Annotated in this window: 51 protein-coding genes and 1 pseudogene (1 of these 52 only partly in view); 27 read left to right on the top strand and 25 right to left on the bottom strand. The window is 65.2% G+C overall.

The genetic code is table 11. The features are described from left to right. Positions 1–489: 489 nt before the first annotated feature. Complete coding sequence (locus I6F36_RS34300; RefSeq protein ID WP_225172973.1) at positions 490–843, top strand: cupin domain-containing protein; 354 nt, start codon at positions 490–492, stop codon at positions 841–843. A gap of 64 nt (positions 844–907) precedes the next feature. Here the strand turns inward: I6F36_RS34300 and I6F36_RS34305 are convergent, their stop codons facing one another. Both I6F36_RS34305 and I6F36_RS34310 read right to left on the bottom strand, forming a co-directional pair. After that, positions 908–1,111 (bottom strand): DUF2158 domain-containing protein, encoded by a 204-nt coding sequence (locus I6F36_RS34305; RefSeq protein WP_036024831.1) that lies wholly within the window; start codon positions 1,109–1,111, stop codon positions 908–910. Positions 1,112–1,214: 103 nt separating this feature from the next. Then, positions 1,215–2,264, bottom strand: a complete 1,050-nt coding sequence (locus I6F36_RS34310) for a hypothetical protein (RefSeq protein ID WP_128263021.1) — start codon at positions 2,262–2,264, stop codon at positions 1,215–1,217. A gap of 259 nt (positions 2,265–2,523) precedes the next feature. Between I6F36_RS34310 and I6F36_RS34315 the strand changes: the two genes are divergently transcribed. The 5 genes from I6F36_RS34315 (at position 2,524) to I6F36_RS34335 (ending at position 9,477) form a co-directional block, all read left to right on the top strand. Then, positions 2,524–2,907 (top strand): hypothetical protein, encoded by a 384-nt coding sequence (locus tag I6F36_RS34315; protein WP_225136674.1) that lies wholly within the window; start codon positions 2,524–2,526, stop codon positions 2,905–2,907. 432 nt (positions 2,908–3,339) lie between these two features. Further along, positions 3,340–4,659 (top strand): efflux RND transporter periplasmic adaptor subunit, encoded by a 1,320-nt coding sequence (locus I6F36_RS34320; protein ID WP_225172974.1) that lies wholly within the window; start codon positions 3,340–3,342, stop codon positions 4,657–4,659. 6 nt (positions 4,660–4,665) lie between these two features. Then, a complete protein-coding gene (locus tag I6F36_RS34325) occupies positions 4,666–7,785 on the top strand; it encodes an efflux RND transporter permease subunit (protein ID WP_225172975.1) in 3,120 nt (1,039 codons plus the stop codon). Between the two features lie 30 nt (positions 7,786–7,815). Beyond that, positions 7,816–8,187: a hypothetical protein gene (locus tag I6F36_RS34330; protein ID WP_225127846.1), complete on the top strand. Its 372-nt coding sequence runs from the start codon at positions 7,816–7,818 to the stop codon at positions 8,185–8,187. Between the two features lie 306 nt (positions 8,188–8,493). Further along, positions 8,494–9,477 carry a tripartite tricarboxylate transporter substrate binding protein gene (locus tag I6F36_RS34335; protein ID WP_225172976.1) on the top strand — a complete coding sequence of 328 codons (984 nt, stop codon included), beginning with the start codon at positions 8,494–8,496 and terminating at the stop codon, positions 9,475–9,477. Positions 9,478–9,760: 283 nt separating this feature from the next. On the opposite strand, the gene I6F36_RS34340 is transcribed toward I6F36_RS34335, so the two are convergent. Genes I6F36_RS34340 through I6F36_RS34355 form a run of 4 tightly spaced genes read right to left on the bottom strand, consistent with a single transcriptional unit; the run spans position 9,761 to position 12,519 of the window. Continuing rightward, positions 9,761–10,495: an HAD family hydrolase gene (locus I6F36_RS34340; protein WP_225173004.1), complete on the bottom strand. Its 735-nt coding sequence runs from the start codon at positions 10,493–10,495 to the stop codon at positions 9,761–9,763. Positions 10,496–10,500: 5 nt separating this feature from the next. Next, positions 10,501–11,388, bottom strand: coding sequence for an oxygen-dependent coproporphyrinogen oxidase (gene hemF, locus I6F36_RS34345; RefSeq protein WP_225173005.1), 888 nt, complete (start codon positions 11,386–11,388; stop codon positions 10,501–10,503). Between the two features lie 20 nt (positions 11,389–11,408). Next, positions 11,409–12,041, bottom strand: a complete 633-nt coding sequence (gene queE, locus I6F36_RS34350; protein ID WP_225172977.1) for a 7-carboxy-7-deazaguanine synthase — start codon at positions 12,039–12,041, stop codon at positions 11,409–11,411. 10 nt (positions 12,042–12,051) lie between these two features. Next, positions 12,052–12,519, bottom strand: coding sequence for a tRNA (cytidine(34)-2'-O)-methyltransferase (locus I6F36_RS34355; RefSeq protein WP_225172978.1), 468 nt, complete (start codon positions 12,517–12,519; stop codon positions 12,052–12,054). A 279-nt stretch (positions 12,520–12,798) separates the two neighbouring features. On the opposite strand from I6F36_RS34355, the gene petA reads away from it, so the two are divergent. The 6 genes from petA (at position 12,799) to I6F36_RS34385 (ending at position 19,558) form a co-directional block, all read left to right on the top strand. Beyond that, positions 12,799–13,329, top strand: coding sequence for a ubiquinol-cytochrome c reductase iron-sulfur subunit (gene petA, locus I6F36_RS34360; protein ID WP_036006265.1), 531 nt, complete (start codon positions 12,799–12,801; stop codon positions 13,327–13,329). Positions 13,330–13,391: 62 nt separating this feature from the next. Then, positions 13,392–15,464 (top strand): cytochrome b/c1, encoded by a 2,073-nt coding sequence (fbcH, locus tag I6F36_RS34365; RefSeq protein WP_225152245.1) that lies wholly within the window; start codon positions 13,392–13,394, stop codon positions 15,462–15,464. 237 nt (positions 15,465–15,701) lie between these two features. Continuing rightward, on the top strand, positions 15,702–16,376 hold the full coding sequence (locus I6F36_RS34370) for a dienelactone hydrolase family protein (protein ID WP_225172979.1): 675 nt from the start codon (positions 15,702–15,704) through the stop codon (positions 16,374–16,376). Positions 16,377–16,380: 4 nt separating this feature from the next. After that, the gene (locus I6F36_RS34375; protein ID WP_157784007.1) at positions 16,381–16,542 is read left to right on the top strand and encodes a hypothetical protein; all 162 of its coding nucleotides are present in this window, start codon (positions 16,381–16,383) and stop codon (positions 16,540–16,542) included. 301 nt (positions 16,543–16,843) lie between these two features. Continuing rightward, positions 16,844–19,009, top strand: a complete 2,166-nt coding sequence (locus I6F36_RS34380) for an anthranilate synthase component I (RefSeq protein WP_225172980.1) — start codon at positions 16,844–16,846, stop codon at positions 19,007–19,009. Positions 19,010–19,018: 9 nt separating this feature from the next. Further along, a complete protein-coding gene (locus I6F36_RS34385; protein ID WP_036024845.1) occupies positions 19,019–19,558 on the top strand; it encodes an adenine phosphoribosyltransferase in 540 nt (179 codons plus the stop codon). 106 nt (positions 19,559–19,664) lie between these two features. On the opposite strand, the gene I6F36_RS34390 is transcribed toward I6F36_RS34385, so the two are convergent. From I6F36_RS34390 to I6F36_RS34435, 10 genes and pseudogenes are all read right to left on the bottom strand, one after another. After that, positions 19,665–20,333: a hypothetical protein gene (locus tag I6F36_RS34390; protein ID WP_036006282.1), complete on the bottom strand. Its 669-nt coding sequence runs from the start codon at positions 20,331–20,333 to the stop codon at positions 19,665–19,667. A 60-nt stretch (positions 20,334–20,393) separates the two neighbouring features. Further along, a complete protein-coding gene (locus I6F36_RS34395; protein WP_036024846.1) occupies positions 20,394–21,146 on the bottom strand; it encodes a hypothetical protein in 753 nt (250 codons plus the stop codon). A gap of 208 nt (positions 21,147–21,354) precedes the next feature. Further along, a complete protein-coding gene (locus I6F36_RS34400; protein ID WP_225172981.1) occupies positions 21,355–22,563 on the bottom strand; it encodes a M48 family metallopeptidase in 1,209 nt (402 codons plus the stop codon). A 32-nt stretch (positions 22,564–22,595) separates the two neighbouring features. Then, a complete protein-coding gene (locus I6F36_RS34405) occupies positions 22,596–23,156 on the bottom strand; it encodes a LemA family protein (protein ID WP_036006288.1) in 561 nt (186 codons plus the stop codon). A gap of 138 nt (positions 23,157–23,294) precedes the next feature. After that, on the bottom strand, positions 23,295–24,275 hold the full coding sequence (locus I6F36_RS34410; protein ID WP_225172982.1) for a small ribosomal subunit Rsm22 family protein: 981 nt from the start codon (positions 24,273–24,275) through the stop codon (positions 23,295–23,297). 150 nt (positions 24,276–24,425) lie between these two features. After that, on the bottom strand, positions 24,426–27,890 hold the full coding sequence (gene smc / locus I6F36_RS34415) for a chromosome segregation protein SMC (RefSeq protein WP_225157815.1): 3,465 nt from the start codon (positions 27,888–27,890) through the stop codon (positions 24,426–24,428). A 217-nt stretch (positions 27,891–28,107) separates the two neighbouring features. Next, positions 28,108–28,779: a DsbA family protein gene (locus I6F36_RS34420; RefSeq protein WP_036006292.1), complete on the bottom strand. Its 672-nt coding sequence runs from the start codon at positions 28,777–28,779 to the stop codon at positions 28,108–28,110. Positions 28,780–28,919: 140 nt separating this feature from the next. Continuing rightward, positions 28,920–29,417 carry a DUF721 domain-containing protein gene (locus I6F36_RS34425; protein WP_036006294.1) on the bottom strand — a complete coding sequence of 166 codons (498 nt, stop codon included), beginning with the start codon at positions 29,415–29,417 and terminating at the stop codon, positions 28,920–28,922. 10 nt (positions 29,418–29,427) lie between these two features. Further along, positions 29,428–29,748 carry a HigA family addiction module antitoxin gene (locus I6F36_RS34430; protein WP_036024868.1) on the bottom strand — a complete coding sequence of 107 codons (321 nt, stop codon included), beginning with the start codon at positions 29,746–29,748 and terminating at the stop codon, positions 29,428–29,430. After that, positions 29,723–30,003: pseudogene (locus tag I6F36_RS34435) on the bottom strand (type II toxin-antitoxin system RelE/ParE family toxin). Before I6F36_RS34435 ends, I6F36_RS34430 begins: the two are co-directional and overlap by 26 nt. An 83-nt stretch (positions 30,004–30,086) precedes the next feature. Between I6F36_RS34435 and mutY the strand changes: the two are divergent. Both mutY and I6F36_RS34445 read left to right on the top strand, forming a co-directional pair. Next, positions 30,087–31,178, top strand: a complete 1,092-nt coding sequence (gene mutY, locus I6F36_RS34440; RefSeq protein ID WP_225172983.1) for an A/G-specific adenine glycosylase — start codon at positions 30,087–30,089, stop codon at positions 31,176–31,178. A 65-nt stretch (positions 31,179–31,243) separates the two neighbouring features. Continuing rightward, positions 31,244–31,666, top strand: a complete 423-nt coding sequence (locus I6F36_RS34445) for a PaaI family thioesterase (protein WP_036006298.1) — start codon at positions 31,244–31,246, stop codon at positions 31,664–31,666. A gap of 210 nt (positions 31,667–31,876) precedes the next feature. On the opposite strand, the gene I6F36_RS34450 is transcribed toward I6F36_RS34445, so the two are convergent. Next, positions 31,877–33,154 (bottom strand): flavin-dependent oxidoreductase, encoded by a 1,278-nt coding sequence (locus I6F36_RS34450; RefSeq protein ID WP_109144988.1) that lies wholly within the window; start codon positions 33,152–33,154, stop codon positions 31,877–31,879. 124 nt (positions 33,155–33,278) lie between these two features. On the opposite strand from I6F36_RS34450, the gene I6F36_RS34455 reads away from it, so the two are divergent. Further along, positions 33,279–33,899, top strand: a complete 621-nt coding sequence (locus I6F36_RS34455) for a glutathione S-transferase family protein (protein WP_225172984.1) — start codon at positions 33,279–33,281, stop codon at positions 33,897–33,899. 110 nt (positions 33,900–34,009) lie between these two features. Here the strand turns inward: I6F36_RS34455 and I6F36_RS34460 are convergent, their stop codons facing one another. After that, positions 34,010–34,933, bottom strand: coding sequence for a LysR family transcriptional regulator (locus I6F36_RS34460; protein WP_225172985.1), 924 nt, complete (start codon positions 34,931–34,933; stop codon positions 34,010–34,012). A gap of 91 nt (positions 34,934–35,024) precedes the next feature. On the opposite strand from I6F36_RS34460, the gene I6F36_RS34465 reads away from it, so the two are divergent. From I6F36_RS34465 to I6F36_RS34485, 5 genes are all read left to right on the top strand, one after another. Next, positions 35,025–35,468 carry a nuclear transport factor 2 family protein gene (locus tag I6F36_RS34465; RefSeq protein WP_225172986.1) on the top strand — a complete coding sequence of 148 codons (444 nt, stop codon included), beginning with the start codon at positions 35,025–35,027 and terminating at the stop codon, positions 35,466–35,468. A 53-nt stretch (positions 35,469–35,521) separates the two neighbouring features. After that, complete coding sequence (locus tag I6F36_RS34470; RefSeq protein WP_225150684.1) at positions 35,522–35,689, top strand: DUF1127 domain-containing protein; 168 nt, start codon at positions 35,522–35,524, stop codon at positions 35,687–35,689. A gap of 126 nt (positions 35,690–35,815) precedes the next feature. Further along, a complete protein-coding gene (locus I6F36_RS34475; protein WP_225172987.1) occupies positions 35,816–36,400 on the top strand; it encodes a biliverdin-producing heme oxygenase in 585 nt (194 codons plus the stop codon). Then, a complete protein-coding gene (locus I6F36_RS34480; RefSeq protein ID WP_225172988.1) occupies positions 36,397–38,943 on the top strand; it encodes an HWE histidine kinase domain-containing protein in 2,547 nt (848 codons plus the stop codon). Before I6F36_RS34475 ends, I6F36_RS34480 begins: the two co-directional genes overlap by 4 nt. Before the next feature lie 269 nt (positions 38,944–39,212). Next, a complete protein-coding gene (locus I6F36_RS34485; RefSeq protein ID WP_225172989.1) occupies positions 39,213–41,222 on the top strand; it encodes a methyl-accepting chemotaxis protein in 2,010 nt (669 codons plus the stop codon). 54 nt (positions 41,223–41,276) lie between these two features. On the opposite strand, the gene I6F36_RS34490 is transcribed toward I6F36_RS34485, so the two are convergent. The 3 genes from I6F36_RS34490 to I6F36_RS34500 all read right to left on the bottom strand — a co-directional run bounded on the left by I6F36_RS34490 (position 41,277) and on the right by I6F36_RS34500 (position 43,741). After that, positions 41,277–41,957 carry a glutathione S-transferase family protein gene (locus tag I6F36_RS34490; protein WP_225172990.1) on the bottom strand — a complete coding sequence of 227 codons (681 nt, stop codon included), beginning with the start codon at positions 41,955–41,957 and terminating at the stop codon, positions 41,277–41,279. A gap of 128 nt (positions 41,958–42,085) precedes the next feature. After that, positions 42,086–42,412, bottom strand: a complete 327-nt coding sequence (locus I6F36_RS34495; RefSeq protein WP_036006310.1) for a hypothetical protein — start codon at positions 42,410–42,412, stop codon at positions 42,086–42,088. Positions 42,413–42,610: 198 nt separating this feature from the next. Next, on the bottom strand, positions 42,611–43,741 hold the full coding sequence (locus tag I6F36_RS34500) for a site-specific DNA-methyltransferase (protein WP_276573746.1): 1,131 nt from the start codon (positions 43,739–43,741) through the stop codon (positions 42,611–42,613). Positions 43,742–44,159: 418 nt separating this feature from the next. Between I6F36_RS34500 and I6F36_RS34505 the strand changes: the two genes are divergently transcribed. Together I6F36_RS34505 and moaB are read left to right on the top strand one after the other, a co-directional pair. Then, the gene (locus tag I6F36_RS34505; RefSeq protein WP_036006315.1) at positions 44,160–45,101 is read left to right on the top strand and encodes a neutral zinc metallopeptidase; all 942 of its coding nucleotides are present in this window, start codon (positions 44,160–44,162) and stop codon (positions 45,099–45,101) included. Positions 45,102–45,136: 35 nt separating this feature from the next. Next, positions 45,137–45,700: a molybdenum cofactor biosynthesis protein B gene (moaB, locus tag I6F36_RS34510; RefSeq protein WP_036024863.1), complete on the top strand. Its 564-nt coding sequence runs from the start codon at positions 45,137–45,139 to the stop codon at positions 45,698–45,700. 191 nt (positions 45,701–45,891) lie between these two features. Here the strand turns inward: moaB and I6F36_RS34515 are convergent, their stop codons facing one another. Then, positions 45,892–46,851 (bottom strand): helix-turn-helix domain-containing GNAT family N-acetyltransferase, encoded by a 960-nt coding sequence (locus I6F36_RS34515; RefSeq protein WP_225143145.1) that lies wholly within the window; start codon positions 46,849–46,851, stop codon positions 45,892–45,894. A gap of 63 nt (positions 46,852–46,914) precedes the next feature. Continuing rightward, complete coding sequence (locus I6F36_RS34520) at positions 46,915–47,490, bottom strand: glycosyl transferase (protein ID WP_225172992.1); 576 nt, start codon at positions 47,488–47,490, stop codon at positions 46,915–46,917. 252 nt (positions 47,491–47,742) lie between these two features. On the opposite strand from I6F36_RS34520, the gene I6F36_RS34525 reads away from it, so the two are divergent. Next, a complete protein-coding gene (locus I6F36_RS34525; protein WP_036024879.1) occupies positions 47,743–48,585 on the top strand; it encodes an RMD1 family protein in 843 nt (280 codons plus the stop codon). An 88-nt stretch (positions 48,586–48,673) separates the two neighbouring features. On the opposite strand, the gene I6F36_RS34530 is transcribed toward I6F36_RS34525, so the two are convergent. Together I6F36_RS34530 and I6F36_RS34535 are read right to left on the bottom strand one after the other, a co-directional pair. Next, positions 48,674–49,846: an acetate/propionate family kinase gene (locus I6F36_RS34530; RefSeq protein WP_225172993.1), complete on the bottom strand. Its 1,173-nt coding sequence runs from the start codon at positions 49,844–49,846 to the stop codon at positions 48,674–48,676. A gap of 2 nt (positions 49,847–49,848) precedes the next feature. Further along, the gene (locus tag I6F36_RS34535; RefSeq protein WP_225172994.1) at positions 49,849–52,263 is read right to left on the bottom strand and encodes a phosphoketolase; all 2,415 of its coding nucleotides are present in this window, start codon (positions 52,261–52,263) and stop codon (positions 49,849–49,851) included. A gap of 210 nt (positions 52,264–52,473) precedes the next feature. On the opposite strand from I6F36_RS34535, the gene I6F36_RS34540 reads away from it, so the two are divergent. The 4 genes from I6F36_RS34540 to I6F36_RS34555 form a co-directional block, all read left to right on the top strand. Beyond that, complete coding sequence (locus I6F36_RS34540) at positions 52,474–53,637, top strand: PA0069 family radical SAM protein (protein ID WP_225172995.1); 1,164 nt, start codon at positions 52,474–52,476, stop codon at positions 53,635–53,637. Positions 53,638–53,661: 24 nt separating this feature from the next. Then, positions 53,662–54,117 (top strand): VOC family protein, encoded by a 456-nt coding sequence (locus I6F36_RS34545; protein WP_036024884.1) that lies wholly within the window; start codon positions 53,662–53,664, stop codon positions 54,115–54,117. Positions 54,118–54,194: 77 nt separating this feature from the next. Beyond that, positions 54,195–55,052 (top strand): ribonuclease HII, encoded by an 858-nt coding sequence (locus tag I6F36_RS34550; protein ID WP_109144975.1) that lies wholly within the window; start codon positions 54,195–54,197, stop codon positions 55,050–55,052. A 206-nt stretch (positions 55,053–55,258) separates the two neighbouring features. Next, a protein-coding gene (locus tag I6F36_RS34555) for a glycosyltransferase family 39 protein (protein WP_225172996.1) crosses the window boundary here: on the top strand, positions 55,259–56,307 show its 5' portion. It continues 460 nt past the right edge of the window; 1,049 of the gene's 1,509 nt are visible here — the first part of the coding sequence; it begins with the start codon at positions 55,259–55,261; the stop codon falls past the right edge of the window.

Genomic DNA, 56,307 nt, shown 5'->3' on the forward strand with positions numbered 1-56,307 from the left:
AATGGGCATTCGATCCGCGCTGGACGTTCAAGGCCGAGTACATCTACATCAATCTCGGAAAGTCGAACGGCAATGCTCTTGCATTCCCCGGCGCGTCCTTCACGGACACCGAGGTTCAGCTTCATACAGCCAAGGGCGGCATCAACTATCGGTTCTGATCCGATCGGCAACAGCTCGTAGCAAGGATGGGTTGAGCTCTTGCGAAGCCCATCGCCTCGATCCAGGTCGTCATTTGCGCATCGCCGGTGCGGCGAGCAGATCGACAGCCGATAATCCGGCCAGCCCGCGAGCGACAGCGACACCTCCTGATAGTGCAGCTCCCTGGGCCGGGCGATTGAACGCACGTTCGCCGCCAATCCTGCGCGCGGGTCGCGTAGAAGCACATTCCGCCACATCGCACTCTCGTGTTCCCAAGAGGTCGCGCTATCCCTTCCAGGAGGGTAGCCCGTCACCATATTCGGGCTGGATGTCTTCACCTGAGGAAACGCGATGAAAGCCCCCGCCAATCTCGCCGAGAAGCTCGCAACGTTTACCGATCGCTTCTCCCCGCGCACGGTGGCGACCTATAACGACAACGACATCATGGTGGCCAAGCTCGAGGGGCCGTTTCATTGGCACAAGCACGACGACACGGACGACTTTTTTCTCGTGCTCAGCGGGACGCTGGACATCGAGCTGCGGGACCGCACGGTCACCCTCAACCCCGGCGAGGTTTTTGTCGTGCCGAAGGGCGTTGAGCACCGGCCGGTGGCGCGTGGGGAAGTGCACATCCTCTTGATCGAACCGACGGGGACGCCGAATTCCGGAGACAAGGCCACGGCGGCGCCTCGTATCCTCGTCTGATCAACCCCGCGCCCGTCATCAAGGGAAGCGCTCGGCTCTCACGAGAATGTAGGCCGAGAAGTGCCTACTCCTCGTCATCATCTTCGTCTTCGTCGTCCTCGTCGTCTTCTTCCACCTGCACGAGCACGGCGAGCGGCAGCGTCTCGCGGAACAGGTCGCCTTCCATGCCCATCCACAGGCACAGCGCCTCGTTCTCCTTCACCTCCGCGACGGTCAGCGGCTGACCGCCGGATTTCAGCATCACGACATCGCCGGCCTTCAGATCCATGGATTGTCCTTTCGGGTTGATCGACGCGGCCGACGCTAACAGGCCGTCATGACAGGCCGATCACGCCGGCTGCCGGCGCCGGAAGGTGTCTCCGCGGTACGACTCAGCTGCGCTCGCTCGTGACCGGCTGGTTCGGCAGGCACTGGTTGCTGAAATAGCCGATGGCATCGCGCGCGAGCGGAACATGGCAGAAGAAGCCGGTGGGGCGGTATCGCACCCTGATGCGATCCAGCTGCGCCATGGTCAGCGTCATGAACGCGTCCAGCCGGCGGGCCTGAAGCTGTAGCCTGTGCTCATTGCTGTCGCGTGGTTTGTCGAGCTTGCGATCGTTCGGCACGTCGTTGCCGGAGGCCGGAGCTTGCAACGCATTCGGCCCGCCGCGGAGCACCTCGAAGCAATGGTGCATCACCAGGACGTGGTGCTTGGCGCTCCACCAGTTGATGGTCACGACCTTCTGCAACGCATCGATCTCGCCATCCGCCCGCCTGGCACAGAGGTTGACGTAGGATTTGAGCCCATTGGCCGTCGGGTCGTTGCACAATTCGTCGCTGGGGCGTCCCGGATCGGCGCCATTGAAGATCGCACCCTTGAACTGCGGAAGGTTGGCGTCGGAATCGCAATCGAAATTGTACTTGGTGAGCAGCGTTGCCGTCAGGGGATCCTGGTCGAGCGTGTGCTCTGCGGCCGGGTCGCGCCCGAGGTCACTGGGCCAGTCGATGTAGATCTCCGCCTTGCGCGCGAAGATGGCGCCGTTCCGCCGCAGCGACGTGCGCGCCTTCCAATAGTCCGAGAACGAGCCGAATGTCTTGGAGTCCACCGGAATGAAAGCGGGGCTTGCCTGCGCCTTCAGCGAGCCGAACTGCTCGCGCAGCATGGTCTCCTGCTGGATCTGCACGTCGGCAAAGGCGTCCGAGATCTCGAGGAAGGTGTCGGTCGCCTTCTGCATGTCCGCCTTGGCCTGCTCGCCGACCTTCTGTTCATAGGAATTCAGGTACTGGAAATATCCGCCCAGGAAGCCGGTCAGCAGGGTCACGGCCGTCAGTCCCTTGGTGACCGAGAGGCGGCTGTCCCAGGATTGAATTCTCTGCCAGATACCCGCCGCCTTCACCGGGGATCGCGTGCGCGCTGCCTGCTTCGGAAGGTCCTGCTCCATTGTCGCCTCCAACTCGCCACGCCCCATGGCACGAGGCTACCGCAATCCCGGATTGCGGCTTGTGAAGCATTTCACTTCAAGTAAGGCAGGCGGGCTGCCGGATATCGGGCGGCGGTAGCTCCTCGATCGAGCGGGGAGGGTGTCTGGACCACCTCCCACGCGATGCGAACGTCGCCTTGAATTCGCGGTCGGCATCGCCTAGTTTTTCGGCGTGCCGCACGGTGTCCGCCACCATCTTCGTCAACTCGCCAGAACGGCCATGTTCGTGGCGATATCCGCGTTTGTGCTTCAGGCGGCCCTGATCTCGGTCTCGCAGGCGCAGGCGGCTGTTGGCGCCATTCCGATGCCGTCCGTCACGCTCAGCGGTTCCCTGCATTTCCACGATCAATTGGCCGGCCACGTGCATTCCCACGCCGGCGACGACGCGGAAGGCCACGTCCATGACGGGCCGGATCACGATGAGGACGGCACTCCCGGCGTGGCCTGGGACATGTTTGGCACCTCGATCGCCTCAGCGCAGGTCGTTCACCTGCTCAGCGTCTTCGAAGTGCTCGGCGCCATGGACCTGCCGCTCGCGCGGGCCATTGTCGGGGTGCGCCCCGACGGACTCGTCCGGCCACCAAGTACCTTCAGCATCGCGTAGTCCCGGCGGCGCTTCGGTCGCCGCCTTTTCGCATGTCTGAAGGATCTTTCGATGTTGATGAATCAGCGCTGCCCGAAAGGGCGGCTCGCAGCTCTTGGGCTGGCTGGCGCTTTTTGGTTGGCGAGCCTGGTCTTTGGCTTGTCGGGCGCCTTTGGCCATGAGGGGCACGATCACGGCGACGCCGAAAAGACGGCAGTCGTGTCCTCAGCCTATCCGAGGATTGCCGCGCGCTCCGAGCTCTACGAAGTCGTCGGCATCCTGAAGGACGGCAGGCTGTCCGTCTTCATCGATGATGCCGCGACGAACGAGCCGGTCTCGGACGCCGCCTTGCAGGTCACGATCGGCGATTCCGCCCCAATCGAGGCATCGAGCCAGGAGGACGGCGTCTACACCGCCGCGATTCCGAACGGCACGCCGTCTGGATCGGTCGAGGTGATCTTCTCGATCAGCGCTAGCAGGGGAAATGATCTGCTGGTCGACTCGTTCATACCGCGTGCAGAGGCCCGGCCCGCGGAGCACAAGCACGAGCCCGGCTGGCTTCTATCGAACCGAGCCGCCATCGCCGCGTCCGCGCTCGCCGCCTTGGGCTTCGGCGGTCTCTTCGCCTATTGGAGGCGTCGTGGCCGCTTCATGGCGGCCTCGACGTCCGCCGTGATGGCGGGGGCTTTGGTCATTCTCGCCGCCATCATGTTCGGCGAGGGCCGGACTAATGCAACGCAACCAAGTCCGCCGGATGTTCCCGCGCTGAGCGATGCCCCGCGCCGTCTGCAAGACGGCACCGTCTTCGCGGCCAAGCCGACGCAGCGTCTGCTCGAGGTACGAACCGCTGCAGCCGAGCCGCAGACGATTCATCCCGCCGTCACCCTGATCGGCCGTGTCATGGCCGACCCCAACCGCAGCAGCATCGTGCAGAGCATCTACGGCGGCCGCGTGGTTCCCGGCGATGACGGCATCCCCCGCATCGGGCAAACCGTCCGCAAGGGCGATCTGCTCATCCGGATCGAGCCGCATCTGCCAATCGCCGACCGCACGACGATCCTCGAGAAGGTCGGCGAGATCGAACAGCTGATGGCGATCACGGACAACAAGCTGCGGCGTCTCCGGCCGCTGGCCGAACGCGGCGCGGTGCCGCAAGGGCAGGTCAACGACCTCGAAAGCGAATTGGAGGGTCTGCGGGCGCGCCGCGAGACCGTTCGCAATTCCCGCACCGGCTTCGAGGAACTGCGGGCATCGACCGATGGCATCATCACCGCAGCCAAGGTCGCGCCGGGCCAGGTCATACAGCCCCAAGACGTCCTGTTTCAGATCGCGGACCCAAGCAGTCTTTGGGTCGAGGCGCTCGCCTATGACGAAATCGGCTTGAAGCAGCCTGAAGCCGCAACGGCAATGGCTCCGAACGGGCAGCAGATTGCGCTGAGCTTCGTCGGGACGAGCCGGGCGCTGCGCCAGCATGCGTCCGTGGTTCAGTTCGCCATTCCGGAGCCACCAGCAGGTCTCAACATCGGTCAGCCGTTGAATGTGATGGTCCAGGCCGGAGCGCCCGTGTCTGGCCTGGTCGTGCCGCGCAATGCCGTCGTTCGAAGCGGCAACGGTGAGAATATCGTTTGGCTGCACACAGAGCCCGAGCGCTTCGAGCCGAGGCCGGTTCGCGTGGTGCCGGTGGACGCAGCCCGCGTGATTGTGGCCGCCGGTGTCAACGAAGGCGAACATATCGTCGTGCGCGGCACCGACCTCATCAACCAGATCCGGTAGCCGACCATGTTCAAGCTCATCGTCCAGACAAGCTTGCGCAATCGCCTATTCGTGCTGGCGGTCGCCGCCGTCCTGGTCGGCTACGGCCTGTTCGTCCTGCCGAGCGTTTCGGTCGACGTCCTGCCTGACATCAACCGCCCGACCGTCAACATCCTGACCGAGGCAGAGGGGCTGGCGCCCCAGGAGGTCGAACAGCTGGTGACGTTCCCGATCGAGACGTCGATGAACGGCATGCCCGGCGTCATTCGCGTGCGCTCGGTCTCGGGCGTTGGTCTGTCGGTCGTCTATGTCGAGTTCGACTGGGGCGTCGAAATCTACCGCGCCCGGCAATTCGTCTCCGAGCGGCTGGCGCTGATCCGCGAGCAATTGCCGTCCGCGGTCAATCCCCAGATGGGCCCGGTGACCTCGATCATGGGCGAGATCATGCTGATCGCGCTGACGAGCGATGGCACGGCTTCACCCATGGACGTGCGCGAGATCGCCGACTTCGTCGTCCGACCGCAACTCCTTGCCATTCCCGGCGTCGCCCAGGTGATACCCATCGGCGGCGAGGTCCGCCAATATCGCGTGACGCCGAACGTCGCCACCATGCAGGCACTCGGCGTCACCCATGATCAGATCGAGCAGGCGGTCGCAAGGTTCGGCACCAACAGCGGCGGCGGCTTCGTCGACCAGCATGGCCGCGAATATCTGATCCGCAATGTCGGTCTCACCAGGCGTATCGAGGACCTCCGCAACACCGTCGTCGTCAACCGCGGAGAGCAGCCGATCCTGCTGAAGCAGATTGCCTCTGTGGATTTTGCCGCGCGGACCAAGCGCGGTGACGCAGGATATAACGGCAAGCCCGCCGTCATCGTCAGCGTCATGAAGCAACCGGCTGCGGATACCGTAGCACTGACGCGCAATGTTGAATCAACGCTGCGGGAGCTGCAACGCACTATGCGCGGGGGCATCAGCGTCACCAACGTGCAGTTCCGGCAGGCCACCTTCATCGAGACCTCGATCGGCAATGTCGAGCGCGTCCTGATCGAGGCCGCGATCGTCGTCGCAATAGTCCTGTTCGTCTTCCTGATGAACGGTCGCGCCGCGTTCGTGTCGCTGACGGCCATTCCAATATCGATCCTGGTGACGGTCCTGGTGTTTCGCGCCTTCGGCCTCACGATCAACACCATGACGCTGGGCGGCCTCGCCATCGCGATCGGCGAGCTGGTCGACGATGCCGTCGTGGACGTCGAAAACATCCTGCGGCGCCTGCGGGAGAACGCCGCGTCGAGCACGCCGCGCCCTGTTCTCGACGTGATCTCCGGCGCGAGCCAGGAGGTTCGTTCCAGCATCGTCTATGCAACGATGATCATCGTCCTCGTCTTTGTGCCGCTGTTCGCCCTTCCGGGAATCGAAGGGCGGCTGTTCACGCCGCTTGGCGTGGCCTATGTGGTCTCAATCCTGGCTTCGCTGCTGACCTCAATCACGGTGACGCCGGTGCTGTCCTATTATCTGCTTTCGGGACGAGCTCATTCAGGTGACCGCGAGAGCTTTGTCGTCACGAAGCTGAAGCAGGCCAATCGGCGGGTGCTCGGCTGGGCCTTCCAGCGGCAGCGCTTGGTGCTGGTCTTCGTCGCCGCTGCGGTCGCGGTGGCAGGCTATGCCGCGAGCCAGATGCCCCGCAGCTTTCTTCCTCCTTTCAACGAGGGGACGCTGGTCCTGTCGCTGCAGTACAATCCAGGCATTTCGCTCGCGGAATCCAACCGTCTTGGCCTATTGGCGGAGCAGTTGCTCGCAAAGGTGCCCGAGGTGAAATCGGTCGGACGGCGCACCGGCCGCGCCGAACTGGATGAACACGCCGAAGGCGTGCACTACAGCGAGGTCGATGTCGATCTCACACCGTCCAAGCGCCAGAAGGCGGACATCTATGCGAGCATCCGGGAAGCCCTGTCCGCGCTGCCGGCGTCGGTGGCCATCGGACAGCCGATCAGCCACCGCCTCGATCATCTCCAGTCCGGTATTCGTGCCCAGATCGTGCTCAAGATCTTCGGCCAGGACATCGAGATGTTGCGGCGGCTGTCCGAAACGGTGCGCCAGCGTCTGTCGACGATCCCGGGTCTGGTCGATCTCCAGGTCGAGAAGCAGGTGCTGATTCCGCAAGTGCGGGTTCAAATCGACCATGCTCGCGCCGCGCTTCACGGCCTGACGCCGGCTGCGGTCACCCAGGCACTCGACGCGCTGTCCAATGGCCGGAAGGTCTCCCAGATCGTCGACGGCAATCGCCGTTTCGACGTCGTGATGCGCCTGTCGGAGCAAGACCGTTCGACGACGGGACTGCACAATTTGCTCATCCCGACCGGCTCGGAGTTCGTCCCGCTGAGCGCTTTAGCCGACATCGTCGAGACAGACGGGCCGAACCAGATTCAGCGGGAGGGGACCCAGCGCAGGATCGTCGTGTACGGCAACGGGGACGGACGCCGCGACATCGCCGATATCGCGGCCGACATTCAGAGGTCGGTTCGCGAGCTCGATTTCCCGCAAGGCTACACGACCAGCCTCGAAGGCGCGTTCCAGGCCCAGCAGGAGGCGACCTGGCGCATCGGCATTCTGTCGCTGGCCTCGATGACGATGATCTTCGTCGTCCTCTACAGCCGCTACCGGTCGATCGCACTGGCGCTGATCATCATGGGAGGTATTCCGCTCGCCCTGATCGGCAGCGTCGCCGCGCTGAAGATCTCCGGGCAGCCCTTGTCGGTGGCATCGATGATCGGCTTCATCACGCTGGCCGGCATCTCGGCGCGCAACGGGATCTTGAAGATCTCGCACTATATCAATCTCGCCATCCACGAAGGCGAGCGTTTCGGGGCCGGGCTGGTCATTCGCGGCAGCATGGAGCGCCTCAGTCCGGTGCTGATGACGGCGCTTTGCGCAGGACTAGCGCTCACGCCGCTCTTGATCGGCGCGGACGAGCCGGGCCGGGAAATCCTGCACCCGGTGGCCGTGACGATCTTCGGCGGCCTGCTCAGCGCCACGGTCCTCGACACAATCGTGACCCCGATTCTGTTTCTGAAGTTCGGCCACCGGCCGCTGCAGCGGCTGGTGGCCGGGCACGCCGCAACGTTCACCCCCGCGGAAGCCTATTGATGCGCGCGGACAACCACCGAGGAGCCTGCAATGAGAACTTATATCGGCCTCGCCATGACGGCTGCGATGATCGCGACGCTGGATGTTGCCGCGGCGCAGACGAAGGGCAGCAACGGCGGCCCCGTCGTCAAGTCGCAGGGGCATCCGATCGAATTCGTCAGCAAGGGGACGGACATCATCTTTTACGTTGGCGACGACGATGGATCGCCGCTGTCGACGAAGGATATGCGGGGACGCGCAACGATTCAGGATGGCGGCAAGACAGTCACCGTTCCGCTTGCGCCGGCCAATCCCAACATGATGACGGGAAAGCTGCAGGCCGAGCTGTCGCCAAAGGCGATCGTGGTGTTCTCCGGTAGCTTGCACGGTCATTCGTTGACCGCGAGATACGCTGCGCAATGATTGGGGCGTGAAAGACCGCGTTTGCGCCCGCAACGCGGCGGAGCTCGCGACCTACATCGCCGAGAAAGGCAAGCCGCTGCTGACGCTCAAGGTGAAGCGTGGGAGTTGAGATAACGCGTAGGCAAAACTCGACAGCGCTTGGAAGAGCGAAGCGCCACCCCTCGGCAGGTTTTCACATCGGCGATTTCACCGCGACAAAGCGCCCGTGATAAATAGTGGATCAATCAATACAATCTGAGCATCAATCGGGATGGCATGAGCACGTAAAATAGGCCCTCAGAAAAATGTCGCAACGGAGGATCGACAATGGGCAATGCTACTTTTTTATCGAAGATTCGATTTGGTGCAGCTGGCATCCTGCTTCTTGCCGCAACCTCGATGGCATACGCGGCCTGGCCGGAAAGGAATATCACCTTTATCGTTCCATTCCCGGCGGGAGGCTCGTCCGACATGGTCGCGCGCGCAATCGGACAGAAGGTCTCCGATACGCTGGGGCAGCCGGTGGTCGTCGAAAACCGGTCCGGCGCAACGGGCGCTCTTGGAGCAACGGCGGTTGCCCGGGCGCCAGCGGACGGATACACCATTCTCGTCGGCTCGATCGGTGTCTATGCGACGAATCCATTTCTTCAGCCTAATCTGAAGTATAATCCTCTGAAGGACTTCGACCTTTTGACGGTCGCTGTGCGCGCACCGAACGTCCTGGTCGCCAACTTGAACTTTCCGGCAAACACCGTCGCCGAGTTGGTGGAGCAACTGAAGAAGGCCCCCGGCAAGATCACTTTTGCAAGCTCGGGTGCGGGTTCGTCCGATCATCTCACGGCGGCGCTGTTCTGGCAGCGCACTGGGACGACCGGTCTCCACGTGCCGTATCGCGGCGGGGCGCCTGCCGTGAGTGATCTCCTCGCGGGGCATGTCAACGTATCGTTTCAAAACATCAACGCCGTCATCGGGCAAATTCAATCCAAGCAGCTCAAGGTTCTCGCCATCACCGGCGATGCCAGATCCCCTCTTTTGCCCGAAGTGCCTACCTTGAAGGAACTTGGGATTGAAGGTGTCGACGTCTTTTCGTGGCAGGCGGTGGCTGCTCCGAAGGGCCTTCCTGCCGACGTGAAAGCAAAATTGCATGGCGAGATCGTCGCGGCGCTGAAGGCACCGGACGTACGCAAACGAATGGAGGATATCGGCCTCGAAATCGTGGCTAACACCCCGGAGCAATTCCAGGAGTTTCTGGTCTCTGAGTTGGCCCGCTGGAAGCGGGTCATCGAGGCCGGCAATATCACCGTGGAATAGGTTGCCTTGGGCGTGCTCGCGGGAGCGCGACTAGAGCATGATCTGGAAAAGTGCGTAGCGGTTTTTCCGAAAAGATCATGCTCAAACATAAGCTAAAGCGCGATGACGATTCATCCTGATGCCATCGCGCTCCAGGCTCGATCGCAACCTCGCGACGATGCCACAATACCCCTGTTTTGCCCGACGGGTCAGAAATTTTTCGTAAAATCCGTAAGTTCTTGATTTTACAGCAGCGCGCTACTGTGCATGGGGTTGTTTTCGAGGTTTTGTTTTGGGCCCTCGATCATGCCCGGTCGGGCAGCAGCTCGCCGAGCGAGCGGATGATGCGGTCGGGCCTGACCGTCGAGCCCTCGGGCAGGCCCTCGCCATGCACGTCCATCCAGATCGCATAGATGCCGAGGCGCTGCGGCGTCACCACTTCCCATTCCAGATTGTCGCCGATCATCCAGGTGTCCTCAGCGGTGACGCCGAGCGCCTGCATCGCGTGCAGATAGGCGCGCTCCTCGGGCTTGCCGAAGCCGTGCTCGCCCTCGATCTGGATGTGGTCGAAGCGGTGCGCCAGCTCGAAGCGTTCGACCTTGGCGCGCTGCATGTCGGCGGCGCCGTTGGTGACCAGCGCGAGCTTGATGCCGAGCGCCTTGAACTGGTCGATCGCCTCGTGCGCGCCGGGAAAGACGAACATCTCCTCCTCGCGATAGGCGGTGAAGCGGTCGGCGAGGCGAATGGCGAGGTCATCGGGCAGGGCGCGGTGGCCTGCGGCCGCGAGCGCGGCGAAGCCGCCCTTCACGGTCAGGTGCCGCGCCTCGGCGAGCTTCATCCGCCACGCCGGCTCGGCACTGGCCCAGAAGTTTCGCGCGAAGGCCAGCACCGCGGTTGCGACCATCGGCGGCGGCAGCGGGGCGAGCTCCTCGGCGAATTCGGCCGTGATCGTGTTCCAGGCGATCTCGGGCCGGCCATAGGCCGACAGGATGGTGTCGTCCATGTCGATCAGCATGGCGCGGGGCAGCGGCGGCAGCATGGCGTTCATGGCCACTTCACCTCCGGCGGCAGCGACGACAGGATGGAGTCCACGTTGCCGCCCGTCTTCAGCCCGAAGATGGTGCCGCGGTCGTAGAGCAGGTTGAACTCGACGTAGCGGCCGCGGCGGATCAATTGCTCCTCGCGGTCCGCAGGCGTCCAGGCGCTCGCGAAGTTGCGCCGCACGATCTCGGGATAGATCTTCAGGAAGGCGCGGCCGACGTCCTGGGTGAAGGCGAGGTCGGCGTCCCAGTCGCCGCTGTCGTGCCAGTCGTAGAAGATGCCGCCAATGCCGCGCGCCTCTTTCCGGTGCGGCAGGTAGAAATACTCGTCGCACCATTTCTTGTACTTGTCGTAGTCGGCAACACCGCTCGGCTGCACGCAGGCCTGTTTCATCGCGGCATGGAAGGCGATGCTGTCGGGATCGTCCTGCGTCCGCCTTCGCTCCAGCACCGGCGTCAGGTCGGCGCCGCCGCCGAACCAGGCCTTCGTGGTGACGACGAAGCGCGTGTTCATGTGCACGGCGGGGACGTTCGGATTGCGCATATGCGCGATCAGCGAGATGCCGGAGGCCCAGAATTTTGGATCCTCCGCCGCGCCGGGGATCTGGGCCCGAAATTCGGGTGCGAACTCGCCGTGCACCGTCGAACAGTGCACGCCGACCTTCTCGAACAGCCGGCCATGCATCATCGACATCACGCCGCCGCCGCCAGCCGCGCCGGAATGGTCGGTGCGCTGCCAATGCGTGCGCTTGAAGCGGCCGACCTCGCCTGGATAGAGGTTTGGCGGCGCGTCATCCTCCAGCCGCTCGAAGCTCGCGCAGATGTCGTCGCGCAAGCGCTCGAACCAGGCGCGGGCGCGGGCCTTGCGGGCTTCGATCGTCGTCACGTCCATCTGCATTCGCGGGTCGCGTCCTATCTGATGCCGAGCGATTTGTGGGTCTGCACGCTGAGCCGCCATTGCGGATGGTGCAGGCAATAATCGATCGCGCGCGCGGTGTTCTCGATGACCTCAGGCCCGTCCATCGGCTGCAGCGAGAAGCGCTCGAAGGCGAGATCCTCAAATGCTTCGGGCATCGCCAAGGCCTGGGGATAGACCAGCTTCAGCTCGTGGCCCTGGCGCAGGACCAGCTCGCTACCGCCCTTGGGGCTAACGCAGATCCAGTCGAGCCCATCAGGAGCTGCGATCGTGCCGTTGGTCTCGACGCCGATCTCGAAGCCTCTTTCGTGCAGCGCCTCGATCAGCGCGGCGTCGACCTGGAGCAGCGGCTCCCCGCCGGTCAGCACGACGTAGCGGTTGGCGGCAGCCGCCGTCCATTGCGCGGCGATGGTATCGGCGAGTTCCGCAGCCGAGCCATAGCGCCCGCCGAGCGTGCCGTCGGTGCTGACGAAATCCGTGTCGCAGAACTTGCAGGTCGCATCCGCGCGGTCGGCCTCCCGCCCGCTCCAGAGGTTGCAGCCGGCAAAGCGGCAGAACACCGACGCGCGCCCGGCATGGGCGCCTTCGCCTTGCAGGGTCAGGAAGATCTCCTTGACCGCGTAACTCAAGCCTCTCTCCTCAATCTGTCAAACCTTGCGGGTTCCGGATCTGCCGCAGCGCCTCGCCGGCGGCCATGGCTACGCTCATGGCCACATTGAGCGACCGCAGCCCCGCCTTGATCGGGATCACCAGACGCGCATCGGCCGCCTCGACCACCGCATCGGTGACGCCGGCGCTCTCGCGCCCGAATAGCAGGATGTCCGAGCTCTGGTAATGAAAATCGAGGTAGTCGGTGGCGGCCTTGGTGGTGAACAGCAGCAGCCGGTGGCCCTGGCCTGCACGCCAGTCCTCGAATGTCGCCCAGGAGACGTGGCGGGCCAGCCTGACATGGTCGAGGTAGTCCATTCCCGCCCGGCGGAACAGGCGGTCCGAGATGGGGAAGCCCGCCGGTTCGATGATATGGGCATCGAGCCCCAGGCAGGCGCAGAGGCGAAGAATCGTGCCGGTGTTCTGGGGGATGTCGGGCTGGAAAAGTGCGATCTGCATGGGCGGCGGCGAGTTGGCTTGCGGGCGCAAAATGTCTCAATAAAACATCGCCCGCCCGGGAATTCGTGCATTGCACGCTCTCACGCCGTTAGCGGGCTTGCGCTCGCCCGGCAAGGGTGCCAATAGAACGATTCTGGACTGCTGTTTCACCCGTTTAGAGGTGAACAAGCCAAGTTCTGCCGCCGCGGGGGGCCGCGGGTGCCGGCAGCCTTTCCGGGGACCTCTTGGGCGCCCCTCGGAGCGGTTCCACCGGTAGCGCAAGAAGAAAGGGTTGGAATCGTGACGACAGCGTCTTCGGCGGACCATCCGACACGCCGTGATTTCTTATTCGTTGCAACAGGGGCATTTGCAGCAGTAGGGGGCGCGGCTGCGCTCTGGCCCTTCATCTCCCAAATGAATCCGGATGCCTCGACCATCGCCGCCGGTGCGCCGATCGAGGTCGATCTCAGCCCGATCGCGGAAGGCCAGGACATCAAGGTGTTCTGGCGCGGCAAGCCGATCTACATCAGTCACCGCACCAAGAAGCAGATCGACGAGGCGCGCGCCGTCAACGTGGCGAGCCTGCCGGATCCGCAGACCGACGAGGCCCGGGTCAAGTCGGGCCACGAGCAGTGGCTGGTCGTGATCGGCATCTGCACCCATCTCGGCTGTATCCCGATCGCTCATGAAGGCAGCTACGACGGGTTCTTCTGCCCCTGCCATGGTTCGGTCTACGATACGTCCGGCCGCATCCGCCAGGGCCCAGCGCCCACGAACCTGGCCGTGCCGCCGTACCAGTTCGTTTCCGACACCAAAATCCAGATCGGCTGAGCTTCGGACTCAAGTCCGAAGCTTCGCGCCGTCTCGTCGTACTATTTCCTCAGGATCGCATCATGAGCGGACCATCCGACTACCAGCCGAGCAATCCGGCCCTGCAATGGATCGAGCGGCGCCTGCCGATTTTTGGTCTCATCCATTCCTCCTTCGTCGCCTATCCCACCCCGCGCAACCTGAACTATTGGTGGACCTTCGGCGCCATTCTTTCCTTCATGCTCGGAATGCAGATCCTGACCGGCGTGATCCTGGCGATGCACTACACGCCAAACGCCGATCTCGCCTTCAAGTCGGTCGAGCTGATCGTCCGTGACGTGAACTACGGCTGGCTGCTGCGCAACATGCACGCGGTCGGCGCCTCGATGTTCTTCGTCGCCGTCTACGTCCACATGTTCCGCGGTCTGTACTACGGGTCGTACAAGGAGCCGCGTGAGGTGCTGTGGATCCTCGGCGTCATCATCTACCTCCTGATGATGGCGACCGGCTTCATGGGCTACGTGCTGCCCTGGGGCCAGATGAGCTTCTGGGGCGCCACCGTCATCACCAATTTGTTCTCGGCCGTTCCCTATGTCGGCGAGAGCATCGTGACGCTGCTCTGGGGCGGCTATGCAGTCGGCAACCCGACGCTGAACCGCTTCTTCTCGCTGCACTATCTCTTGCCGTTCGTGATCGCAGGCGTCGTCGTGCTCCACGTCTGGGCGCTGCACGTCGCTGGCCAGAACAACCCTGATGGCGTCGAGCCGAAGACGGAAAAGGACACGGTGCCGTTCACGCCGCATGCGACCATCAAGGACATGTTCGGCGTCGCCTGCTTCCTGCTGCTGTACGCTTGGTTCATCTTCTACATGCCGAACTATCTCGGCGACGCCGACAACTACATTCCCGCGAACCCAGGCGTGACGCCGCCGCACATCGTGCCGGAATGGTATTACCTGCCGTTCTACGCGATCCTGCGCTCGATTCCCGACAAGCTCGCGGGCGTCATCGCGATGTTCGGGGCGATCATCATCCTGTGCTTCCTGCCCTGGCTCGACACCGCCAAGACCAGGTCCTCGAAGTACCGACCGCTCGCCAAGCAGTTCTTCTGGATCTTCGTCGCGGTCTGCATCCTGCTCGGCTATCTCGGCGCACAGCCGCCGGAAGGCATCTACGTCATCGCCGGCCGCATCCTGACGTTCTGCTATTTCGCCTACTTCCTGATCGTGCTGCCGCTGCTCGCGCGCATCGAGAAGCCGCGGCCGGTGCCGAACTCGATCTCGGATGCCGTGCTGGCCAAGACCGGCAGCCGGTCGACGCCGATGGTCTCGACCGCGATCGTGCTGGCGCTCGCCGGCTCGCTGTTCGCGGGCTCGATCGACAGCGCGAAAGCAGCCGAAGGCAGCGATAAGCCGCCAGGCAACACATGGTCGTTCTCGGGCCCTTTCGGTAAGTTCGATCGCGGCGCGCTGCAGCGCGGCCTCAAGGTCTACAAGGAGGTCTGCGCCAGTTGCCACGGCCTGTCCTTCGTCGCCTTCCGTAACCTCGCCGAGCCCGGCGGGCCCGGCTATTCGGTGGCGCAAGCCGCGGCGTTTGCATCCGAGTACAAGGTCAAGGACGGCCCGAACGATGCGGGGGACATGTTCGAGCGGCCGGGCCGGCCGGCGGACTATTTCCCCTCGCCGTTCGCGAACGAGCAGGCCGCGCGTGCCGCGAACGGCGGTGCGGCCCCGCCGGACCTGTCCCTGATCACCAAGGCGCGCTCCTACAAGCGCGGCTTCCCCTGGTTCATCTTCGACGTCTTCACCCAGTACCAGGAGCAGGGGCCTGACTACGTCGCCGCATTGCTCCAGGGCTATGAGGACAAGGTGCCGGAGGGCGTCACCCTCCCGGAGGGCTCGTACTTCAACAGGTACTTCCCGGGCCACGCCATCAAGATGCCGAAGCCGATCAGCGACGGCCAGGTGACCTATGACGACGGCTCGCCGACTACGGTTGCGCAGTACGCCAAGGACGTCACCACCTTCCTGATGTGGACCGCCGAGCCGCACATGGAAGCGCGCAAGCGCCTCGGCTTCCAGGTCTTCGTGTTCCTGATCGTCTTCGCGGGCCTGATGTACTTCACCAAGAAGAAGGTCTGGGCCGCCTCGCACTGAGCGGCGAAAGACGAGAAATGAAAAAGCCCCCGCAAGGGGGCTTTTTGTTGGGCTGTCATTCCGGGGCGCGCGAAAGCGCGAGCCCGGAATCCATTGCGCGGCGGAGATGGTGATGAATGGATTCCGGGCTCGATGCTGAAGCATCGCCCCGGAATGACAAGAGTGTGGATTGCGCCGCGCGCTCCCACCCGCCAAAATACCGCCAACCGATCCCCCAGAAACTCACCGGAGGACACCATGGGAACCAGCATCACCTTCAAGCGCCCGGACGGTAAGGACGCCTCTGGCTATCTCGCCAATGCCGGGCGCGGCAATGCGCCGGGCGTCGTCGTGATCCAGGAATGGTGGGGCCTGTCCGATCAGATCAAGGGCCTGTGCGACCGCTTCGCGCTGGCCGGCTTCGACGCGCTGGCGCCCGATCTCTACAAGGGCAAGGTGGTGCCGTATCACGACACGGACAGCGCCAACAAGGAGATGAACTCGCTCGACTTCATGGACGCCACCACGCAGACCGTGCGCGGCGCCACGCAATATCTGTCGCGCAACGGTGCCAAGGTCGGGCTGACCGGCTTCTGCCTCGGCGGTGCCGTGACCATCATCGGCGCGACCAAGATCCCGGAGCTCGCGGCGGGCGTCGTGTTCTACGGCATCCCGCCCGAGCAGGCCGCCAAGCCTGCCGACGTCAAGATCCCGCTGCAGGCCCATTTCGCCAACAAGGACGATTGGTGCACGCCGGAGCTGGTCAACAGTTTCGAGAAGGCCATGAAGGCCGCCGGCAAGTCGCTGGAGCTGTTCCGCTATGACGCCGAGCACGCCTTCGTCAACGAGCAGCGCCAGGCCGTGCACGACCGCGAAGCCGCCGAGCTCGCCTGGGGCCGAGCGACGGAGTTTTTCAGGAAGCATCTGGGGTAGGAGCGTGAAGGACAAATCTGAAGCCGATGCGCAGTCGAAGCGTGAGGCCTTCAAGGTCCCGGAGGACCATCGCGCTGCCGTTCTTGAGGGGCTCCGCGAGGCCGATCGAGCCGAGTACGCGACCGATGCTGACATGGCCGCGCTTTGGAAGCGGTGCGGCCTCTAGTCCGTAGCCCGGATGGAGCGAAGCGGAATCCGGGGACTTTCCGATTGTGGACGAACCCCGGATTGCGCTGCGCTCCATCCGGGCTACCGCCTTGCCGCACCCTTGACGCCGCCCCCGTGCCATGGTGAGTATCCGCCCATGAGCACCGCCGTCCGCCCAGCCCGTCTTTGGTGGCGCACCTCCTAAAGAGGTGACCGGTGCGATTTCATTTCTCAAAATCGTCTGAGGTCGCCACGCAGTGCGGCGGCCTGATCGTTTGTCCTGTGTGGCGTTTCCTCGACAAGTTTCGTAAGAGGACGACATGAACAGGACAGTCTTTGCCCTCCCGGCTCGAAGCGACTACGTGACCCGCGCGGGGCTTGCGATCACGCGTGTGGCCGAGCAGTTCACCGGCGGCGCCAACCGGCTCGACGACCTGATCAACCTGCTCGACCGCCGCCGCGGCGTGGTGCTGTCCTCGGGCACGACCGTGCCCGGCCGCTACGAGAGCTTCGATCTCGGCTTCTCCGACCCGCCGCTCAAGCTCGAGACCGTTGGCGTCAATTTCAAGCTGGAAGCGCTGAACGCGCGCGGAGAGGTGCTGATCGCCTTCCTCGGCGATGTCCTGCGCGAACCCTGTGTCGTCATCTCCGAGAGAACGTCGAGCCGCCTTGCCGGCCACATCATCCGCGGCGATGCCCCGGTCGAGGAGGACCAGCGCACGCGGCGTGCCAGCGTGATGTCGCTGGTGCGCGATCTCGTCGCTGCCTTCTCCGCCAGTGACGACGGCCTGCTCGGCCTGTTCGGCGCCTTCGCCTACGACCTCGTGTTCCAGATCGAGGACCTCGTGCAGAAGCGCCCGCGCGAGGCCGACCAGCGCGATATCGTGCTCTATATTCCCGATCGCCTACTCGCCTACGACCGTGCCACCGGCCGCGGCGTGGTGCTCTCTTACGATTTCGCCTGGCAGGGCAAGTCGACCGAAGGCCTGCCGCGCGAGACCGCCGACAGCCCCTATCTGAAGACGCCGCGCCAGGGCTTTGCCGATCACGCGCCGGGCGAATATCAGGCCACGGTCGAGACAGCGCGCGCCGCCTTTGCCCGTGGCGATCTGTTCGAGGCCGTGCCGGGCCAGCTGTTCGCCGAGCCCTGCGACCGCTCGCCGGCCGAAGTGTTCCAGCGCCTCTGCGTCATCAACCCGTCGCCCTATGGTGCGCTGATGAATCTCGGCGAGGGCGAGTTTCTGGTCTCGGCTTCGCCCGAAATGTTCGTGCGTTCGGACGGCCGCCGCGTCGAGACCTGCCCGATCTCGGGCACGATCGCGCGCGGCCTTGATGCGATCGGCGATGCCGAGCAGATCCGCCAGCTGCTGAACTCGGAGAAGGACGAGTTCGAGCTCAACATGTGCACCGACGTCGACCGCAACGACAAGGCGCGCGTCTGCGTACCCGGCACCATCAAGGTCCTGGCGCGCCGCCAGATCGAGACTTACTCAAAGCTGTTCCACACCGTTGATCACGTCGAGGGCATGTTGCGCCCCGGCTTCGATGCGCTCGATGCCTTCCTCACCCACGCCTGGGCTGTCACCGTCACCGGCGCGCCAAAGCTGTGGGCGATGCAGTTCGTCGAGGACCACGAGCGCTCGCCGCGGCGCTGGTATGCCGGCGCGATCGGCGCGGTGAATTTCGACGGCAGCATTAACACCGGCCTCACCATCCGCACCATCCGCATGAAGGATGGCCTCGCCGAAGTGCGCGTCGGCGCCACCTGCCTGTTCGATTCAGACCCCGCCGCAGAAGACCGCGAATGCCAGGTCAAGGCCGCCGCCCTGTTCCAGGCGCTGCGCGGCGATCCGCCGAAGCCGCTCTCGACCTTTGCGCCTGATGCCACGGGCTCGGGCAAGCAGGTGCTGCTGATCGACCATGACGACAGCTTCGTGCACATGCTCGCCGATTATTTCCGTCAGGTCGGCGCCAGCGTCACCGTGGTCCGCTATGTGCATGCGCTCGACATGCTCAAGCAGAAGAGGTGGGACTTGCTGGTGCTGTCGCCCGGCCCCGGGCGCCCTGAGGATTTCGGGATCAAGACGACGATCGATGCGGCGCTGGAGAAGAAGCTGCCGGTGTTCGGCGTCTGCCTCGGCGTGCAGGCGATCGGCGAATATTTCGGCGGCGAGCTCGGCCAGCTCACCCATCCCGCCCACGGCCGGCCCTCGCGGGTGCAGGTGCGCGGCGGACGGCTGATGCGCAATTTGCCGAACGAGATCGTCATCGGCCGCTATCACTCGCTCTATGTCGAGCGCGACAGCATGCCGGAGGTGCTCAGCGTCACCGCCAGCACCGAGGACGGCGTCGCCATGGCGCTGGAGCACAAGACCCTGCCGGTCGCCGGCGTGCAATTCCACCCGGAATCGCTGATGTCGCTCGGCGGCGAGGTGGGGCTACGTATTGTCGAAAACGCGTTCCGGCTGGATGCGCCGGTCAATTGAGAGGCACGAATGACTTTTGACCACGACATCAAGGCCAGCGTCCGCACCATCCCGGATTATCCCAAGCCCGGGATCATGTTCCGCGACATCACCACCCTGCTCGCGGATGCGCGCGCGTTCCGCCGAGCCGTGGACGAGCTCGTCAACCCCTGGGCCGGCAACAAGATCGACAAGGTCGCCGGCATGGAGGCGCGCGGCTTCATCATCGGCGGCGCGGTGGCGCATCAGCTCTCGGCGGGCTTCGTGCCGATCCGCAAGAAGGGCAAGCTGCCGCATACCACGGTGCGCATCGCCTATTCGCTCGAATACGGCATCGACGAGATGGAGATGCATGTCGACGCGGTCGCACCCGGCGAGCGCGTGATCCTGGTCGACGATCTCATCGCCACCGGCGGCACCGCGGAAGGCGCGGTCAAGCTGCTGCGCCAGATCGGCGCCAACGTGGTTGCCGCCTGCTTCATCGTCGACCTGCCCGAGCTCGGCGGCGCCGCCAAGCTGCGCGCCATGGACGTGCCCGTGCGCACGCTGATGTCGTTCGAGGGGCACTGAGCGTCAACGAGGCAGAACAAGCTTCGGGGGCGGTGTGTGGGCCAAGGACGCGGTTCACCTCTCCCCGCTGGGGAGAGGTGAACACCGAGCTTCCCGATCGAATGCTTCACGACCGCTGCAATATCAGGCTGAGCTCGAGCTCCCGGAAGGCGATGTAGTTGCGCCGGGTCCATTGGTGCAGCTCGGTCGAAGAGTCCTTCTCCTGGCGCAGATAGCCCGTGAAGGAGAAATTCAGCCGGTCGATATAAGTCTTGAGGAAACCGGGCAGCGCGGGAAGGCGGAACAGCCGGCCGCCTCCCATTGCCGGCGGCAGCTCGCCGCGGACGACATATTCGTTGTCCACCGTGACCAGGTTCATCCGCGGGATCCGCCCACGCAGCATCTCGTGGGCGCGGGCCGAGACGCGGTCGGTGTCGGCCACGAACAGGATCATCGGCGCAACGTGGCGCCGCGCCGCCTCCTTCAGCAAGCCGATCTCGTCGGTCATCTTGAAGAACTCGTCGAAGGCGTGGAAGCCGAGGTCGATCACCTTGGCAAGTCCGTCATCGACGATGACGCGGTCCATCAGCTGCATCTTGCCGAAGGTGTCGATCACGTCGGCGGTCTCGGTCACCTTCGGCAGGTAATCGAGCAGCGACGGCTCCTTCAGGTTGACGTCGAAGGCCGCGACGTTGCCGTTCTTGAGCAGCAGGAATTCGCTCAAAAGCCGCGCCAGCAAGGTCTTGCCGACCTGCGGGCGGGGCGAGCAGATGATGTAGACGGGTGTCGCGGGCATCGCCAGCTATATCAGGCCAACTCACCGCCCAATCCAGCCGTATCAGCCCGGCTTGCGCAACTATTTTTCGCTGTTGCGGGTGGCGGATTTCGACCCGACGATGTCAGTCAGGCGGATGCGGTCGTATTCGCTCCAGACATTGGCCAGCCAGTGCCGGACATAACCGCGCAGCACGAAGGAATAGTTCGCGGCCTCGTCGCTGATGCCCTTGTTGGCCACGAATTTCAGGAACGGGACCGAGGAGACCTCGACCTGCTCATAGGCCATCTCGTTGAGCTTGGGGATGGTCAGCTCGGTCGCGTCCTTGATGCGGTGGAAGTAGGAATTGTAGGTCGCCTGGTCCCACTGGAAGAACTGGGTGTCGTTGATGAAGTTCTTCACCAGGAAATATTTCGCGCCCCCCATGAAGCCTGCGGTCTCCGCGATCTCCTCCAGCGAGGCGATCGAGGGTCCGAGGATGTGGAACACGGCGAAGGTGATCTGGCCGGCCTTGGCGGCGTCGAGGAAGCCGATGTCGCGCAGCGAGGCCAGCGCCGGCGAAAGCAGGCCGGCGCGGACGTCGATCACGGTGACCGAAGGGCTGACAGCGTTGAGCGTGTCGAAGATCTTCATCTGATCGGCCGTCGTCGTCATGTCGACGATCTCGGTGATGTCGGGGTGGAAGCGCTTCAGGGTTCCGCGCGGCGACTCCGTGTCGAACGCCCGCGTCGGCACGTTGTTGGCCGAGAAATAATCGAGCAGGGTGCGCGATACCGTGGTCTTGCCGACCCCGCCCTTGTCCGCGCCCACCACAACCACTGCCGGCTTTGCCATTGCTGTCCCCTAACGCGCGCCCCCGATCGCGAGGTCGCAATCGGCCGGGCCCCAAATCGATGTCCCGAAAGACGTCCCGAGTCTGCTGTTGGGCGCGAACATGGCAGAAACAAGGGAGAATTCAATTCCTCGCGCTCCACTTACGGCAATTCCCGAGGATTTTCCCGATTGCCGGGAAACCCGGCGCATGAAGCGGCAAATCACGCCGTCAGTGACGGCCCCACGGTCCCATCGGATTGGCTGCCGGGGCTCCAGAGGGACTGGGCGCGGGAACGGGCGGCGGGCTGGCGGGACCGGCCGCATCGCTCCACGGCCCCTGCGAGAGCGGCCGCGGCCCGTCCTGTGCGCCGGCATGTTCGGTCTCGAGTTGTTCCGTCTCTTCGGCGGGGTCCGGCAGCGGGCCTGGATCGCGCCCGCCGGCGAACTTGACCAGCGCGTCGATCCGGGACTGCACGGAAGGATGGGTCGCGAACAGGTCGGCAAAGCCCTCGCGCGGATTGTCGACGCAGAGCTCCATCACGGCCGAGGTCGCGCCGGGAAGCTCGCCGCGGCCCTCGATCTTGCGCAGCGCCGAGATCATGGCGTCGGGGTCTTTCGTCAGCTCGACCGAACCGGCGTCGGCGAGATATTCGCGCGACCGCGACAGTGCGAGTTTCACCACCTGCGACAGCAGCCAGGCCAGCACGATCAGCACGATGGCGATGATGATGACGATGATCGCGCCGCCGCCGGAGCTCTTGCTGTCGCTCGATGACGAGGACGACCGCGACGACGAGGAGGAGCCCGAGGACGAGGAGCCGCCCGAGCTCCAGTTCAGATTCGTGAACAGGCGGAAGAACAATTCGCCGAAGAAGCCGACCACGCCGGCGATGATGACGGCGACCACCATGAGTTGCACATCGCCGTTCTTGATGTGGGTCAGCTCGTGGCCGAGCACCGCCTCGATCTCCTTGTCGTTGAGCGCATCGAGGAGACCCGTGGTGACCGTGATGGAATATTGCCGCGGATTGAGGCCGGTCGCGAACGCGTTTAGCGCCGGGCTCTCCATGATCTTCAGCTTCGGCATGGTGAGGCCGCGCGAGATGCAGAGGTTCTCGAGCAGATTGTAGAGCCGCGGCTGTTCCTGCCGGGTGACGCTGTGGCCGCCGGTCACGGCATCGATCATCGACTGGTGAAAGAAATAGGCGATCACGATCCAGACCGCCGCCACGACAGTTGCAATCGGCGCGGCCTTGAGCAGGTCCGAGAAGGCGTGTCTCAGATAGTACGCGGCGGTCTCACTGTCGTCGATGAACACCTCGGCCACCAGCGCGCCGGCATAGACCAGCACATAGACCAGCGCGAACAGGCCGGCGAGCAGCAGCATCGAACGAAGCTTGTTCGAGGCGATGTGCGTGTAGAGACCATACACGGCCATGACGCGATGCCCTGCCGGCCTATCGGCTCAAATCAGAACTTCACCTGCGGCACGGTCTCGACCTCGGTGCGGCTGGCGCCGAGATCGAAGAAGTCCTTTTTGGTGAAGCCGAACATGCCCGCGAACAGAGCTGCGGGCAGCTGCTGGATGCCGGTATTGTATTCCTGCACCGCGTTGTTGAAGAAGCGGCGGCTCGCCGCGATCTTGTTTTCGAGGTCGGAGAGCTCGGACGCGAGCTGCTGGAAATTGGCGTTGGCCTTGAGGTCGGGATAGGCCTCCGACAGCGCGATCAGCCGGCCGAGCGCGCCGGAGAGCTGGTTCTCGGCCGCGGACACCTGCGCCGGGCCCTGTGCCGACATCGCCGAATTGCGCGCCTTGATGACGTCGTCGAGCGTGCCGCGCTCGTGCGAGGCGTAGCCCTTCACCGTCTCGACCAGGTTCGGGATCAGGTCGTGACGCTGCTTGAGCTGCACGTCGATGTCGGCAAAGGCCTGGCCGACACGCTGGCTCAGCGCCACCAGGCGGTTGTAGGCGCTGAAAGCGATCAGCGCGAGGACGACGATGACGCCGAGAACGATCCAGCCGGTCGACATGGAGAACTCCTGAAGAGGGAAGAAGGCGGGCGCTAGGGTAGACGAAATTAACGCAGGATGAGAGCCCGGCGCGGAGGGAAGGTAAGACTTGGTCGGATCAGGAACGGCCCGAGTTCAAGGTAGGCACGGCCAGCGAAATTAACTTTCGGACATGACGGCATCGCCCCAGCGCCAGCGCCGGGCCTCGGCATAGGCCGCCTTGTCCCGCCGCGGGACGTTTGCCGGCGCAACCCCAGCCTCCGTGCAAAGCTTGGCCGCGATCTCGGCCTTGCCGACGTCCGGCGGTGCCAGCACGCGCGCGGCGCGGCTCGCGGGCGGGGTGCCGGTCAGGGCGACGTAGATGAAGCGCTCGTCCTCGAACGGGACCTCGGCGCCCTTGATCTGCCGGTGCGCCTGCGACCGGGGCAGGCGCTGGCTGAAATGGCACCAGTCGGGCGCGATGAGCGGGCACGGCCTTTCGTGCGGGCAGGGCGCGGTGACGAAGGCGCCAGCTGCGATCAGCTGCTGGCGCAGGGCGAGGATGCGGGCATAGCCAGCGGGCGTGCCGGGCTCGATCACCACCAGCGCGTGGCGCGCCCTGGCCCACATCGCCTCGGTCAGCTTGCGCTGATCGGCCTCGCTGAGCTCGCCGATGATGTAGCTGGCGATGACGAGATCGGCCTGTGAGACCTCGGCGAGGTTGCCGCCGGCATCGCCGGGCAGATAACGGCACTCCGCGAGGCGCGAGCTGTCGCGTGCGAGCTCGAGCGCGAGCCGGCTGAGCGTCGCGTTGGCATCGAGCAGGGTAAAATCCTGTAGCGAAGGAAAGGCTTCCGCGGCGGCCCAGCTGGCGGTGCCCGGACCGGCGCCGACGTCGAGCAATGTTTCGGGGGCGAGATCAGGCGCGATCTCGGTGAGCGCATTGAGGCTCGCCGCCACCGCCGCGTAGGTCGCGGGCATGCGCGCCAGCGCATACGCGAGCGCATCTGCGTCCGACTTGATCGTGCCGGAGGTGCCGCCGGCGCGATACGTAGTCGAGATCTTCTGCGAGCGCCGGGCCGCGTCGCTGCGGGAGAAGCCCTGCAGCTTGCCGTCGAGGGCGGCTTTCAGTTCGGCGGGAAGGGTGGGGGAGATCATCATCCGCAGTCATGCCCCGCGAAGGCGGGGCATCCAGTACTCCGAGACAGTGCCGTTAACCGAGAAGCCGCGGCGTACTGGATCAGTCCGCACCAGTGCGCAATTTGCGCACAAGGCGGATGATGACGCAATGGGTGTGGCGCGATCGAGCTATCACGCCACGTTCTGGTCGAGAATGTCCACGGCCTCGGCGAGGCTCACCGACACCAGCTGCGACACGCCGCGCTCGGCCATGGTGACGCCGAACAGGCGGTTCATCCGCGCCATCGTGATCGGGTTGTGCGTGATGATGATAAAGCGCGTGTCGGTCGAGCCAGTCATCTCGTGCAGGAGGTTGCAGTACCGTTCGACGTTGTGGTCGTCGAGCGGCGCGTCGACTTCGTCCAGCACGCAGATCGGCGAGGGGTTGGTCAGGAACACCGCGAAGATCAGCGCCATCGCGGTCAGCGCCTGCTCGCCGCCCGAGAGCAGCGACAGCGTCTGCGGTTTCTTGCCCGGCGGCTTGGCGATGATTTCGAGGCCGGCTTCCAGGGGGTCGTCGCTCTCGATCAGGTGCAGCGCGGCTTCGCCGCCGCCGAACAGCTCGACGAACAGGCGCTTGAAGTGCTCGTTGACGACGTCGAACGAGGTCAGCAGCCGCTCGCGGGCTTCCTTGTTGAGGCTCTGGATGCCCTGGCGCAGCCGCTTGATGGCCTCGACCAGGTCGTCGCGCTCGGTGACGAGGCCGGTGTGCTGGGTCTCGACCTCGCGCAGCTCTTCCTCGGCGCGCAGATTGACGGCGCCGAGGCGCTCGCGGTCCCGGCGCATCTTCTCGAGGTCCTCCTCGATCTCGTGCAGCGGCGGCAGTTCGGCGCCGGGCTCGAGCTCGGCAAGGCCGGCGACGGCCTGCGGCTCGACCTCGAGCATGTCGCGGATCTCGCGCTCGATGTCTTCCAGACGGCGGCGGGCGCCTTCCATGCGCTCCTCGGCGCGGGCGGTGGCCTCGCGGGCACTCGACAGTGCTTCGAGCGTCAGCTTGGCGACTCGGTCGGTCTCGGCCATCGCGGTTTCCGCGGTGGCGAGCGCGTCGGCGGCCATGCGGCGGTCGTTCTCGGCGTATTCGATCTCGGTGATCAGCGCGCTGCGCTTTTCGGCGAACACGGCCGGGGCGTTTTCGAGCTCGCTGCGCTCGATCGTGAGCTCGGCGATGCGCGCCTGGATGGTGTCGATATGGGAGGCCGCGCTCTCCTTGCGGTTCTGCCACTCGGTGCGTTCGGCGAGGATCGCCTGCACGCGGCGATCGGCGAGCTCGGCCTCACGTGCCAGCGCCTGCGCCTCGGCGCGGACCTGGGCGGCCATGCGGCGGCGGCCTTCGATGTCGCTGCGGACGGCGGCGAGCTGGGTCTCGGTGTCTTCGCTCGACGGCAGCTCGCCGATGCCGGCCTGGGCGTATTCGTAGGCGGCCTCGGCTTCGGCGCGATCGGCGGCGAGCCGGCTGTGCGCTTCCGACAGCGTCGCCTTGCGCGCGGCATGGCGGCTGATCTCGCGCTCGGCATTGGCGTGGCGCTCGCGCGCGACGTTCAGCTCGCGCTGGGCGCCGCGCCAGGCTTCGCGGCTGGCGCCTTCGGTGCTCGCCGCCATCTGCAGCTCGGACTCGGCGTTCTCCAGCGCCTGGCGCTTGATCTGCGCGTCGATGCGGGCCTGCTCCAGCTCGTTCTCGATGTCGACGAGGCGGGCACGTTCGGCGAGGCGCCGGGCGGCGCCAGTCGGGGCATGTGCTGCGGCGACAAAACCGTCCCAGCGCCAGACGTCGCCCTCGGGCGAGACCAGCCGCTGGCCGGTCTTGAGCTGCGAGACCAGCTCGGCGCCGCGCTCGCGTGGCACCACGCCGATCTGAGCGAGGCGGCGCGCCAGCTCGGCCGGCGCCTGCACATGGTTGGAGAGCGGAACGGCGCCTTCGGGCAGCTCCGGATCTCCCTCGGTGTGTCCGACATTGGTCCAGCGCATCGGCGCCGACGGATCGATCGGGGCGTCGAGATCGTCGCCGAGCGCGGCGCCGATCGCCTTTTCAAAGCCCTTGTCGACCGTGATGCCGTCGATGATCGGCGGCCACAAATTCTTGGTCTCGCCGTTGACGATCTTGGAGATCGTGCGCGCCTCGGTCTCGAGCCGCTGCACGCGCTTGTCGGCCTCGACCAGCGGCGAGCGTGAGGATTCCAGCGTCTGGCGTGCCGCGACATGCGCCGCTTCGCTGGCCTGCGCCGCAGCTTCGGAGGCCGCCAGCGTCTCTTCCGCCGTCTCGACCAGCGCGGTCAGCTCGTCGAGATCGCCGAAGCCGCCGGTTGCTTCGGTGAGCTTCTGCTCTTCCGCCGTGACGTTCGCGATCTCCTGATCGAGCCGGGCGAGCTTGTCGCGATGGGTGCGGACGTTGGCCTCGAGCTGGTTGCGCTTGGCGGTGAGGTCGGCGAGTGCGGTGGTGAGCTCGGCGAAGCGCTGCTCGGTTTCGGTCAGCACCGCCTCGGCCTCGGCAACGCGCTCGTCGACGCCGGAGCGCTTCTCGACGCGCGACTTGATCTCTTCCTTCAGCTCGGCATCTTCGGCGTCGAGCCGCTGCAGCGCGACGTCGGCATCCATGGTCTGCTGCTGAGCACGGGAAATGTCGCCCTCGAACTGGGCAAGGCGGCGCTCGAGCTCGGTGACGCGCTCCTTGGCGCGCTCTTCCTCACGGTCGAGCTGCTCGCGGGCATTGGTCAGGCGCTGCAGGCCGGCCGCGGCGCGCGCTTCGGCATCGCGCAGCGCCGGCATCTCGGCGGCGCGGATCGCCTGGATGCGGGCGGCTTCGGCCTGGTGCTGGGTGCGCTCGGCCATCTCGCGCACGGCGAGATCGTGGGTCTGGCCGGACTCGTTGACGTCGGCATGGGCACCGACCCAGCGCAGGTGGAACAGCGTGGCTTCGGCCTTGCGGACCTTGGCGGCGACCTCGCGATAGCGCACGGCCTGGCGAGCCTGCTTCTTCAGGCCTTCCATCTGGCCGGAGAGCTGGCCGATCACATCCTCGACGCGGGTGAGGTTGGTTTCGGCCGCCTTCAGCCGCAGCTCGGCCTCGTGACGGCGGGCATGCAGGCCGGCAACGCCCGCGGCATCTTCCAGCACGCGGCGGCGCTGCTCGGGCTTGGCCTGGATGATCTCGCCGATCTTGCCCTGGTGGACGAGGGCGGGCGAGCGTGCGCCGGTGGCGGCGTCCGCGAACAGGATCTGCACGTCGCGGGCCCGCACGTCGCGGCCGTTGATGCGGTAGACCGAGCCGGCCTCGCGCTCGATGCGGCGGGAGATTTCCAGGATCTGGCTGTCGTTCATCGCCGCCGGCGCGGTGCGATCGGCATTGTCGATCGTCATCGTCACTTCGGCATGGTTGCGCGCCGGACGATTGCCGGAGCCGGCGAAGATCACCGCATCCATGTCGGCCGCGCGCAGCGACTTGTAGGAGGTCTCGCCCATCGCCCAGCGCAGCGCCTCGACGAGATTGGACTTGCCGCAGCCGTTGGGGCCGACCACGCCGGTCAGGCCGGGCTCGATGACGAAGTCCGTGGGCTCAACGAAGGACTTGAAACCGTGAAGGCGCAGGCGGGTGATTTTCATAAGCACGCATCTCTGTTGGCAGGCGCGAATCCCCCTGCCGGGACAATACCATGGAAGGCAATGTCGCTGTCTGGGTGAGTCGCGCGAGGCGCCTCATGCGGCTGGACAATGGCCGCGGTGCGCCGCGAGGGCAACCGGCGAAAGCCGCTTTTCCCAAGGGATTTATGCCGGGAAAGATACGGCTTTCGAGATGCGAATCAGGATCTTGACGCGCGAATCAGCTCTTCAGCAGCGGGTTGATCTTCTTGGCGAACTCCTCGAACGAGGTGTCGCCCTTGATCTTCTCGCCGTTGATGAAGAAGGTCGGCGTCGAATCCACCTTGAGCACGTCGCTGGCATATTTCTGGTCGGCGGCAATCTTGTCGAGCAGCGCCTGGTCCTTCAGGCAGGCCTCGACCTGCTGCTGGGTGAGGCCGGCCTGCTTGCCGATCCGCGTCAGGGTCTCGGTGGTGTTCTTCATCACCCAGTCATTCTGCTGGCGGAACAGCATGTCGGTGACCGCGAAGTATTTCGGCGCATCGTCCTTGGCGATGCAGCGCGACAGCATCGAGCCGGCGGCGGCTTTGATGTCGAGCGGGAACTCGCGGAAGATGTAACGCACCTTGCCGGTGTCGATGTATTCCGTCTTGATCTTCGGGAACACCTGCTCGTTGAAGGCGGCGCAGTGCGGGCATGTCATCGAGGCGTATTCGGTGATGGTGACGGCGGCATCCTTCGGGCCGAGCGCCATGTCGGGCAGCGACACCGGCTTGGCGACATCGGCGGCCGACTGCGCCATTGCTTCAGGGATCATGGCGTCCGAGATGAACCGCAGCGGCGAGAGCCCGGCGAACGCGGCAAGCCCGGTCAGCGACAGCATCGTGGTGAAGGCGCGGCGGGTGATGATCAAGGTCGGCTCCCGGGATTGGCAAGGTTCGCCCGAAGGACGGGTCAAGGTTTCCTGCTCGGACGGCCTGTCGCTAGCTTGAAACGTCGTTTGAGGCAATGGCGGGCGCTACGGACAGGTCCAGTTTGGCCGCGGAATGAGGCTCAATTTCGCTTGATGGCGGCCCCGAGGCGCGCCAGCGCGGTCTTCAGTTCTTCATCTTCGATCTCGGTCAGGTTCTCCGCCACCTTGGCGACGGCCTTGGGGTCGGGTGGGCCGGGCCGCTTCCGGGCCCGCGGCCGCGACAGGGGCGCCTGGCGGAAGGCCAGCTTGCCGACCGCGCTCCAGCCGAAGAAGCGGTTGACCCGCTCCAGGATCACGTCGGCCGAATGCTGAATCTCCAGCGCCATCGGCCCCTCGACCCGTAGCACCAGGGTTGCCGGCTCCTGCGGCTGACCCTCGACCGGCCGCGGCCATTGCATCTTGAGCGGCTCGGCATGGGCCGCGATCTCCGGCCCCGCGATCTGTGCCCACCGCGTCACCAGCTCGCGCGCCGCAAAGCCCTGCTTGGCATAGGCCTCGGCAAAGACGTCGTCGAGCAGGATCCCGAGCGGTTTGGCGCTGACCGGGCCGGGCTTGAAGATGGGGCCGAATTTGGACATGAGCCGTCCGTTATGCCGCGGCGCGAGGCCGGATGGCCTTGAGGTCGCGATCGATCTCGCGCCGTCGTTGCATCAGATCATAGTCCATCTGCAGACCCAGGAAAAAGCCCTCCGACAGACCGAAATAGCGGGCGAGCCGCAGGTCAGTGTCGGCGGTGATGTCGCGCTTGCCGAGGACGATCTCGTTGATCCGCCGCGGCGGGACGTGAACGGCCCGCGCCAGCGCGTTCTGGCTCAGCTCCATCGGCTTCAAAAACTCTTCCAGCAGGATCTCGCCGGGATGGGGATTGCGGAGGAACCCGTTCCTAGTGGTAGTCGACGATTTCGACATCTCTCGGTCCTCCTTCATCCCACACAAAACAGATGCGCCACTGATCGTTGATCCGGATCGAGTGCTGACCTTCGCGGTTGGCTTTCAGGGCTCCAGTCGATTGCCCGGAGGAACCTTGAGATCCGCCAACACCCGCGCCTGGTTCAACAAGCGCAGCTTTCGCAAAGCCACATTCTGAATGTCGGGCGGCAGTTTTCGACTTCGCCGACCGGACCAGATCAACTCTGTCTCGGAGTTGGCGAAGCTCTGGATCATGTCTGTGTATAACGCAAGGCGTTATAGGGCGCAACGGTCCGGTCGCGCTGGCCACAGGCGGAATCCTCCTCTAGTAAAGGTGCATGCTCTCCACGACTGCGCGCAAGAAGGAACAGAGTACGGCGTCGTCGGTTCGCCCGCTCGCGCTCCTGCAATGGTACGATCGCCATCGCCGCCGACTGCCTTGGCGCGCCGGGCCGGGCGAGGCGTCCGATCCTTACCGCGTCTGGCTCTCCGAGATCATGCTCCAGCAGACCACCGTGAAGGCGGTCGGCCCTTATTTCGAAAAATTCGTCGCGCGCTGGCCGGATGTCACGGCGCTGGGGCGAGCCTCGCAGGACGACGTGCTGCGGATGTGGGCCGGGCTCGGCTATTACTCGCGCGCACGCAACCTCCATGCCTGCGCCGTGGCGGTGACGCGCGAGCATGGCGGCGTGTTTCCGGATACCGAGGAGGGGCTGCGCGCGCTGCCGGGGATCGGGCCCTACACGGCGGCGGCGATTGCGGCGATCGCGTTCGACCGCCGCACCATGCCGGTCGACGGCAATATCGAGCGCGTGGTGTCGCGGCTGTTCGCGGTCGAGGAGGAGCTGCCGCAAGCCAAGCCGCTCATCCAGCAACTCGCCGCGACGCTGCTGGCGGAGTCTCGCGCCGGCGACAGCGCGCAGGCGCTGATGGATCTCGGCGCCTCGATCTGCACGCCGAAGAAGCCGGCCTGTTCGCTGTGTCCGCTGAACGAGGACTGCGCGGCACGCGCGCAGGGCACCCAGGAGACGTTCCCGCGCAAGGCACCGAAGAAGAGCGGGATGCTCAGGCGCGGTGCCGCCTTCGTGGTCACGCGCGGCGACGAGCTGCTCGTCCGCTCGAGGCCCGAAAAGGGGTTGCTCGGCGGCATGACGGAGGTGCCGTGCTCGGACTGGCTCGCCGGCCAGGACGATGCAACGGCGAAGCAGCAGGCGCCGCAGCTGAAGGGGCTGTCGCGCTGGCAGCGCAAGGTGGGCGCCGTCACCCACGTCTTCACGCATTTTCCGCTCGAGCTAGTGGTCTACACGGCCAAGGCCGAGGCCCGGGTCCGCGCGCCCGAGGGCATGCGTTGGGTGCCGATCGCGACTCTGGCAGATGAGGCGCTGCCCAACGTCATGCGCAAGGTCATCGCGCATGGATTGGATCTCTAGCATCCATCCTGCTGACAGCAGGCTGTCAGCAGGCTTGCGCTAACAGGGGGCAAAGGAGATCTCGCATGGTCAAGACCGCGCTCGATAACTTCCCAAGGCCCCCATGCGCCGAGCTGCTCGGCTGGCGCCTGCTCGATGCCCGTCCGGAGGAGGGCTGGATCAAGCTCGGCTTCGACGGCAAGCCGGAGTTCTGCAACCCCGCGGGCTTCATCCAGGGCGGCATGCTCTCGGCGATGCTCGACGACACCATGGGTCCGGCGGTGCTGGTGATGAGCGAGGGCCGGCTCTACACCACCACGATCAGCATGACCGTGAATTTTTTGGCACCCGCAAAGCCCGGTCCGATCACCGGCGAAGCCAAGGTCACGCAGCTCGGCAAGACCATCGCCTTCGTCGAAGCCAAGCTGATGGCAGAGGACGGCACCGTGCTGGCGACGGCAAGCGCCAGCGAGCGATTGTTGGAGGCGGCGAGGGTGGTGGGAAAATAGTTCGGCGGTGCGCACTGCTCTTCCTTCTCCCCTTGCGGGAGAAGGTGGCGCGAAGCGCCGGATGAGGGGTTGCCTCAGCGAATTCTACTGCAAAAGATTTACCTGCGGACAGAACCCCTCACCCAAGTGAGTCCGCTTCTACCTGCGTCGCTGCCCTCTCCCGCAAGGGGAGAGGGCGTATTCGCGCACATCTCGCCTTGAGCAAAGAACTCACCCGACCGCGCGCGCGTCCTTGCTCACGATCGGCGGCTTCGCATTCAGCGCCTCGACCTGAAATCCCGCAACGCGCTTGTAGTTCGCGGCGATGTCCTCCAGCTCCTTTTGCGACAGCACGTCGGTGACGACCTTGTACCCGTCAGGCGCGCGCTCCTCGACCAGCTGCATCACCTGCTCGGGACCGTTCTTGCGGTTGAGCAGGACGAGGTCGGTGGTTGCGGGCCGCCGCTCGGCCTCATAGGCGAGCAGTGCCGCCTGCGTCGGACCGTGCGCCAGGATCTCGCGGGTGATGACGCGCGCGTCGAGGATCGCCTGCGAGGCGCCGTTCGAGCCGATCGGGTACATCGGATGCGCGGCATCGCCCATCAGCGTGACGCGGCCGAAGGTCCATTGCGACACCGGATCGCGGTCGACCAGCGGATATTCGTAAGCGTGCGGGCAGTTCCTGATCAGGGCGGGCACGTCGAGCCAGTCGAACTGCCAGCTTTCGAACCAGGGCAGGAACTCATCGAGCCGCGCCGTGCGGTTATAGTCCTCGCGACGCCACTGATAGGTCGGCGGCATGTGGCGCTCCGCGACCCAGTTGATGAGGTGGTTGCCGTCGGCGTCCGCTTCTTTCGAGATCGGATAGCAGACGAATTTCAGGATCTCGTGACCGGCCATGATCATGCTGCGGCCGGTGAGGAAGGCTTTGGCCGGCGTGACGCCGCGCCAGAGGATGCGGCCGTTCCAGATCGGCGGGCCTTCGTTCAGATAGAGCTTTTCTCGTGCGGCGGAATGGATGCCGTCGGCGGCGATCAGGATCGTGCCCTCGTAGGTGCCGGCGGCCTTGCCGGTCGCCCTGTCGACGAAGTCGGCGCGCACGCCGCCCGCCGTCTCGGTCCAGCCGGTCAGATGATGGCTGGTGAGGATGTTGTCGCGGCCGAGCCGCTCGAGCGCGGTGTCGAGCAGGATCTGCTGCAGCGTGCCGCGATGGATCGAGAATTGCGGCCATTTGTAGCCGGCCTCAAGGCCGCGCGGCTCGCTCCAGATCGGCTTGCCGTGCTTGGAGAAATATGCGAGCTCGCGCGTCCGCACACCGCTGGCGTCCAGCTTGTCCAGCAGGCCGAGCTCGATCAGCTCGCGCACCGCATGCGGCAGCACGTTGATGCCGACCCCGAGCGGCTTCAGTTCCGCGACGCTCTCGAACACTTTCACGGGAACGCCGATTTGATGCAGGCTGAGCGCAAGCGTCAGCCCGCCGATGCCGCCACCGGCGATGAGTACCGTCATGAGAAAACCCCTCCGATGGAGGCGTCTTGGCACAGCCGGGCGGCCGTGGGCAACTGCGAACTGGCCGCCTATGGACGGCGCGGCGGAGGACCGTTAACCTCCGGTTTTCCCCATGAGGTCCGACATGCTCAAGCTCTACTACGCCACCGGCACCTGCGCGCTCGCCACCTACATCACCCTGGAAGAGGCCGGCGCCAACTACACCGCTGAGCGGCTGAGCTTCAAGGACAACCAGCAGAACAGCCCGGACTATCTCGCCATCAACCCAAAGGGCCGGGTGCCGGCGCTGGTCACCGACCGCGGCGTCCTGACCGAGACGCCGGCGATGCTGGCCTATCTCGCGCAGACCTTCCCCAAGGCGAAGCTCGCGCCGCTCGACGATCCCTTCGACTTCGCCCAGGTGCAGTCGTTCAACTCCTATCTCTGCTCGACCGTGCACATCAACCACGCCCACAAGATGCGCGGCGCGCGCTGGGCGACGGAGGAGAGCTCGTTCGCCGACATGAAGGCGATGGTGCCGAAGACCATGGGCGCTTGCTTCAAGCTGATCGAGCAGAAGATGTTTCAGGGACCCTGGGTGATGGGCGATCAGTACACGATCTGCGATCCCTATCTTTATACGCTCTCGACCTGGCTCGAAGGCGACAGCGTCGACATCAATGCGACGCCGAAGATCGCCGATCACTTCATGCGCATGTCCGATCGCCCCGCGGTGAGTAAGGTGATGGCGGCGCAGAAGGCGTAGGAGCGCAGCTGTTGTGGGGTGGGTTAGCGCAGCGTAACCCACCTCTTCTGTTGCTGCGGAAACCAAAGTGGTGGGTTACGCCTTCGGCTAACCCACCATACGAGAGCTTGCTACGGGAGTTTCCGCCTGGCTTGCTCCAGCTGCCGCCCCGTCTCCAGCATCAGCCTTCTCAGCCAGATCGAACCGGGGTCCATCTGCGCGCGCGTCGGGTGGAACATGAACTGCTCGTCGATCCCTGGATCGAGCGGCGGCGTCACCGTGACGAGGCCGAGCTGCTGCGACAGCGCGGCGATCAGCCGGCGCGGCACGAAGGCGACGAGATCGGTGCGCGCGGCAACGTGCAAGGCTTCGAGATAGCCCGGCACGACCAGCGAGATATGTCGCTCGACGCCTTTGCCGCGCAGCCAGGTGTCGATGAGATCCTCGGCATTGCCGCGGATGATCACGCCGACATGGCGGGCGGCCAGGAACGCCTCGCGTCGCTTCAGCCTCGCTCCCACAGGATGGCCGCGCCGCACCGCCAGCGCGTCGCTGTCGGTGTAGAGCAACTGGCGATGAAACCCCTTGAAGGCGTTGCCGATCGAGATCACGAGGTCGATGGTGCGGGCGAACTCGGCGTGGAAGATCGCAGGTCCCCGCCACGGCACCACGTCGATGCGGACGTTGGGGGCAAGGCGCGTCACTTTCGCCATCAAGGGCGGCATCAACAGCTCGACTGCGAGATCCGGCATCATCAGGCGGAACTGCCGCTCGCTGCGCGCGGCATCGAACTCATCGGGCAAGAACAGCCCGCGGACCTGGTCGAGAGCCTGCGCCAGCGGCGCACGCAGGGCGAGCGCCCGCGGCGTCAGCTCCATCCGTACGCCCGTGCGCACCAGCAGCGGGTCACCGAAGATGTCGCGCAGGCGCTGCAAGGCGTGGCTCGTCGCCGGCTGTGACAGGCCGATCCTCATCGCCGCGCGGCTGACATTGGCCTCGCGCAGCAATGCGTCGAGCGCGGTCAACAGGTTGAGGTCGAGCGTTTTCAAATTCATGAGGTGAATAGATATCATATTCTCTATCGATTTGAAGAATGACGTTGGCCCGGCGATGATCTCCACGTTGTCACCACGAGGAGATGCCGCCATGAACACGAGCGCCAACAAGAAACTGCTGCAGGATATCTTTGCCGCGGCCGCCAATCCCGATCCGGCCGCGCGCGACCGCGCCCTGTTTACAGCAAGTCTCGCCGACGACGCCAAATGGGTCGTCACCGGGCAATATTCCTGGTCGCGCACCTTTGCCGGCAAGGACGCGATCCTCAAAGATCTGCACGGCTATGTCCGCACGCGCCTGCGCGACCGCACGCGGACCGTCGCCCATCGCTTCATCGCCGATGGCGACATCGTGGTGGTCGAAGCCAAGGGAGATAACGTCACGCCCGAGGGCGTGCGTTACGACAACGATTATTGCCTCGTGTTTCGCCTGGAGGACGGCAAGATCAAGGAGATTCGCGAGTACTGCGACTCCATGCTGACCGAGAAGGCGCTCGGCCCGTTTCCGCAAGCCTCCGCGAGGGCAGCGAGCTGACCGGATTGGACCAGGTCGCGTCCACCGGCCGCTCCTGTTCGCCACGGCCCGCGATGTTTGTGCGAGCCTGTCGGACGCTGCTGGAACTCCTGCAGACCCGGCACGAGCGGTCTCGGATCCGCTGCCAGCTCGCGGCCATGACCGAACGCGAGCTTCAGGATTTCGGGATGTCCCGGAGCGAGATCGAGCACGAGCTCAGAAGGACGGTTCGGCGGAAATGAACGGAGTGGACCCCCCATGTCTCGCCGCTCGCGGTGCCAAGGCCGGCGGAACTATTGCGTGCCGCCGGCGTTCCCTCGGTTGCCGGGCGCGTCGCGCCCGCGGCAACCTGCGTTCTCGGGAATTTCATGCTGGCTGGGGCTTCGGACGTTTCAACGCAGGGAGGCCGCAGCTTCTCCGGACTGCGCGAACGACTAAGAGACGCAACGTCGGCCGCGCACCGCGACCTCGACGCGCAGCTATCGGCGTTCGATCTGACCGAGCTCTCCGGCTATCGGCGCTTTCTGCAAGCCAGCGCCGGCGCCTTGCTGCCGCTCGAGTCGGCACTCGTCGAGGCCGACGTCAGCAGGGCTTTCCCGGACTGGCCGGAGCGGTCGCGAAGCGTGGCAATCCTGGCTGATCTCGAGCGCCTCGGCAGCGCGGTGCCGAGGCTGGTGTCCGTACCCCCACTGACGCGCAGCGGCGTTGTGGGCACGATGTATGTGCTCGAAGGCTCCCGTCTCGGGGCAAAATTCCTGCTGAAGATGGTCGCGGATTCCGGCAATCCGCGCATCCGCGAAGCTGTCGCCTATCTCAGTCACGGCACCGGCAGGCGGTTTTGGCAAAGTTTCCTGGCGAAGCTTGCAATCGACGAGCGTTGGGATGAAGACGAGGCGATCGCGGCGGCCCACATCGCCTTCGCCGCATTCGAGCAGGCGGCGGACCGGTCATGAACCAGGCCGTCAATCTCACCAATTGCGATCGCGAGCCGATCCACATTCCCGGCAGCGTGCAGCCGTTTGGCTTCCTGCTGGCCGTGCTCTCGGATTTCACGATCTGCATGGCCTCGGACAACGTCGGGAGCTTTCTTGGAACGGATGTTGCCGACCTGCTGCAGCGGCCGCTGTCGGGCGTGATCTCCGGGGCGGCGGTTGAAACGATCCGCAGCCGGGTCGATCATCTCGGCGGTCCGGATGCGACCGAACGCCTGTTCGGCGTCGAGCTGCAGCCCGGCAAGCCACTCTTCGATCTTTCGATTCATCTCTCCGGCGTCTATCTGATCATCGAGGCGGAGCCGAGCGTCCACGAGCCCGGCGTCAATTCCGGCGAGCTTGTGCGCTTGATGCTCGAACGGATCCGCAAGACGCGCGGAATGGCCGATTTGGCGCGCGAGGCGGCGCGTCAGCTCAAGGTGCTGACCGGCTTCGACCGCGTCATGGTCTATCAGTTTCACCCGGACGGGTCCGGCGAGGTGATCGCCGAGACGGCGGAGTCCGGGCTCGAATCCTTCTTCGGCCTGCGTTACCCTGCATCCGACATCCCAAGGCAAGCGCGCGCGCTCTATCAGCGCAACTGGCTGCGCATCATCGCCGACGTCGACGCGCGGCCTGCCGCGCTGATGTCCACGGCCACGCACAATGCGGGACTGCTCGACCTGTCGATGAGCGTGCTGCGCTCGGTGTCGCCGATCCACATCGAGTATCTGCGTAACATGGGCGTTGCCGCCTCCATGTCGGTGTCGATCCTGCGTGACGGCAAGCTGTGGGGCCTGTTTGCTTGTCACCATTATTCGCCGCGTTACATTTCGTTCGACAAACGCACGGCCTCCGAGCTGTTCGGTCAGATGTTCTCGTGGATCGTGGAAGGCCGCGAGCGCGAGGGTGACGTCGCCTATGAGGCCCGCGCGCATCAGGTCCAGGAGCGATTGATCGAGATCGCGGCCTCGCACGACCACAGCCGGCGGGCGATCGTCGATTTCCTGGGCGACTACCGCAAGATGATCGAGTGCGACGGCGTCGCAGTCTGGTCCGATAACACCATCGCGCTCGAGGGCGAGACCCCGACCGAAGATGAGGTGAAGGATCTCGTCGCCTTCATCAACCGGACTTCGCCGGGCCGGATCTTCGCCAGCGCCGAGATCGCCCAGGTCTACGCCGCCGGCCAGGCCTTCCGTGACCGCGCGGCGGGCTTTCTCGCCATCCCGATCTCGCGGACCCCGCGCGATTGCCTGATCTTCTTCCGCCGCGAAGTCACGCGATCGGTGAAATGGGCCGCCGATCCCAACAAGGTCTACGACGAAGGGCCGCATGGGCCGCGTCTGACCCCGCGCAAGAGCTTCGAGCTATGGCAGGAAACGGTGGCGGGGCAGTCGAAGCCGTGGTCGGCGGCCGATATCCGCATCGCCGAGAGCCTGCGCGTCACGCTGCTGGAGGTGATCCTGCAACTGTCCGACCTCGCCGCGCGCGAGCGCCGCGGGGCACAGGAGCGGCAGGAACTGATGATCGCCGAGCTCAATCATCGCGTCCGCAACATCCTGAGCCTCGTGCGCGCCCTGGTGGCGCAGAGCAAGGAGACTGCGACCGGCATCGAGGAGTTCGCCAGCGTGCTCGGCGGCCGCATCCAGGCCCTCGCGCGCGCCCACGACCAGATCACGAACCTGAACTGGGCACCCGTCGCGCTCCGCACCCTGGTCGAGTCCGAGGCCGGCGCCTATCTCGGGGCGCGCGCAGACCGGGTGAAGATGGGCGGTCCGGACGTCGCGCTCGATCCAAAGGCGTTCGCGACGCTGGCGCTCGTCGTCCATGAGATGATGACCAATTCCGCCAAGTACGGCGCGCTTGCCGATTCCACCGGCAGTGTCGAGGTGGTCTGGCGCCTCGACCCGTCTTCCAGCCTCGTCATCGAGTGGAAGGAGAGCGGCGGTCCGCCCGTGCAGCCGCCGTCGCGGCGCGGCTTCGGCACCACCATCATCGAGCGGTCGGTGCCGTTCGATCTCAAGGGCGATGCCGAGATCCGTTTCGACCTCCTGGGCGTCCAGGCGAAGTTCGTCATTCCGCCCAACTTCGTCCAGCTCGTCCCATCCATCGCGGGAGCCGCCATGCGTATCGAGGAGCAGCAATCTGCCCGTCCACGGATTTCCGACACGGCCCTGATCGTGGAGGACAACCTGATCATCGCGATGGCCGCGGAGGTCATCCTGCTCGACCTCGGCGCCCGCCACGTCGACACCGCCGCAACCGTCGACCAGGCACTGCGCTCGATCGAGCGTTCGCGGCCGAGCTTTGCTCTGCTCGATCTCAATCTCGGCAGCGAGAGCAGCATCAAGGTGGCGCAGAAGCTAAAGGAGATCGGGGTGCCCTTCATCTTCGCGACCGGCTATGGCGAGCGCGCGCCGATCCCCGAGCCATTGGCCTCCGCGCCGGTGGTCCAGAAGCCCTACACGCTGGAAGTGGTCGAAAATGCACTCGGCAAATTGCAGCAGGCCGGCGCCCAATAGGCATCCCCTGACGAACAGCATGCATCGGCGTGCATGGCACAGCGGATTCGCATGCGGCTTTGCATAGCTGCCGACAAAATCGGCAGATTTGGTGCGGGTCGAGATCGGGCGCGCGAGGAATTTGAAGGTTCAATTAAGAAGTGTCCCCCATTGTGTCGCGGTGCAGCGTAGGCCGCCAGGGGCGCGGCGTGCGGCTGTCGGAGTGGCCGTGACGATCGCCGGAGTCGTTCGGCCCCTCGAATTCACATGCATCTGGGTGGACAGTGGGAATGCCGAAATTTCGTTTGCGGATCAGGGGACGCCTGTACGCAGGCTTCATGGCCCTGGTGGCGGTGGGTGTCGTGATGGCGGTGGTTGCCGTCTGGAATTTGCGGGATGTGCAGGATCAGGTCGCAAGACAATCCGCCCTCTCGGACAGCACGGCGCGGGTGCTGGAAATATCGGCCCATCTGCAGGCGATTCAGCGGGCCAATTTGCGCTACGTCTACGACGGCAACGAGTCCGCAATGAAGGAAGCGCAAGAGCGCGAGACCGCGGCGAGCGAGCTGCTCCGGGTCGGCGCTCAGGGGGCGCTCTCCGAGGAGCGGCGCGCGCTCTACAACGGCCTGATCGACGAGATCGCGAAAATGCGACGCCTGCGTGACAATCTCAGCGACGCCGTCAACGAGACGAGAACGGGCAAGGCGACGCTGCTGCCGAGTGGCGAGGACCTGGCCACCAAGACGAACAAGCTCGTCGACGTGGCGCGCGCCGCCGTCGATGAAGATACCGCTTCCCTCGTCGCCGATCTCGAATCCCGAATCCTGCTCGTGAGGATCGTAAACTGGCGTTTTCTGGCCCTTCGCGATGCGCAGGGCCCTGCGACCTTCAGGGCGAGCATCGACAGGGCATTACAACGGCTCGGGGCACTCGAAAAGAGCCCGCAGGCGGCGGCGTTGCGCGCCACGCTGGCGCCGGTGAAGACCTCGCTTGAAACCTACAAGACGGCGTTCGAGACGACCTCCGCAGCGATGCTTAAAGCGGACGAGATCTACCACAAGAGCCTCGCGCCCCTCATCGTCGACAGCATCGGCAAGCTCAAGGTGGCGGAAACGACGCTGAAGGAGGACTACCAGGTATCGCGCACCACCGCCGAGGCCGTGATCGCGGGAACGACGACCGTGCAGGAGATCGCCGGCGGCCTCGCCATCCTGTTCGGAGGCATCGTCGCCTTCCTCATCGCCCGTAGCATCGTCGGTCCGCTGACCTCGATGACGCAGGCGATGGGGCGGCTTGCCGGCGGCAATCTCGAGGTCGAGATTCCCGGCCGCGGCAGGGTCGACGAGATCGGCGACATGGCCAAGGCGATCCAGGTCTTCAAGGACAACATGATCGAGACCGAGAGCATGCGCGCCGAGCAGGCCGAACTCGAGGCGCGGCAGGCCGAGAACCGCAGGAAAGACATGGTCAGGCTCGCCGATCAGTTCGAGCAGGCCGTCGGCGAGATCGTCAACACGGTGTCGTCGGCATCGGGCGAGCTCGAAGCCTCCGCCGGCACGTTGACGACGACTGCCGCGCGCGCCCAGGACCTCTCGACGGAGGTCGCCAGCGCTTCGCAGGAGGCCTCGGCCAATGTGCAGGCGGTCGCCTCTGCGACCGAGGAGCTCTCCTCCTCGGTCTCCGAGATCGCCCGCCAGGTGCAGGAATCCGCCCGCATCGCCACCGAGGCTGTCGGTCAGGCGACCCGGACCAACGAGCGCGTCGGCGCGCTCTCCAAGGCCGCCGCGCGGATCGGCGACGTGGTCGAGCTGATCAGCACCATTGCCGGCCAGACCAACCTCTTGGCGCTGAACGCCACGATCGAGGCGGCGCGCGCGGGCGAAGCCGGCCGCGGCTTTGCCGTGGTCGCTACCGAGGTCAAGGCGCTCGCCGAGCAGACGGCAAGGGCCACCGGCGAGATCGCCCAGCAGGTCTCCGGCATCCAGGCCGCTACCGAGGAGTCGGTCGGTTCGATCCGGGAGATCAGCGGCACCATCGAGCGGCTGTCGGAGATCTCGTCGACGGTCGCCGCGGCCGTGGAGCAGCAGGGCGCGGCGACGCAGGAGATATCCCGCAACGTCCAGCAGGCGGCCCAGGGCACCCAGCTCGTCTCGTCCAACATCGGCGACGTGCAGCGCGGCGCCTCCGAGACCGGCTCGGCCTCCTCGCAGGTGTTGTCGGCGGCGCGCTCGCTGTCGGCCGACAGCAATCGGTTGAAGCAGGAAGTCGCCAAGTTCCTGAGCTCGGTCCACGCTGCCTGACGTCTTGAAAGCAAGAGGCCACGCGCATGCGCGTGGCCTCGAACAGCGGCGCGATCAAGCCACCTTGGTCGTCATGTGCTTGAACATGTTGGCTCGCGCTTCGTCGTCCATCTCGGCCTTGAAGGTGAACTTGTCCTTCAGGGCGATGGCACGCGCCGCCGCCGGGCGCGCCGAGATCTCGTCGACCAGCCGCTTCACGTTCGGGTATCGCGCAAAGGCGTCGTCGCCGAGCTTGAACGGCACCATCCGCGCCCAGCCCCACATCGCCATGTCGACGATCGAATAGCTGTCGCCGACCATGTAGCGGCGGTCCTTCAAGTGAGCGTCGAGGATCTTGTAGTGGCGGTCGGTCTCGTACTGATAGCGGTTGTTGGCGTAGTCGTGGTTCTGGTCCTTCGGCGCAAAATGCTTGAAGTGCACGGCCTGACCCGAAAACGGCCCGACGCCGCTCGCGACGAACATCAGCCAGGACAAGAACTCGGCGCGGTTGGAGGGGAGGAATTTGCCGGTCTTCTCGGCGAGATAGAGCAGGATGGCGTTCGAATCGAACACGATGGTGCCGCCATCGTCGATCGCCGGCACCTTGCCGTTCGGATTGATCTTGAGGAATTCCGGCGTGAATTGCTCGCCTTTGCGGGTGTCGATCTTCACCGGCTCGAACGGCAGGCCGGATTCTTCGAGATAGAGCGCGACCTTGGTCGGGTTCGGTGATCCATTGAAATAGAACTTGAGCATCAAGCATCTCCCCGGTGTCTATATTGCCGCGCGCGGCCGCGGCGTCGTTGGGCGAGCCTGTCTTGCCTGAACCTCGCCCGAGAGAGCAACCGGCGAGTTTGCCGGGCGGTGTCTGCGCGGTACGCAGATCAGGCGGCGTAACAGAGGCCGATTGCCGCCGCGACGACCATGGCCGCGCCCACGGCCTCCAGCCGCAGGCCGAGCCGCGCTGCGAGATGCATGTCGGAGGCCCGCGCCGCGCGCTCCGACCCGCGCGCATAGCCGTGAACGATGACGTCGTGGTTGAAATTGTCGTGCGCCTCGTTGCTGCTGGCGAGCCCGACGCAGATCACGAGCACGCCGAACAGCGCCAGGCCGAAGAATCCGAGCAGCGCGATCAGGAACATCGGAAACATGCCGATCAGGAAGATCGGCAGCAGCGGCACCAGCAGCAATGTCTCGGACTGTCGTCGCATGGGAGCAGGCCGGTCAGGACGGAGGCTGATGGGGGCGAGTCTAGTCCTGGTTGGCGTGGCTTTCAACTCACGCCGCTGTCATTCCGGGGCGCGCCTCTTGGCGCGAGCCCGGAATCCATTGGGCGGCATGGGACGCTGTTGGATGGATTCCGGGCTCGCGCGCTTTGCGCACGTCCCGGAATGACTTAGGAGAGGAAACTACTCCGCCGCCATTCCCGCGCGGATCTCGGCGCGGAGCTCGTCGATCAGCTTGAGGCCCTTCTTGGTCTCGACGTGCCAGAAGGTCCAGCCGTTGCAGGCCTGCGCGCCTTGCGCCACCGCGCCGATGCGGTGGATCGAGCCGACCTTGTCGCCAAGCATGATGGCGCCGTCGGCGCGCACCAATGCGCCGAGCTCCTTCTTGGCGTCGAACAGCTTGGTGCCGGGCATGATCATGCCGCGCTCGATCAGCTCGGAGAACGCAACGCGCGGCGCCTCGCGCGCGGTCATGAACGGGGCAAGGCTCTCTTCCGGCAACGGTTCGACCTTGGCGATGCGCGCCTCGGCCGCCTTGGCGTAGGTCTTGTCGCGCTCGAAGCCGACATAGGAGCGGCCGAGGCGCTTGGCGACCGCGCCGGTGGTGCCGGTGCCGTTGAACGGGTCGATGACGAGATCGCCGGGCTTGGACGAGGACAGCAGCACGCGCGCCAGCAGGCCTTCGGGCTTCTGTGTCGGATGCACTTTCTTGCCGTCGGCGCCCTTGAGGCGCTCCTCGCCGGTGCAGAGCGGAATCAGCCAGTCGGACCGCGCCTGCACATCCTCGTTGGCGGCCTTCAATGCCTCGTAGTTGAACGTGTAGCCCTTGGCCTTCTCGTCACGCGCGGCCCAGATCATGGTTTCGTGCGCGTTGGTGAAGCGGCGGCCGCGGAAATTCGGCATCGGATTGGTCTTGCGCCAGACGATGTCGTTCAGCAGCCAGAAGCCGAGGTCCTGCATGATGGCGCCGACGCGGAAGATGTTGTGATAGGAGCCGATCACCCAGATCGTCGCCGACGGCTTCATGGCGCGGCGTGCGGCGAGCAGCCAGGCGCGGGTGAAATCGTCGTAGGCGGCAAACGAATCGAACTTGTCCCAGTCGTCGTTGACGGCATCGACATGGGATTCGTCGGGACGCTTGAGGTCGCCCTTGAGCTGCAGATTGTAGGGCGGATCGGCGAACACCAGGTCGACGCTGCCTGCCTGCAGCTTCGACATCTCGGCGACGCAATCGCCGACGATGATGCGATGCGAAGGGGACTCAAAATTTGTGCGGGGCGCCCTTGCAGACGCCCCGCGACGCGACTCTACCATGACTCAAGAACTCTGACTCAGGCGACGCTGTCGGCGACGCGGGACCAAACAACCGACTGGCCGTTACATTGAAGGGGCAAAGTAAAAATCGACTTAACCCGCCGCTTTCGTGAGCGCTCCTCGCATGATCGTTCGCGCACAAATTGTTGCGCGCATTCGCCTTGTTTTACAGTGTATTTCGTACTTGCGCGGCTCGCGGGATCGATCGTGGCGGGAAAAAGGCTGTAAATTTCTCTCGGAAAAAACTGCTCGGCCCTCGGAAAAATTTGCTGGCATCGACAGGCTGTCGCACTAGGCAATTTTTGCCGGCCACGATATTGATAAAAGCAACGGAAATTTTACGTATGTGGCGCGTTGAGCTTTCGCGTTTCTGTGCGCCGTCGAAACTTAAATCAGGGACCCCAGAGGAAAGGCCGCCATGCGCTACGATGACTTCCGCCGCAGCGACGACATCGAGGATCGTCGCGACGAAGGTGGTGGCTTTGGCGGCGGCGGAGGCGGCGGGTTCGGCCTGCCGATGGGCGGTGGCGGGCTCGGCATCGGCACCATCATCATCCTCGGCCTGGTCGGCTACGCCTTCGGCATCGATCCCCGCATCCTGATCGGCGGCGCCGAGATCCTCTCCGGCGGCGGGCATGCGCCGACCTACCAGACCGATCGCCAGGCCTCCTCGGGCAAGCGCGGCGCGCCGACCGACGAGATGGGCAGCATGATCTCCGGCATCCTCGGCGAGCTCGACGATCGCTGGAGCGAGATCTTCCAGGCCAACGGCCAGTCGTACACCGGTCCGAAGATCGTGCTGTTCCGCAACGCCACCAATGGCGGCCGCTGCGGCATGGCGCAGTCGGCCATGGGGCCGTTCTATTGTCCGCCCGACCGGACCATCTTCCTGGACACCGCCTTCTTCCGCGAGGTCGAGACCCGCTTTCGCGGCTGCTCCGGCAAGTCGGCGTGCAATTTCACCACCGCCTACATCATCGCGCACGAGGTCGGCCATCACATCCAGAACCTGCTCGGCATCATTCCGCGCGTGACGCGGCTGCAGCAGCAGGTCGGCTCGAAGGCCGAGGCCAATGCGCTCCAGGTCAAGGTGGAGTTGCAGGCCGATTGTCTGTCCGGCGTCTGGGTCAACCGTGAGGCGAAGAAGCGTCCGAACTTCCTCGAGCCCGGCGACATCGAGGCGGCGCTGACCACGGCGAGCGCGATCGGCGACGACACGCTGCAACGCCAGGCCACCGGCCGCGTGGTACCCGACTCCTTCACCCACGGCTCGGCGGCGCAACGCAAGCAATGGTTCATGATCGGCTACCAGCAGGGCACGGTCCAGGCCTGCAACACGTTCGGTGCGGGGGCGTTGTAACGCGTTAGCCCCGGAACGACGAGCGAGGGTGAAGAATGGCCTCCATCGACGAATCCAAACAATTCATCCCGCTCAACATTGCGGTGCTCACGGTGTCCGACACGCGCGCGCTTGCGGACGACAAGTCCGGTCAGACCCTCGCCGATCGTCTCACCGCTGCGGGTCATCATCTTGCCGCGCGCGAGATCGTCACCGATGATGTCGAGGAGATCCGCGCTGTGATCCGCCGCTGGATCGCCGATAGCGGCATCGACGTCGTCATCACCACCGGCGGCACCGGCTTTACCGGGCGCGACGTCACGCCCGAGGCGATCGAGCCGCTGTTCGAGAAGCGCATGGACGGCTTTTCGATCGCCTTCCACATGCTGAGCCACGCCAAGATCGGGGCGTCGACGATCCAGAGTCGCGCCACCGCGGGCGTCGCGGGCGCAACCTACATCTTCTGCCTGCCGGGCTCGCCCGGCGCCTGCCGCGACGGCTGGGACGGCATCCTCGCAGCTCAGCTCGACTACCGCACGCGCCCCTGCAACTTTGTCGAGATCATGCCGCGGCTGGACGAGCATCTGCGCCGGCCAAAGGCGCAAGGCGCGACGGTGTGAGTTCTTGCTTTTCTTCCCTTCTCCCCTTGTGGGAGAAGGTGGCGCGAAGCGCCGGATGAGGGGTTCTCTCCGCGCGCACCAATGCTTGTGGAGACATACCCCTCACCCAAGCGAGCTTGCGTTTGCTAGTTGACATGCCCTCTCCCGCAAGGGGAGAGGGCGCAGCAACGCGCATCTCGCTCGCTGCGAGATCAGAGATCCAGCTCCCACGTCTCGCCGACCAGGTCGGCACCGAAGCTGTGATGCGGCTCCGTCGCGACCAGCTTGAATCCCGCGCTTTGATAAATCCCGCGCGCAGCCACCAAAATGCTCTGCGTCCACAGCGTCATCTTGCTGTAGCCGCGCTCGCGGGCGCCCTGGATGCATTGCTCGACGAGGGCGCGGCCGACGCCGAGGCCCCGTGCTTTCTTCTCAACCTGCAACAGGCGGAGTTTGGCGATCTCGTCCGTGGCCTTGACCAGGAACACCGAGCCGACCGGCTCGCCACCGACCTCCGCGATCCAGCAGTGCTCGCGCGCGGCGTCGTAATTCCTGATGAACTGTGCGCAGATCTCGGCGACCAGCGCCTCGTAACTGATGTCCCAATTGTAGTCCGCAGCATAGGCGGCGCCCTGGCGGGAGATCACCCAGCCCATGTCGCCGACGCGATGGCTGCGCAGCATGAAAGAGGCGGGCGAGCTTCGGCGTTGCTCCAGCACGGCCTCGATCGTGGCCATCGCCTGCGTGAGCCGGGTCGCATCGCCAGGCGAAAGCTGAGCCAGCATCGCGGCGACCTCGTTTTGCGAGTCCAGGTTCAGCTTGGCGAAAGCCTGCCGGCCTTTGGCGGTCAGGCTGAGCTGGTACTGCCTGCGGTCCGCGGGCAGCGGCTTTCGCGTGATCAGCCCCTTCTCGTCGAAGCTCTGGACGATGCGGCTGAGATAGCCGGGATCGAGACCGAGCTCGTGTCCGATCTCTTTTGCGGCAAGGTCGTCGCGATGGGCGAGCTCGTAGAGCACCCGCGCCTCGCTGAGCGAGAATGGACTCTTGCCGAGGTGCTGGTCGAGCACACCGAGCTTGCGGGTGTAGAAGCGGTTGAAGGCGCGAACCGCTGCGACGTGGTCGTCGGCAGCCTGTTCGGCCACGGCGCTTGACGGCAAAGCTTTCGATAGCATGGGATCACCTCGATATTTGCCATTGTCAATTAATTATTTGACATTGGCAAGTATCTCGGCGTTTCAGCCGACCATGACAATCCGGCTGCGCAGCATGGTCCGGGACGACCGGCCGAGCCGGCGGAGCAGCCGTGCCTCGGAATGCCGGGCGTGGGGCGGGTAGCCGCCGATCCGGTCGTAATGATCGCGCGCGATCAGCAGCCCTTGATCGCCGAGCGGACCGACGAGCCTGCGCGCCACCGCCCAGAGAACGTCGCGCGCTGCGGTATTTGCGTAAGGCGAACGGGCATAGCGGAACACCGCGGCACGATCCCGGCCGCTGGTGGCGACGGCCTGGATGAACTGGGTGGTTTCCTCGATCCAGCCGGTTTCCAGCACCGCGCCCGCAGGCAGGAACATCAGCCACGGCGATCGGGCCTGGAGCGCGCCGGCAGCGAGCGCAGCGCCTTGCGAATGCCCTTCGAAGCCGATGAAACGGCAGCCCGCGACGTCGGCAACGCGCTCGATGACGCCGTTGCGCGTGCCGTCGACGAGAAGCACTTCCCGGATCACGCCGGCTGCGGCGCCGGGCACCAGCGCGGCCAGGGTTGCGACCGCCGTCTGCTCGACACCTTCGGTCGGAATGATGACGCTCAGCATGATTGAGGCTTCAGTTTCCGCACTTCGGGAGAAGCGTAGCGTTGCATGATGTTGTCATAAACCCGTCGCGCTGCCGAGTGCAACTTTCGGAAGGGGCTTCGGCGTGCGATGGTAAACTGCCGCGAGTTCATCGCGACCAGATGTGCCAGGCGCGGCTGGTAATATTGCCGAATGTTTCGGCACAAGCCGATCCTGACGGTATTAACCCCGAATGCTTCGTGGCGACGTTTCGCTGCCCGGGAGAGACCTTGCATGAACGCCGATCACCTCGCCGTTGGCACCGCGCCAACATCGCCGAAGCAGGAGGCCGCGCCGACCTTGCGGATCCGGGCGCTGATGCTGGGCGACCGCATCAACGCGTCTGGCCTCGAGATCGGCACGCTGGTGTCCTCGACGCCGGCCGCCTTCCGCGTTCATGCCGGCCTTGCCGTGATCTTTCGCTACGGCGTCGTCGTGCTGATCGGGCTGTTGCCGTCGGAGGAGAAGGTCCTCGTCGACAACCTGAGATCGCGCGTGACCGGAGAGTTCAGCCCCTACGAGGAGGAGATCGCGCAGGCGCAGCTCTGCAACGAGGAAGCCGGCGAGACGATCCAGCCGGGCGGGCCGATCTGCCTCGCAAAGTTCTCCGACGACCGGCTGCTGCTGGTTGCGGACGCACTCGCCAAAAGCACGTCGCTGGCGCGCGATGAGCGCCGCGTCGCCGCGGTGTTCGACGTCATCGAGCCGTTTGCACGGGAGCTCGCCGAGCGCGGTCGCACGCCGCAACGGCGCAAGGGCATCCTGCAATTGATCGGCAACGCGCTGCTGGTGCAGCAGCGGGTCGCCGGCCGCGTCGCTGTCGCCGAGAAGCCCGACGTGCTCTGGGAGAAGCCCGAGCTCGACCGGCTCTATTCGCGCCTGGAGGACGAATACGAACTGAAGGAGCGCCTCGACACGCTCGAGCGCAAGCTTGCCGCGGTGTCGGAGACCGCCAACGCGCTGACCGATATCATCGACACCCAGCGCTCGCTCCGCCTGGAGATCGCCGTCGTGGTGCTGATCCTGATCGAGGTCGCGATGGGGACTTTTCAGCTCCTGACCGGCCGCGGTCACTAAGCATGATGAGATCAGGTTTGATTGCTATAACGTGAGTGCACTCCCTCTCCCGCTTGCGGAGAGGGTGTTTTCGCAACGGGATAACGCCCTAGATCAGAGCCGCGCAATGGCGCGCGATCATCATCTCTTCGTTGGTGGGGATGACGAAGACCTCGACCATGCTGTCGTTGCCGTTGATGCGCTCGCGCGCGGCATCGTTGCTTGCGGCGTCGATGCGCACGCCCATCCAGGCGAGACGCTCGCCGATCGCGCCGCGGATCTCCTTGGCGTGCTCGCCGATGCCACCGGTGAAGATCAGGCAGTCCAGGCCGCCGAGCGTGGTCGCCATCATCGCGACCTGCTGCGCCGCACGGAACGTGAAGAGGTCGACGGCCTCACGCGCCGCAGCCTCGCGGCTCGCCAGCAGCGTGCGCATGTCGGCGGATATCCCTGAGACGCCGAACAGGCCTGACTCGTGATAGAGCAGGTGCTGGACATTCTCGACCGACATGTTCTCGTGCTGTTGCAGATAGAGCAGCACGCCCGGATCGATCGCACCGCAGCGCGTGCCCATCACGAGGCCGTCGAGCGGCGTCAGCCCCATCGTGGTGTCGATGCTGTGGCCATCGCGCAGGGCGCAGAGGCTGGCGCCATTGCCGAGATGCGCGATGACAGTGCGCTTGGCCACGAGCTCCGGCGCGATCTCGGCCAGGCGTCCCGCGACATATTCGAACGAGAGGCCGTGAAAGCCGTAGCGCCTGATCCCACGCGCCTCGAATCGCCGGGGAATGGCGAAGCGGCTCGCCGGCGGCGCGAGGCCGTGATGGAAGGCGGTGTCGAAACACGCGATCTGCGTCAGCCCGGGCCGGATCGCCGCCAGTGTGCGCACCGGCGCGAGGCAGCGCGGCTGGTGCAGCGGCGCCAGCGGCATCAAGGCCTCCAGTTTCGCAATGATGTCGTCTGTCAGGACCTCCGGGCCTGAATAATCCGGCCCGCCGTGGACGATGCGATGGCCGATGGCCCGCAGGCTGCGTCCACCGAACCGGTCCTCGATGAAGGTGAGCACGTCCGCGAACAGATGGCCGCGGGCTCCGTCAGGCGCCTGATTGCTTGTCTCGAACAGGTCTTCGCCCGTGGGGCCCTTCACCACCAGCCGGGGTTTGGCCTCGTGCTCGTCGAGCAGGCCCTTGCAGAGCAGGGCAGGCTCGGCCGCCGCGACATCGAACAGGCCGAACTTGATGCTCGACGATCCCGCGTTGAGGACGAGGACCGTGTCCGACATCGCTAATCGCCGGCCTCGGCCGGCGTGTTGCCGCCGGCGCTGTTCTGCCAGACCCAGTCACGTATTTCAGGCATGTCTTCACCGTGCTCGCGGACATAACGGGAGTGTTCGATCAGCCTGTCGCGGAATTGCTGCTTCACCTGAGCGGCCTTGGTCGCCAGTCCCGGCACCCGTTCGATCGCCTCGATCGCGAGGTGGTAGCGGTCGAGTTCGTTGAGCACGACCATGTCGAAGGGCGTCGTCGTGGTGCCCTCCTCGGCAAAGCCGCGCACATGCATGCCGGCATGGTTGGTGCGATTATAGGTCAGCCGGTGAATGAGATAGGGATAGCCGTGATAGGCAAAGATCACAGGCTTGTCGCGCGTGAACAGGCTGTCGAAGTCGCGGTCGGACAGGCCGTGCGGATGCTGCTCCCTCGGCTGCAGCGTCATGAGGTCGACGACGTTGACGACGCGGATCTTCAAGTCCGGCAGCGCCTTGCGTAGGAGGTCGACGGCAGCGAGCGTCTCCAGCGTCGGCACGTCGCCGGCGCAGGCCATGACGACGTCGGGCTCGCCCTTTCCGTCCTCCGTGCCCGCCCAGGTCCAGATGCCGATGCCGGCATCGCAATGCGTCGCCGCGTCCTGCATCGACAGCCATTGCGGCGCCGGCTGCTTGCCGGCGACGATTACGTTGATGCGGTTATAGGTCCGCAGGCAGTGGTCGGCGATCCACAGCAGCGTATTGGTGTCCGGCGGGAAGTAGATGCGGACGATGTCGGCCTTCTTGTTGGCGACGAGATCGACGAAACCGGGGTCCTGATGGCTGAAGCCGTTATGGTCCTGGCGCCAGACATGCGAGGTCAGCAGATAATTGAGCGAGGCGATCGGACGCCGCCACGGCAGCTCCCGCGTCACCTTCAGCCATTTGGCGTGTTGGTTGAACATGGAATCCACGATGTGGATGAAGGCCTCGTAGCAGGAGAAGAAGCCGTGCCGTCCGGTGAGCAGATAGCCCTCCAGCCAGCCCTGGCAGAGATGCTCGCTCAGCACCTCCATGACGCGGCCGTCCTGGGCGAGGTGCACGTCGTAAGGCTCGGTGGGCTCCATCCAGACGCGTTCGGTGGCTTCGAACACGGCGTCGAGCCGGTTCGATGCCGTCTCGTCCGGGCCCATGATGCGGAAGTTGCGCTCCTTCGCGTTGAGGCGGATGACATCACGCAGGAATTTGCCGAGCTCGCGCGTCGCTTCCGCAACGACTTCGCCGGGCTGCGTCACCTCGATCGCGAAGCTGCGGAAGTCGGGCAGCTTCAGCTCCTTCTTCAGCACGCCGCCATTGGCATGCGGATTGGCGCCCATGCGCCTGACGCCTTCGGGCGCAAGCGCCTGAAGCTCGGCAACGAGCGCGCCGTTGCCATCGAACAGCTTTTCCGGCTCGTAACTGCGCATCCAGTCTTCGAGCACCTTGAGATGCTCCGGGTTCTCGCGGCAGCCTGCGACTGGCACCTGATGCGCGCGCCAGAAGCCCTCCACCTTCTTGCCGTCGACCTCCTTCGGGCCGGTCCAGCCCTTCGGGCTGCGCAGCACGATCATCGGCCAGCGCGGCCGCTCGACGCTTGTGCGGCCGTCGCGGGCATGCTGCTGGATCGAGCGGATGCTGGCGAATGCGACGTCCAGCGCATCGGCCATGGCCTGGTGCATCAATTTGGGATCGTCGCCCGTGACGAACAGCGGCTCGTGGCCGAACCCGCGCAAGAGGTCGCGGATCTCCGCGTCCTGCATCCGCCCAAGCACGGTGGGGCCCGCGATCTTGTAGCCGTTGAGATGCAGGATCGGCAGCACCGCCCCGTCATGGGCAGGGTTCAGGAACTTGTTGGAGTGCCAGGACGCAGCGAGCGGGCCGGTCTCGGCCTCGCCGTCGCCGACCACGCAGGCGACAATCAAATCCGGGTTGTCGAATGCGGCGCCATAGGCGTGCACCAGCGCATAGCCAAGCTCGCCGCCTTCGTGAATCGAGCCGGGCGTTTCCGGTGCCGCATGGCTCGGAATGCCGCCGGGGAAGGAGAACTGCCTGAACAGCTTGCGCAATCCATCCGCATCGCGCGCGATCTCGGGATAGATCTCGCTGTAGCTGCCTTCGAGATAAGTGTTGGCGACCATGCCCGGACCGCCATGGCCGGGACCGCAGACAAAGATCACGCTGACATCGAGCGCGCGGATGACGCGGTTGAGATGGGCATAGATGAAGTTCAGCCCCGGCGTCGTGCCCCAATGTCCGAGCAGACGCGGCTTGATGTGCTCGGGCCGCAGCGGCTCGCGCAGCAGCGGATTGTCGAGCAGGTAGATTTGCCCGACCGAGAGGTAGTTGGCGGCGCGCCAATAGCGATCGAGCAGATCGAGGTCGCTGCTCGCTTCGGCCGTTTTTTGTTGGATTGTCATGTTCCTGCCGACCTTCACTTCGCGATCGTCACCAACCCGGTTCCGGGGCGATCGATCCGTCGGGCATGAAACGGGATGGTCGTGACGGCCGTGTTGCGTGAGGTCAAAGGCAGGCGCGCGAAGTTTGGGCAGCTCTACTGTGCATGGGGTTGTTTTCACGTTTTTGGTTTGTGTTCTTGATTTGTTCCTATGTCGTGCTATCTTGGCTGCATGAGTCGAGCATCCTCTCATGGTCTCAAGCACCCGCCGGTCACGGCGCCCTCCGAGCCGGCGGGTGCGCCTTCAGATTTCCCCGAGCTTGGCGTCGCCATCGACCGCGCCCGACGGCGAGGGCGGGGCGCGCAGTCCAACGCCAGCGGCCGTTACGAGGCCGAGGCGCGCGTCGCTTTCGACGACGGCTGGCAGAGCCTCGACGAGCTGCCGCCGTTCAAGACGAGTGTCGCCATCGACACCTCACGCAAGGTGATCACCCGCAACGATTCCCCCGACATCGGTTTCGACCGCTCGATCAATCCCTATCGCGGCTGCGAGCACGGCTGCGTCTATTGCTTCGCGCGGCCGACCCACGCCTATCTCGGCCTGTCGCCGGGGCTCGACTTCGAGTCAAAACTGTTCGTGAAGCCCGAGGCGCCTTCGCTGCTCGAGAAGGAGCTTGCGGCTCCCGGCTACGAGCCGCGGATGATCGCGATCGGCACCAACACCGATCCCTACCAGCCGATCGAGCGCGAGCGCAAAATCATGCGCGGCATTCTGGAAGTGCTGGAGCGCGCAGGGCATCCCGTCGGCATCGTCACCAAGTCGGCGCTGGTGCTGCGCGACATCGACATTCTCCAGCGGATGGCCAAGCGCAACCTCGCCAAGGTCGCGATCTCGGTCACCTCGCTCGATCCGAAGCTGGCGCGCACGATGGAGCCGCGGGCCTCGACGCCGCCGAAACGGCTGGAGGCGCTGAAGCAGCTCTCGGACGCCGGCATTCCCACTACGGTGATGGTCGCGCCCGTGATCCCTGCGCTGAACGATTCCGAGATCGAGCGCATCCTCGACGCCGCCGCCCATGCCGGCGTCAAGGAAGCTGCCTATGTGCTGCTGCGGCTGCCGCTGGAGGTGCGCGATCTCTTCCGCGAATGGCTGATGGCGAACTATCCGGACCGCTATCGTCACGTCTTCACCCTGATCCGAGACATGCGCGGCGGGCGCGACTATGACGCCAAATGGGGCGAGCGGATGAAGGGCACCGGACCGATGGCCTGGACCATCGGCCGCCGCTTCGAGATCGCCTGCGAGCGACTCGGCCTCAACAAGCGGCGCTCCAAGCTGACCATTGATCACTTTGCGCGGCCGAAGCGGAACGGTGACCAGCTCAGCCTGTTTTGAGCGGACACGTGCAAGAGGTGTCGCATGCTCAAGGAACTCACCGTGCCGGTGCCGCGGCTGACCGTCATCACGCTCGGTGTGAACGACATCCGCGCCAGCATCGCCTTCTACGACGCGCTCGGTTTCTCGCGCCGGCTGAAGGAGACCGGCGAGGCGGTTGCGTTCTACGACACCGGCGGTCCGGTGCTCGCGCTTTATCACTGGGATCGGCTCGCCGCAGACGCGTCCTTGGAGGACCAGCCGAGGCCCACGACCTTTCGCGGCATGACGCTTGCCTGGAATTGCGTGACCCGCGAGGAGGTCGACGAGGTGCTGGCCTTCGCCGTCGAGAAGGGGGCCACCTTGCTGAAGGCGGCGCACGCGACCGATTACGGCGGCTATTGCGGCTATTTTGCCGATCCCGATGCACATGTCTGGGAAGTCGTGGTCGCACCCGGCATCGAGGTGGGCGAGGACCGGCGGGTGCATCTGGCGGAGTAGGGCGGGCGGCCTGAATAACGGGAATATCGTGGGTTCCCGGTTGCGCTGGCGAAGCCCCCTGGCGCACGATCCCGGCCATGATTCGGGACCCCTCCGCCAAGACCCCAGCCAAAGCCGCGCCGAAGAAAAAGGCCGCGCCGAAGGCTGTGCCCGCCAAGGCGGCAAAGATATCTGCGGCCGATGCTGCGAAGGTCCCTGCCGGTAGGAAAGGCATCATTGCCGTTGCTGCCCCCAGCTTCCGCCGCGAGCGCGTGCTGATCAAGCGCGGCGTCTGGCCGGTCGCGGGCTGCGACGAGGCTGGCCGCGGCCCGCTCGCAGGCCCCGTGGTGGCCGCCGCGGTGATTCTCGATCCCGACCGGATTCCCCGCGGCATCGACGATTCCAAGCGCCTGACCGCCGAGGAGCGCGAAAAGCTGTTCGACAAGATCTGCGCCACCGCGCAGGTCTCGGTCGCCGTCGCCTCGCCGGCGCGAATCGACCGCGACAACATCCTGCGCGCCTCGCTGTGGGCGCTGAAGCGCGCCGTGGTGGCCCTGCCCGAGGCGCCCAGGCACGTCTTCGTCGACGGCCGCGACCGGCTCGACACCGCATGCGACTGCGAGGCCGTGATCGGCGGCGACGGTATCGTGCTCTCGATCGCCGCGGCCTCCATCGTCGCCAAGGTCACCCGGGATCGGTTGATGTGCGCACTGGCGCAGGACTGCCCGGGCTACGGCTTCGAGCAGCACAAGGGCTATGCCGTCCCCGAGCATCTCGACGCGCTTGATCGCCTCGGCCCCTCCATACACCACCGCAGCTTCTTCGCCCCCGTCGCCGCCGCCCGCGCCAAACACATGCCCTGGACCGTCGAGCCGGTGCAGGACCTGTTCTCGGTGACTGAGGTCGAGGTGCAGGTCGAGGCGAGCGTCGAGATCGACGCTTCCGTAAATCTCTAGCGATCCTCCTACAGCTTTCCCATCCGTCATGGCCGGGCTTGACCCGGCCACCCACGTCTTACCAGCGGCACGAAGAACGTGGATGCCCGGGACAAGCCCGGGCATGACGAACTGCGGCGGTTGCCACAACCCGTGGCGCCCTTTATCAAAACAGACGTGAGCGAATAGGGCCGGCTGGACGGGTTGGCTGCACCTTCGGACGTTGCATGCGGTTTACCTCCCTGGTCATCGAGCTCATTCGCGCCCGGCCGCGGCTGATCGTTTGGATTGCGGTGCTGCTGCAGGCCGCGATGTGGCTGTTCGTGGCGCTGGTGTTCTACCGCAGCCCGCCCGGCACTCTCGCGACCCTTCTGGCCTTCGGCAGGGAATACCAGGTCGGCACCGATCTCGGCCCGCCGCTTGCCATCTGGCTCGCCGACATCGCCTATCGCGCCGCCGGCGGCCACATGCTCGGCGTCTATGTGCTCGCCCAGCTCTGCGAGATCGCAACCTTCATCGCGCTCTATCATCTCTCCCGTGCCGTGGTCGGCTCGCAGCAGGCGGTGCTTGCCGTGCTCCTCACCATGACGGTGCTGGCCTTCTCCTCGTCCGCGCTGGACTTCGGTCCGCTGATCCTGGCACGGCCGCTCTGGGCGCTCTTGCTGCTGCACTCCTGGCAGATCATCGGCCAGCGCCGCGGTAATGCCTGGTTCGCCTGGTCGATCGAAGCCGGCCTCCTGCTGCTGACGACGCCCGCCGCGGTCTTCCTGCTGCTGCTGATCGTCGTCTTCGCGGTTACGACCGCCGGCGGCCGCCGGACGCTGCGCGGGCTCGATCCGCTGTTCGCGCTGATCGTCGTCGCCGTGCTGGCGCTGCCCTATGCGGTCTTTCTGATGCGGGCCGAGACGCTGGCACTGCCGGACTTGCCGCCAGTCGCCGAGCTCAACGCCCGCGCGCTGCATGCGGCCTGGCTGCTCGGTGGCCTCGTGCTGGGGGCGGCTGCGATCCCGGCGCTGACCTTTCTCAACACCGGAATGTTCGCCGGCAAGGGCGAGGAGCCACCGATCATCTACCGCCCGCCGGTCGAGCCGCTCGCGCGCAACTTCGTCTATTTCTTCGCGTTCGCTCTGCCGCTCGGCGCAGTGCTGATCTCCGGCCTGCTGGGGCTCGATTCCGTCGTCGGCGGCCCCGGCGTCGTGTTGATCATGTCGGGGCTTGCCGTGGTCGTCGCGGCCGGCGATCTCATCGCGATGCGCCGCGCGCGCATGCTCCGCAT

It is taken from the genome of Bradyrhizobium sp. BRP19 (assembly GCF_020194195.1).
Classification (GTDB): Bacteria; Pseudomonadota; Alphaproteobacteria; order Rhizobiales; family Xanthobacteraceae; genus Bradyrhizobium; species Bradyrhizobium yuanmingense.

Bases quoted from the DNA above. Each gene is read 5' to 3' on its own strand.
- I6F36_RS34300 (WP_225172973.1), top strand. From the start codon at position 490: ATGAAAGCCCCCGCCAATCTCGCCGAGAAGCTCGCAACGTTTACCGAT.
- I6F36_RS34305 (WP_036024831.1), bottom strand. From the start codon at position 1,111: ATGGATCTGAAGGCCGGCGATGTCGTGATGCTGAAATCCGGCGGTCAG.
- I6F36_RS34310 (WP_128263021.1), bottom strand. From the start codon at position 2,264: ATGGAGCAGGACCTTCCGAAGCAGGCAGCGCGCACGCGATCCCCGGTG.
- I6F36_RS34315 (WP_225136674.1), top strand. From the start codon at position 2,524: ATGTTCGTGGCGATATCCGCGTTTGTGCTTCAGGCGGCCCTGATCTCG.
- I6F36_RS34325 (WP_225172975.1), top strand. From the start codon at position 4,666: ATGTTCAAGCTCATCGTCCAGACAAGCTTGCGCAATCGCCTATTCGTG.
- I6F36_RS34330 (WP_225127846.1), top strand. From the start codon at position 7,816: ATGAGAACTTATATCGGCCTCGCCATGACGGCTGCGATGATCGCGACG.
- I6F36_RS34335 (WP_225172976.1), top strand. From the start codon at position 8,494: ATGGGCAATGCTACTTTTTTATCGAAGATTCGATTTGGTGCAGCTGGC.
- I6F36_RS34340 (WP_225173004.1), bottom strand. From the start codon at position 10,495: ATGCTGCCGCCGCTGCCCCGCGCCATGCTGATCGACATGGACGACACC.
- hemF (WP_225173005.1), bottom strand. From the start codon at position 11,388: ATGGACGTGACGACGATCGAAGCCCGCAAGGCCCGCGCCCGCGCCTGG.
- I6F36_RS34355 (WP_225172978.1), bottom strand. From the start codon at position 12,519: ATGCAGATCGCACTTTTCCAGCCCGACATCCCCCAGAACACCGGCACG.
- fbcH (WP_225152245.1), top strand. From the start codon at position 13,392: ATGAGCGGACCATCCGACTACCAGCCGAGCAATCCGGCCCTGCAATGG.
- I6F36_RS34370 (WP_225172979.1), top strand. From the start codon at position 15,702: ATGGGAACCAGCATCACCTTCAAGCGCCCGGACGGTAAGGACGCCTCT.
- I6F36_RS34380 (WP_225172980.1), top strand. From the start codon at position 16,844: ATGAACAGGACAGTCTTTGCCCTCCCGGCTCGAAGCGACTACGTGACC.
- I6F36_RS34385 (WP_036024845.1), top strand. From the start codon at position 19,019: ATGACTTTTGACCACGACATCAAGGCCAGCGTCCGCACCATCCCGGAT.
- I6F36_RS34390 (WP_036006282.1), bottom strand. From the start codon at position 20,333: ATGCCCGCGACACCCGTCTACATCATCTGCTCGCCCCGCCCGCAGGTC.
- I6F36_RS34395 (WP_036024846.1), bottom strand. From the start codon at position 21,146: ATGGCAAAGCCGGCAGTGGTTGTGGTGGGCGCGGACAAGGGCGGGGTC.
- I6F36_RS34400 (WP_225172981.1), bottom strand. From the start codon at position 22,563: ATGGCCGTGTATGGTCTCTACACGCACATCGCCTCGAACAAGCTTCGT.
- I6F36_RS34405 (WP_036006288.1), bottom strand. From the start codon at position 23,156: ATGTCGACCGGCTGGATCGTTCTCGGCGTCATCGTCGTCCTCGCGCTG.
- I6F36_RS34410 (WP_225172982.1), bottom strand. From the start codon at position 24,275: ATGATGATCTCCCCCACCCTTCCCGCCGAACTGAAAGCCGCCCTCGAC.
- smc (WP_225157815.1), bottom strand. From the start codon at position 27,890: ATGAAAATCACCCGCCTGCGCCTTCACGGTTTCAAGTCCTTCGTTGAG.
- I6F36_RS34425 (WP_036006294.1), bottom strand. From the start codon at position 29,417: ATGTCCAAATTCGGCCCCATCTTCAAGCCCGGCCCGGTCAGCGCCAAA.
- I6F36_RS34430 (WP_036024868.1), bottom strand. From the start codon at position 29,748: ATGTCGAAATCGTCGACTACCACTAGGAACGGGTTCCTCCGCAATCCC.
- mutY (WP_225172983.1), top strand. From the start codon at position 30,087: ATGCTCTCCACGACTGCGCGCAAGAAGGAACAGAGTACGGCGTCGTCG.
- I6F36_RS34445 (WP_036006298.1), top strand. From the start codon at position 31,244: ATGGTCAAGACCGCGCTCGATAACTTCCCAAGGCCCCCATGCGCCGAG.
- I6F36_RS34450 (WP_109144988.1), bottom strand. From the start codon at position 33,154: ATGACGGTACTCATCGCCGGTGGCGGCATCGGCGGGCTGACGCTTGCG.
- I6F36_RS34455 (WP_225172984.1), top strand. From the start codon at position 33,279: ATGCTCAAGCTCTACTACGCCACCGGCACCTGCGCGCTCGCCACCTAC.
- I6F36_RS34460 (WP_225172985.1), bottom strand. From the start codon at position 34,933: ATGAATTTGAAAACGCTCGACCTCAACCTGTTGACCGCGCTCGACGCA.
- I6F36_RS34465 (WP_225172986.1), top strand. From the start codon at position 35,025: ATGAACACGAGCGCCAACAAGAAACTGCTGCAGGATATCTTTGCCGCG.
- I6F36_RS34470 (WP_225150684.1), top strand. From the start codon at position 35,522: ATGTTTGTGCGAGCCTGTCGGACGCTGCTGGAACTCCTGCAGACCCGG.
- I6F36_RS34475 (WP_225172987.1), top strand. From the start codon at position 35,816: ATGCTGGCTGGGGCTTCGGACGTTTCAACGCAGGGAGGCCGCAGCTTC.
- I6F36_RS34480 (WP_225172988.1), top strand. From the start codon at position 36,397: ATGAACCAGGCCGTCAATCTCACCAATTGCGATCGCGAGCCGATCCAC.
- I6F36_RS34485 (WP_225172989.1), top strand. From the start codon at position 39,213: ATGCCGAAATTTCGTTTGCGGATCAGGGGACGCCTGTACGCAGGCTTC.
- I6F36_RS34490 (WP_225172990.1), bottom strand. From the start codon at position 41,957: ATGCTCAAGTTCTATTTCAATGGATCACCGAACCCGACCAAGGTCGCG.
- I6F36_RS34495 (WP_036006310.1), bottom strand. From the start codon at position 42,412: ATGCGACGACAGTCCGAGACATTGCTGCTGGTGCCGCTGCTGCCGATC.
- I6F36_RS34500 (WP_276573746.1), bottom strand. From the start codon at position 43,741: ATGGTAGAGTCGCGTCGCGGGGCGTCTGCAAGGGCGCCCCGCACAAAT.
- I6F36_RS34505 (WP_036006315.1), top strand. From the start codon at position 44,160: ATGCGCTACGATGACTTCCGCCGCAGCGACGACATCGAGGATCGTCGC.
- moaB (WP_036024863.1), top strand. From the start codon at position 45,137: ATGGCCTCCATCGACGAATCCAAACAATTCATCCCGCTCAACATTGCG.
- I6F36_RS34515 (WP_225143145.1), bottom strand. From the start codon at position 46,851: ATGCTATCGAAAGCTTTGCCGTCAAGCGCCGTGGCCGAACAGGCTGCC.
- I6F36_RS34520 (WP_225172992.1), bottom strand. From the start codon at position 47,490: ATGCTGAGCGTCATCATTCCGACCGAAGGTGTCGAGCAGACGGCGGTC.
- I6F36_RS34525 (WP_036024879.1), top strand. From the start codon at position 47,743: ATGAACGCCGATCACCTCGCCGTTGGCACCGCGCCAACATCGCCGAAG.
- I6F36_RS34530 (WP_225172993.1), bottom strand. From the start codon at position 49,846: ATGTCGGACACGGTCCTCGTCCTCAACGCGGGATCGTCGAGCATCAAG.
- I6F36_RS34535 (WP_225172994.1), bottom strand. From the start codon at position 52,263: ATGACAATCCAACAAAAAACGGCCGAAGCGAGCAGCGACCTCGATCTG.
- I6F36_RS34540 (WP_225172995.1), top strand. From the start codon at position 52,474: ATGAGTCGAGCATCCTCTCATGGTCTCAAGCACCCGCCGGTCACGGCG.
- I6F36_RS34545 (WP_036024884.1), top strand. From the start codon at position 53,662: ATGCTCAAGGAACTCACCGTGCCGGTGCCGCGGCTGACCGTCATCACG.
- I6F36_RS34550 (WP_109144975.1), top strand. From the start codon at position 54,195: ATGATTCGGGACCCCTCCGCCAAGACCCCAGCCAAAGCCGCGCCGAAG.